The 56,299-nt window shown below is 56.0% G+C and carries 54 protein-coding genes and 1 pseudogene (2 of these 55 only partly in view); 39 read left to right on the top strand and 16 right to left on the bottom strand.

The window, feature by feature from the left end; genetic code table 11:
* The 16 genes from BLU46_RS07175 to BLU46_RS07100 form a co-directional block, all read left to right on the top strand.
* A protein-coding gene (locus tag BLU46_RS07175) for a lipopolysaccharide biosynthesis protein (protein WP_093200238.1) crosses the window boundary here: on the top strand, positions 1 to 1,301 show its 3' portion. Its footprint begins 64 nt before the window's first position; 1,301 of the gene's 1,365 nt are visible here — the last part of the coding sequence; its start codon lies off the left edge, out of view; the stop codon is at positions 1,299 to 1,301.
* Between the two features lie 15 nt (positions 1,302 to 1,316).
* Positions 1,317 to 2,324: a polysaccharide biosynthesis protein gene (locus tag BLU46_RS07170; RefSeq protein WP_093200236.1), complete on the top strand. Its 1,008-nt coding sequence runs from the start codon at positions 1,317 to 1,319 to the stop codon at positions 2,322 to 2,324.
* A gap of 5 nt (positions 2,325 to 2,329) precedes the next feature.
* Positions 2,330 to 3,508 (top strand): glycosyltransferase family 2 protein, encoded by a 1,179-nt coding sequence (locus tag BLU46_RS07165; protein WP_093200234.1) that lies wholly within the window; start codon positions 2,330 to 2,332, stop codon positions 3,506 to 3,508.
* An 81-nt stretch (positions 3,509 to 3,589) separates the two neighbouring features.
* On the top strand, positions 3,590 to 4,432 hold the full coding sequence (locus BLU46_RS07160; RefSeq protein ID WP_093200231.1) for a glycosyltransferase family 2 protein: 843 nt from the start codon (positions 3,590 to 3,592) through the stop codon (positions 4,430 to 4,432).
* Entirely contained in the window at positions 4,429 to 5,481 is a 1,053-nt protein-coding gene (locus BLU46_RS07155; protein WP_093200226.1) for an EpsG family protein, read from the top strand. Before BLU46_RS07160 ends, BLU46_RS07155 begins: the two co-directional genes overlap by 4 nt.
* A 102-nt stretch (positions 5,482 to 5,583) precedes the next feature.
* Entirely contained in the window at positions 5,584 to 6,585 is a 1,002-nt protein-coding gene (locus BLU46_RS07150; RefSeq protein WP_093200222.1) for an NAD-dependent epimerase/dehydratase family protein, read from the top strand.
* On the top strand, positions 6,578 to 7,720 hold the full coding sequence (locus BLU46_RS07145; RefSeq protein ID WP_093200213.1) for a glycosyltransferase: 1,143 nt from the start codon (positions 6,578 to 6,580) through the stop codon (positions 7,718 to 7,720). The genes BLU46_RS07150 and BLU46_RS07145 overlap by 8 nt, the downstream gene beginning before the upstream one ends.
* Positions 7,721 to 7,798: 78 nt before the next feature.
* The gene (locus tag BLU46_RS07140) at positions 7,799 to 8,758 is read left to right on the top strand and encodes a UDP-glucose 4-epimerase family protein (protein WP_093200210.1); all 960 of its coding nucleotides are present in this window, start codon (positions 7,799 to 7,801) and stop codon (positions 8,756 to 8,758) included.
* Positions 8,758 to 9,783, top strand: coding sequence for an MraY family glycosyltransferase (locus BLU46_RS07135; RefSeq protein ID WP_093200207.1), 1,026 nt, complete (start codon positions 8,758 to 8,760; stop codon positions 9,781 to 9,783). Before BLU46_RS07140 ends, BLU46_RS07135 begins: the two co-directional genes overlap by 1 nt.
* A gap of 100 nt (positions 9,784 to 9,883) precedes the next feature.
* Complete coding sequence (locus tag BLU46_RS07130) at positions 9,884 to 11,878, top strand: polysaccharide biosynthesis protein (protein WP_093200204.1); 1,995 nt, start codon at positions 9,884 to 9,886, stop codon at positions 11,876 to 11,878.
* A 917-nt stretch (positions 11,879 to 12,795) separates the two neighbouring features.
* Positions 12,796 to 13,821 carry a glycosyltransferase gene (locus BLU46_RS07125; RefSeq protein WP_093200189.1) on the top strand — a complete coding sequence of 342 codons (1,026 nt, stop codon included), beginning with the start codon at positions 12,796 to 12,798 and terminating at the stop codon, positions 13,819 to 13,821.
* Positions 13,821 to 14,951: an FAD-dependent oxidoreductase gene (locus BLU46_RS07120; RefSeq protein ID WP_093200188.1), complete on the top strand. Its 1,131-nt coding sequence runs from the start codon at positions 13,821 to 13,823 to the stop codon at positions 14,949 to 14,951. Before BLU46_RS07125 ends, BLU46_RS07120 begins: the two co-directional genes overlap by 1 nt.
* 198 nt (positions 14,952 to 15,149) lie before the next feature.
* Positions 15,150 to 15,941 carry an NAD-dependent epimerase/dehydratase family protein gene (locus BLU46_RS07115; protein ID WP_093200187.1) on the top strand — a complete coding sequence of 264 codons (792 nt, stop codon included), beginning with the start codon at positions 15,150 to 15,152 and terminating at the stop codon, positions 15,939 to 15,941.
* Positions 15,938 to 16,771 carry a sugar phosphate isomerase/epimerase family protein gene (locus BLU46_RS07110; RefSeq protein ID WP_093200186.1) on the top strand — a complete coding sequence of 278 codons (834 nt, stop codon included), beginning with the start codon at positions 15,938 to 15,940 and terminating at the stop codon, positions 16,769 to 16,771. The genes BLU46_RS07115 and BLU46_RS07110 overlap by 4 nt, the downstream gene beginning before the upstream one ends.
* Positions 16,768 to 17,130 carry an EamA family transporter gene (locus BLU46_RS07105; RefSeq protein WP_093200185.1) on the top strand — a complete coding sequence of 121 codons (363 nt, stop codon included), beginning with the start codon at positions 16,768 to 16,770 and terminating at the stop codon, positions 17,128 to 17,130. The genes BLU46_RS07110 and BLU46_RS07105 overlap by 4 nt, the downstream gene beginning before the upstream one ends.
* Positions 17,131 to 17,143: 13 nt before the next feature.
* Positions 17,144 to 17,941, top strand: coding sequence for a glycosyltransferase family 2 protein (locus tag BLU46_RS07100; RefSeq protein ID WP_093200184.1), 798 nt, complete (start codon positions 17,144 to 17,146; stop codon positions 17,939 to 17,941).
* A 132-nt stretch (positions 17,942 to 18,073) separates the two neighbouring features.
* On the opposite strand, the gene BLU46_RS07095 is transcribed toward BLU46_RS07100, so the two are convergent.
* Entirely contained in the window at positions 18,074 to 19,432 is a 1,359-nt protein-coding gene (locus tag BLU46_RS07095; RefSeq protein WP_093200177.1) for a hypothetical protein, read from the bottom strand.
* Between the two features lie 411 nt (positions 19,433 to 19,843).
* Here BLU46_RS07095 and BLU46_RS07090 point away from each other — a divergent pair, with 411 nt between their 5' ends.
* A complete protein-coding gene (locus BLU46_RS07090) occupies positions 19,844 to 20,176 on the top strand; it encodes a ComEA family DNA-binding protein (RefSeq protein WP_063032135.1) in 333 nt (110 codons plus the stop codon).
* A 27-nt stretch (positions 20,177 to 20,203) separates the two neighbouring features.
* On the opposite strand, the gene BLU46_RS07085 is transcribed toward BLU46_RS07090, so the two are convergent.
* From BLU46_RS07085 to eat, 3 genes are all read right to left on the bottom strand, one after another.
* Positions 20,204 to 20,782, bottom strand: a complete 579-nt coding sequence (locus BLU46_RS07085) for a TetR/AcrR family transcriptional regulator (RefSeq protein ID WP_063032133.1) — start codon at positions 20,780 to 20,782, stop codon at positions 20,204 to 20,206.
* A gap of 99 nt (positions 20,783 to 20,881) precedes the next feature.
* Positions 20,882 to 21,049 (bottom strand): DUF2897 family protein, encoded by a 168-nt coding sequence (locus tag BLU46_RS07080; protein WP_017477341.1) that lies wholly within the window; start codon positions 21,047 to 21,049, stop codon positions 20,882 to 20,884.
* Between the two features lie 110 nt (positions 21,050 to 21,159).
* The gene (eat, locus tag BLU46_RS07075) at positions 21,160 to 22,524 is read right to left on the bottom strand and encodes an ethanolamine permease (RefSeq protein WP_093200176.1); all 1,365 of its coding nucleotides are present in this window, start codon (positions 22,522 to 22,524) and stop codon (positions 21,160 to 21,162) included.
* Positions 22,525 to 22,835: 311 nt separating this feature from the next.
* On the opposite strand from eat, the gene kdpF reads away from it, so the two are divergent.
* The 6 genes from kdpF to BLU46_RS07045 all read left to right on the top strand — a co-directional run bounded on the left by kdpF (position 22,836) and on the right by BLU46_RS07045 (position 30,840).
* Positions 22,836 to 22,925, top strand: coding sequence for a K(+)-transporting ATPase subunit F (gene kdpF, locus BLU46_RS07070; RefSeq protein WP_003218754.1), 90 nt, complete (start codon positions 22,836 to 22,838; stop codon positions 22,923 to 22,925).
* Between the two features lie 9 nt (positions 22,926 to 22,934).
* Positions 22,935 to 24,629 (top strand): potassium-transporting ATPase subunit KdpA, encoded by a 1,695-nt coding sequence (gene kdpA / locus BLU46_RS07065; protein WP_093200175.1) that lies wholly within the window; start codon positions 22,935 to 22,937, stop codon positions 24,627 to 24,629.
* 12 nt (positions 24,630 to 24,641) lie between these two features.
* Entirely contained in the window at positions 24,642 to 26,699 is a 2,058-nt protein-coding gene (kdpB, locus tag BLU46_RS07060; RefSeq protein WP_172834526.1) for a potassium-transporting ATPase subunit KdpB, read from the top strand.
* Between the two features lie 67 nt (positions 26,700 to 26,766).
* The gene (kdpC, locus tag BLU46_RS07055; protein WP_017477346.1) at positions 26,767 to 27,312 is read left to right on the top strand and encodes a potassium-transporting ATPase subunit KdpC; all 546 of its coding nucleotides are present in this window, start codon (positions 26,767 to 26,769) and stop codon (positions 27,310 to 27,312) included.
* Between the two features lie 143 nt (positions 27,313 to 27,455).
* Positions 27,456 to 30,107, top strand: coding sequence for a sensor histidine kinase (locus BLU46_RS07050; RefSeq protein ID WP_093200173.1), 2,652 nt, complete (start codon positions 27,456 to 27,458; stop codon positions 30,105 to 30,107).
* Positions 30,108 to 30,144: 37 nt separating this feature from the next.
* Positions 30,145 to 30,840, top strand: a complete 696-nt coding sequence (locus BLU46_RS07045) for a response regulator (protein WP_017477348.1) — start codon at positions 30,145 to 30,147, stop codon at positions 30,838 to 30,840.
* 129 nt (positions 30,841 to 30,969) lie between these two features.
* Here the strand turns inward: BLU46_RS07045 and BLU46_RS07040 are convergent, their stop codons facing one another.
* A complete protein-coding gene (locus BLU46_RS07040; protein ID WP_063032122.1) occupies positions 30,970 to 32,007 on the bottom strand; it encodes a patatin-like phospholipase family protein in 1,038 nt (345 codons plus the stop codon).
* Positions 32,008 to 32,224: 217 nt separating this feature from the next.
* Between BLU46_RS07040 and BLU46_RS07035 the strand changes: the two genes are divergently transcribed.
* The 3 genes from BLU46_RS07035 to BLU46_RS07025 all read left to right on the top strand — a co-directional run bounded on the left by BLU46_RS07035 (position 32,225) and on the right by BLU46_RS07025 (position 34,257).
* On the top strand, positions 32,225 to 32,503 hold the full coding sequence (locus BLU46_RS07035) for a hypothetical protein (RefSeq protein ID WP_017477350.1): 279 nt from the start codon (positions 32,225 to 32,227) through the stop codon (positions 32,501 to 32,503).
* Positions 32,504 to 32,592: 89 nt separating this feature from the next.
* Positions 32,593 to 33,357, top strand: coding sequence for a CHAD domain-containing protein (locus tag BLU46_RS07030; protein ID WP_093200170.1), 765 nt, complete (start codon positions 32,593 to 32,595; stop codon positions 33,355 to 33,357).
* Positions 33,358 to 33,459: 102 nt separating this feature from the next.
* Positions 33,460 to 34,257, top strand: a complete 798-nt coding sequence (locus BLU46_RS07025) for an acyl-CoA thioesterase (protein WP_093200166.1) — start codon at positions 33,460 to 33,462, stop codon at positions 34,255 to 34,257.
* 19 nt (positions 34,258 to 34,276) lie between these two features.
* Here the strand turns inward: BLU46_RS07025 and BLU46_RS07020 are convergent.
* The 3 genes and pseudogenes from BLU46_RS07020 to BLU46_RS07010 form a co-directional block, all read right to left on the bottom strand.
* Positions 34,277 to 34,534, bottom strand: a pseudogene (locus BLU46_RS07020) (terminase); the annotation flags it as partial.
* A gap of 108 nt (positions 34,535 to 34,642) precedes the next feature.
* Positions 34,643 to 36,124, bottom strand: coding sequence for a methyl-accepting chemotaxis protein (locus BLU46_RS07015; RefSeq protein ID WP_063032116.1), 1,482 nt, complete (start codon positions 36,122 to 36,124; stop codon positions 34,643 to 34,645).
* Positions 36,125 to 36,220: 96 nt separating this feature from the next.
* Complete coding sequence (locus BLU46_RS07010; protein ID WP_003218739.1) at positions 36,221 to 37,027, bottom strand: TatD family hydrolase; 807 nt, start codon at positions 37,025 to 37,027, stop codon at positions 36,221 to 36,223.
* Positions 37,028 to 37,265: 238 nt separating this feature from the next.
* Between BLU46_RS07010 and BLU46_RS07005 the strand changes: the two genes are divergently transcribed.
* The 3 genes from BLU46_RS07005 (at position 37,266) to BLU46_RS06995 (ending at position 39,788) form a co-directional block, all read left to right on the top strand.
* Entirely contained in the window at positions 37,266 to 38,687 is a 1,422-nt protein-coding gene (locus BLU46_RS07005) for an MltF family protein (RefSeq protein WP_093200161.1), read from the top strand.
* A gap of 104 nt (positions 38,688 to 38,791) precedes the next feature.
* A complete protein-coding gene (locus tag BLU46_RS07000; protein ID WP_063032112.1) occupies positions 38,792 to 39,226 on the top strand; it encodes a DoxX family protein in 435 nt (144 codons plus the stop codon).
* Positions 39,227 to 39,479: 253 nt separating this feature from the next.
* Positions 39,480 to 39,788 (top strand): hypothetical protein, encoded by a 309-nt coding sequence (locus BLU46_RS06995; RefSeq protein WP_063032110.1) that lies wholly within the window; start codon positions 39,480 to 39,482, stop codon positions 39,786 to 39,788.
* A gap of 4 nt (positions 39,789 to 39,792) precedes the next feature.
* Here the strand turns inward: BLU46_RS06995 and BLU46_RS06990 are convergent, their stop codons facing one another.
* The 3 genes from BLU46_RS06990 to BLU46_RS06980 are packed head-to-tail and all read right to left on the bottom strand — an operon-like array spanning position 39,793 to position 43,259.
* The gene (locus BLU46_RS06990) at positions 39,793 to 41,595 is read right to left on the bottom strand and encodes a Gldg family protein (protein ID WP_093200159.1); all 1,803 of its coding nucleotides are present in this window, start codon (positions 41,593 to 41,595) and stop codon (positions 39,793 to 39,795) included.
* A gap of 15 nt (positions 41,596 to 41,610) precedes the next feature.
* Complete coding sequence (locus BLU46_RS06985; RefSeq protein WP_093200157.1) at positions 41,611 to 42,336, bottom strand: ABC transporter permease; 726 nt, start codon at positions 42,334 to 42,336, stop codon at positions 41,611 to 41,613.
* Positions 42,333 to 43,259, bottom strand: coding sequence for an ABC transporter ATP-binding protein (locus BLU46_RS06980; protein ID WP_093200155.1), 927 nt, complete (start codon positions 43,257 to 43,259; stop codon positions 42,333 to 42,335). The genes BLU46_RS06985 and BLU46_RS06980 overlap by 4 nt, the downstream gene beginning before the upstream one ends.
* Before the next feature lie 316 nt (positions 43,260 to 43,575).
* Here BLU46_RS06980 and BLU46_RS06975 point away from each other — a divergent pair, with 316 nt between their 5' ends.
* Together BLU46_RS06975 and greB are read left to right on the top strand one after the other, a co-directional pair.
* On the top strand, positions 43,576 to 44,787 hold the full coding sequence (locus tag BLU46_RS06975) for a hypothetical protein (protein WP_093200152.1): 1,212 nt from the start codon (positions 43,576 to 43,578) through the stop codon (positions 44,785 to 44,787).
* A 149-nt stretch (positions 44,788 to 44,936) separates the two neighbouring features.
* Positions 44,937 to 45,410 (top strand): transcription elongation factor GreB, encoded by a 474-nt coding sequence (gene greB / locus BLU46_RS06970; protein ID WP_008437752.1) that lies wholly within the window; start codon positions 44,937 to 44,939, stop codon positions 45,408 to 45,410.
* 46 nt (positions 45,411 to 45,456) lie between these two features.
* Here greB and BLU46_RS06965 read toward each other — a convergent pair whose 3' ends face one another.
* Together BLU46_RS06965 and BLU46_RS06960 are read right to left on the bottom strand one after the other, a co-directional pair.
* A complete protein-coding gene (locus tag BLU46_RS06965; protein ID WP_093200149.1) occupies positions 45,457 to 47,967 on the bottom strand; it encodes an ABC transporter permease in 2,511 nt (836 codons plus the stop codon).
* Positions 47,967 to 48,650, bottom strand: coding sequence for an ABC transporter ATP-binding protein (locus tag BLU46_RS06960; protein WP_093200145.1), 684 nt, complete (start codon positions 48,648 to 48,650; stop codon positions 47,967 to 47,969). The genes BLU46_RS06965 and BLU46_RS06960 overlap by 1 nt, the downstream gene beginning before the upstream one ends.
* 10 nt (positions 48,651 to 48,660) lie before the next feature.
* Here BLU46_RS06960 and BLU46_RS06955 point away from each other — a divergent pair, with 10 nt between their 5' ends.
* The 3 genes from BLU46_RS06955 to BLU46_RS06945 all read left to right on the top strand — a co-directional run bounded on the left by BLU46_RS06955 (position 48,661) and on the right by BLU46_RS06945 (position 50,659).
* Complete coding sequence (locus tag BLU46_RS06955) at positions 48,661 to 49,266, top strand: arylesterase (protein WP_063032098.1); 606 nt, start codon at positions 48,661 to 48,663, stop codon at positions 49,264 to 49,266.
* Between the two features lie 58 nt (positions 49,267 to 49,324).
* On the top strand, positions 49,325 to 49,618 hold the full coding sequence (locus BLU46_RS06950; protein ID WP_003218723.1) for a hypothetical protein: 294 nt from the start codon (positions 49,325 to 49,327) through the stop codon (positions 49,616 to 49,618).
* Positions 49,619 to 49,690: 72 nt separating this feature from the next.
* Entirely contained in the window at positions 49,691 to 50,659 is a 969-nt protein-coding gene (locus BLU46_RS06945; protein ID WP_017477366.1) for a L,D-transpeptidase family protein, read from the top strand.
* Between the two features lie 132 nt (positions 50,660 to 50,791).
* On the opposite strand, the gene oprI is transcribed toward BLU46_RS06945, so the two are convergent.
* On the bottom strand, positions 50,792 to 51,043 hold the full coding sequence (gene oprI, locus BLU46_RS06940; RefSeq protein WP_003172710.1) for an outer membrane lipoprotei OprI: 252 nt from the start codon (positions 51,041 to 51,043) through the stop codon (positions 50,792 to 50,794).
* Between the two features lie 626 nt (positions 51,044 to 51,669).
* Here oprI and BLU46_RS06935 point away from each other — a divergent pair.
* Positions 51,670 to 51,951 carry a GNAT family N-acetyltransferase gene (locus BLU46_RS06935; protein ID WP_003189869.1) on the top strand — a complete coding sequence of 94 codons (282 nt, stop codon included), beginning with the start codon at positions 51,670 to 51,672 and terminating at the stop codon, positions 51,949 to 51,951.
* Between the two features lie 113 nt (positions 51,952 to 52,064).
* Here the strand turns inward: BLU46_RS06935 and BLU46_RS06930 are convergent, their stop codons facing one another.
* Complete coding sequence (locus BLU46_RS06930; protein WP_017477367.1) at positions 52,065 to 53,141, bottom strand: 3-deoxy-7-phosphoheptulonate synthase; 1,077 nt, start codon at positions 53,139 to 53,141, stop codon at positions 52,065 to 52,067.
* 133 nt (positions 53,142 to 53,274) lie between these two features.
* The gene (locus BLU46_RS06925) at positions 53,275 to 53,709 is read right to left on the bottom strand and encodes a PilZ domain-containing protein (RefSeq protein WP_093200137.1); all 435 of its coding nucleotides are present in this window, start codon (positions 53,707 to 53,709) and stop codon (positions 53,275 to 53,277) included.
* Between BLU46_RS06925 and BLU46_RS06920 the strand changes: the two genes are divergently transcribed.
* From BLU46_RS06920 to BLU46_RS06905, 4 genes are all read left to right on the top strand, one after another.
* Complete coding sequence (locus tag BLU46_RS06920; RefSeq protein WP_063032094.1) at positions 53,708 to 54,100, top strand: YbbN family protein; 393 nt, start codon at positions 53,708 to 53,710, stop codon at positions 54,098 to 54,100. The two genes, BLU46_RS06925 and BLU46_RS06920, sit on opposite strands and share 2 nt — an antisense overlap.
* A complete protein-coding gene (locus tag BLU46_RS06915) occupies positions 54,097 to 55,062 on the top strand; it encodes a putative 2-dehydropantoate 2-reductase (protein ID WP_093200128.1) in 966 nt (321 codons plus the stop codon). The genes BLU46_RS06920 and BLU46_RS06915 overlap by 4 nt, the downstream gene beginning before the upstream one ends.
* A 14-nt stretch (positions 55,063 to 55,076) precedes the next feature.
* Complete coding sequence (locus tag BLU46_RS06910) at positions 55,077 to 55,994, top strand: 5'-nucleotidase (RefSeq protein WP_093200125.1); 918 nt, start codon at positions 55,077 to 55,079, stop codon at positions 55,992 to 55,994.
* Between the two features lie 63 nt (positions 55,995 to 56,057).
* On the top strand, positions 56,058 to 56,299 hold the beginning of the coding sequence (locus BLU46_RS06905) for a universal stress protein (protein ID WP_017477371.1). Its footprint extends 259 nt past the window's final position; only the first 242 of its 501 coding nucleotides appear in the window; the start codon lies at positions 56,058 to 56,060; its stop codon lies off the right edge, out of view.

Below are 56,299 nucleotides of genomic sequence, written 5' to 3'. Positions count from 1 at the left end.
TGTTGGTCGCCTTTTTGTTTTTGCCTTTATATAGTCGTTTATTGGGCAGTGCACAATTTGGCGTTGTTGCGGTAATACTTTCTCTTCAGGCGCTTCTGGTCATGATGGACTTGGGCATGTCTACGTTGACCGGAAGAGAGGTTTCTGTCGCCAGCAGCACAGACAACTCACTATTGACGCTGGTGCGCACTGCAGAACTAAGCTTGTCAGGGTTTTATGCGTTATTATTCTTCATCGCGGTAACGTTAAAGCTGTTCTACTTTGCTCAGTCTGTATCTTGGTTGGTTGTGATTGGCGCTGTGGTTCTGTTCTGGTTGCTGGTAATGCAGAATCTTTATTATTGCAGCTTGATAGCACGGCGTAGCTATACGTTAGGCAGTGGTATACAAATAGTTGGGTTGGTTGTCCGTGCGTGTGCAACGGCTGCTGCTTTAAGTTATATATCGGCAACGCTTGAAGTTTTTATCGTTACGCAGTTGGTGATTACCGCGGTGCATTGGTGGATTTCTCGACGCGTTTTTATCTCCGTGATTTCGGAAGGCGTTGACTCAAGCGCCCCGATAAAGTCGCCCACGGTTACTGACGCATGGGCTTTGACTAAAATGGGCGGAGCACTGGTTTTGTTCTCTGCGGCAGGCGCTGCAGTGACTCAACTGGACAAACCTATAATCTCAATGTTTGCTTCCGCCAGTAGCGTCGCGCCTTACTATTTGGCCAGTTTGTTATGCATGACGCCCATTTCTATTTTGGCTGGACCGGTTAGCCAATATTTTCAACCGATTTTCTTGCGTGAGGCGGCCCAGGACGGCGGCCGGAAAAAAGCGCAAAAAACAGTCTCCAGATTTGCACTGTCGGTTTTTGTCGTCACAGCGCTACCCACCTTTATTTTGTGGTGGTTTCGCGTACCGATTATCGATCTCTGGATGGGGCCAGGTGAGAATAATGGCATTATCGCAACCTACGTTGCGATATTGCTACCTGGTTTGGCCATCGGGGCATTTGGATTTATACCCTACAGTCAACTGATTTATGCGAAAGATTACCGGTTTCAGGCTGTGATGTCCGCGTGCTTGACGGTCATAACGTTGGCGTTGGCCACTCTCGCCGCGGTAGGAAAGAATGTCGAGGCTGTATGCTATATCTACTCTGCATACCATACGGCATCAACCTTGGTCTCTTGGATTCGTGCTTCGATGCTGCCTGAAGTGGGCTCATACGCTAGGAGTACTGCGTTACTGATATCGACGCTTGTGCTGGCGTCTTTCACGGTTTTTGGACTGGCTTTATATATATTTATTTGATGGATGGGTTCGATAATGTTTGATAACAAGGTTTTAATGATAACGGGCGGTACCGGCTCATTTGGTAATACTGTACTGAATCGTTTTTTGAATACGGATGTTAAAGAAATTATCGTATTCAGCCGAGATGAAAAAAAGCAAGAAGACATGCGAATTGCTTTGAATAATCCCAAGGTCAAGTTTCACATCGGTGATGTAAGAAGCTACGAAAGCATCAGTCGCGCGATGGCGGGAGTAGACTATGTATTTCACGCAGCGGCATTGAAACAAGTACCGTCGTGTGAATTTTATCCGATGGAAGCAGTGTTGACTAACGTTAACGGAACTGAGAACGTTCTGAACGCAGCCATTGATAATAATGTCCAGCGGGTGGTTTTGCTAAGTACTGATAAAGCCGTTTACCCGATCAATGCAATGGGTATCTCTAAGGCGATGGGCGAGAAAATTTTGATCGCCAAATCTCGGACTGTTCGCGAAGGTGGCCCAGTCCTCTGTGCTACGCGTTACGGAAACGTAATGGCGTCGAGAGGTTCGGTTATTCCTCTTTTCGTGGAAAAGATTAAAGCAGGCGTACCCCTTACTGTAACCGACCCCAAGATGACCCGGTTCCTGATGAGCCTGGAGGATTCGGTTGATTTGGTGCTTCACGCATTTGAGCATGGGGAACAAGGAGATATCTTTGTTCAGAAAGCACCCGCCAGCACCATTGGCGATTTGACCGTAGCACTAAAAGAATTGTTTTCCAGTGATGTGCCGGTAAACATAATTGGCACTCGTCACGGTGAAAAGCTTTATGAGTCTCTTGTGTCTCGTGAGGAAATGGCAAAAGCCAAAGACATGGGGCGCTACTATCGCATCCCGGCGGATAACCGCGACTTGAACTATGACAAGTTCATTATTCAAGGTCATCCGGAGGCGAATGCAATTGATGATTACACCTCGCACAACACTGACTTGCTCAATATTGAGCAAATCAAAGAGTTGCTTCTTACTTTGGCATATATCAAACATAGTATCGACTGAGACGTATGACATTATTAAGTGTAATTATACCAACCCATAATCGGGCAAAGTATGCAGTTCAGTCAATACGGTCAATTCTGGAGCTTTCAGATGATATCCAGGTAGTCGTATGTGATTCCAGTCCCATAGATGATATTTCCGGGCAGTTTCTGGGGGAGTATCCGGAGTCACGATTGAAACTGGTCAGGTCGGGCCAGGGTATAAGCGTGGTCGATAACTTTAATCTCGGCCTGAGATCTGCCGATGGTGATTATCTTGTTTTCATTGGCGACGACGATTTTGTGTCGTCGGAGATAGTCAAAGTCGCTGCGTGGGCTAAATCAAAACACGTGGATTCGCTAAAGTTTAACTTTCCTGCCTTATATTATTGGGATGATTTCAAGCACTCTACTCGAGGTGACTCATATTTCGGAACGTTGCATATTTCTCCGTATGATGGTGGTGTAGTTGTTCATGATCTAAAAGGTTCTATGAACTATGCATTGGATAATTTTGGTGGTGGCGTATTCAATATGCCGCGTGCTTACGCGGGAATGATTTCTTCTGATTTGGCTCGAAGGATCGAGCGTAAGTATGGCGGATTGTTTGGTGGCGTCAGCCCGGATATCTACAGCTCTTTCCTGATCTCTAACGAGTCGCAGAGCTGTTTTTTAATTGATTATCCGGTGATCATTCCTGGCGCCTCCGGCGTCAGTACTTCCGGGCAAAGCAGTTCCGGGGGGCACTACGGCAAGCTGCGAGACAATGCTCACATCGCACCGTTCAAGGATCTTGTATGGGACAGCCGTGTACCTGAATTTTACTCTGTGCCAACAGTATGGTCATTTTCACTTTTGAAAGCTGTTGAAAAAGTTGAAGAGAGCAGCGGTGTCAGTCTAAACCCAAACTTCGGCCGCCTTTTTCTGAAGTGTTTTGTTTATTTTCCGCGATCGTATCGAGAAACGTTGTTTTCCTTCCGTAAAACATGCTCCTTATATGGTGCTGGAAAAATGGTAGGTCAGTTATTCGGGTCTGTCTGGGGAGAGTTTTTGTGGGGGGCATCCCGCATCATTAACAGATTTCGTGCTCGTCATGTAACCAATACTATTGAGGTCGTTTCCGGCCTGAATACCTCCTATATGGCTAGCCAGGAATTGGGGAAAGTATTAAAGCAGCGTGCAGTTGATATAAAACTCCCAGATTGAGTTTTGCGGGCTGGGCGACGGTTTTACTTGTTGTGGCTACGGCGGTGTCGTAGCCAGACCTTTTGTGATTGGAAACATTAAATGGTTACTGAGCCGGGTATTAAAGATTCAAGTGTCGCCCGAGTAAGCGTTGTTATCCCGAGTTATTGCTGCAAGGATACAATACGGCGAGCCGTTGAATCCGTATATCAACAGTCGTTGCGCCCTGCAGAAGTTATCATTGTCGATGATGCAAGTCCCGACAATACGTTGAGTGTTTTGTCGGAGCTCGCCAAAGAATATCCTGAGGGTTGGATTAGCATCATTTCTTTAGCAGTGAACGCTGGGCCAGGAACTGCGAGAAACCGCGGGTGGAATCTGGCAAACCAACCTTACGTGGCATTTTTGGATTCCGATGATAGCTGGCACCACAATAAGATCGAGCTTCAATATGGCTGGATGCAGAAAAATCCTGGCGCTGCGCTGACCGGACAGACAGGTCTTACGATTGATATATCTTCGGATATAAAAACTAAATTGCATCGTGAAGGTGATGTGCGTTTTTCACGGGTATCGAGTCGCGATTTGCTGCTTTCCAATAGGTTCTCCACTCCGTCAATCATGTTACGGAAAGATTTACCGAGTCGTTTTCCTGAAGGAAAGCGTTTTTGCGAAGACTATGAGCTTTGGTGTGATCTGTGTTGCTCCGGCTTCCAATGCTACTCCATAGATGTGCCTCTAACGTTTTGCTATAAGCCGTTGTATGGTCATGCAGGGTTGAGTGGGAACTTATGGAAAATGGAACAGGGTGAATTAGGCGTATACGCTGCTTTACGTGGGAAAAGGAAAATTGGTCTTTTTCTATATGGCTGCCTGAGTATTTGGTCATTGGTGCGCTATGTCCGTCGAGCAGCGAAATTAAAATTTGGTCGTGGTTCAGAATGATATACATATTTGGCTGGATCATTCTGCTCACAGCATTGCTGTTAACGGCGTTGTCGGGTTATAGGACTCGACGGTTTGCAGGTTTTGCATTGCTGTTTTTTTTGTTCATCGCTGTCTTTCGCGGCGCTGTCGGGACTGATACGGATACCTACGAAACCGTAGTCAGCCGCTTGATGGATGGGATATCCTGGACTGGAATGGAGCCGGGCTTTGTTTTTATGAGTTGGATACTGGTAGAACTTACCGGCACAGCCTCAGTTGCTGTCAGACTCGTCAGTGTCATTATATTTGTTATTTTGTTTTTGTATCTTTTTCGTTCTGATAAGAATGAAAAGTTTCTATTGTTATCTTATATGCTGCCTGCTTTTGTCTATCAGTACACCATGAATGGACTGAGGATCGGCATCGCCGCTATGTTACTCCTGCTGGCCGTGCAAAAGCTCAGGCGAACAGAAAGACTATCAGGTCTAGTCCTTGCGGTATCGGCACTATTTTTTCATTATTCATCGCTAGTCTCTTTGGTGTTCATCTGGGCTTCACAGGCGCGTTGGACGAGGGCTTCAAATATCCTAATCGTCCCTTTCGCGTGTGTGATGATATTGGCCGTGTTCAGCATTAACGGAGATTACTTTGTTGCGAAATTGCTTTCGTATCAAGACTCTGAATCACCGAGCCCATTATCAGGGCTAGGAAAAATTGCAGTTTTGTTGGTGCTGGTGTTGGGGGTGGGGTTGTCAAGGCTACCTAGCACGGAAAAAACTAAACTTGTCTTTCTAGGCGCCGGATTTACCGTATTTTTCTGGCTGGTTTCAAGTATTTCGTATGCAGGTTTGAGATTTCTGGATTTGGTTTCATTTGCCTACCCCCTTGCGATATTGCTCACCTATAGCAGGTGCCGGTTGGATTTTGACCGTGCCATCAAGCTTATTTTGATTTTTGCCGGGTTGCTAGCGGCGGTGAGTGGTTATAGGAACTTTGTATTCGAAGAGGGGGAGGGGCCATCGCCCTTTTTGCCTTACCACCTTAGCGAACAATTCTTCGAGCTATAACTGAATGAAACTTAGCGGTTTGCTCAATGTCCGTATTTTACATTCCACGTTAAGTGGGTTCTTAGGGAAGCGGCAGTTGTTAATTCTGTCCAGAGGTGGCATGTGAGTGTTTGTGTAACTGGTGGCACAGGTTTTATCGGTAGCCCGCTCTGTGCATTGTTATTGAGCCAGGGTGAGACGTTAAGAATGCTTTCGCGAAAAGTACAGCCTGTGTTGCCTGGGCGAGAGGTATTTGCCGGGGATTTGTTGCAGTCGGATGAAGCACTTCTGGACTTCGTCGATGGATGCAGCACGCTATATCACTGCGCTGGTGAAATTAAAAACACTGGCTTGATGTATGACCTGCATGTTCGAGGTACGGCCAACCTCCTCAAGGCGGTGAGTGAGAAGATCAAACTGACCGGGAAGCCTTTCCACTGGGTGCAGTTGAGTAGCACAGGTGCTTATGGCAAGCGGGAGGTTTCCAAGCATGATGCTGCAGTCTCCATAGACGAAAGTTACTCGCCTGCGCCAGTGGGTGAGTATGAGGTGACCAAAACTATTTCTGATGAGTTGGTTATTAGTTTTGCTAAGATCGAGCCCCTCTTCACCTACACGATTTTACGTCCCTCGATTGTGGTCGGCGCCCACATGCCCAATCAGTCGTTTTTTCAGCTATCTGCTATGGTCCGTAAAGGTTTATTTTTTTATATAGGGTCCAAGCAAGCGTTGTCGACTTATGTTCATGTTGATGATGTTGTCCGCGCTTTGGTAATGTGCGCCACCGATACGAGGGCCAAAGGGCAGATCTTTATACTGTCCAATGATTGCTTGTTGTCGGAGGTCATAGAGTCAATGGCGGATACTTACAAAGTACCCAAGCCAAAACTGAGAGTTCCTGAAGGTATGTTACGGCTCTTGGTGAAGCTTACCTCGCCGTTTCTCCGGCTGCCGCTGACGGACGAGCGCATAGATGAGCTCGTCAAGCGTGTAGGATATAGCTCGGCTAAGATTGAAAGAACTGTTGGCTTTGAGTTTCAGTCATCAATACCACAAGCGATGTACGAACTGTTAAGCCAATTTATCAGCGAATCAAATTCTAAAGCTGTGGTTAATAATGACTGAACAAAAAAAGATATGTGTGGTCGCTACTGTTCCGGTCGCGCTAAGAGTGTTCATGGTTGAGCATATTAATAAGCTTGCTGAGAAGTACAGTGTCACGGTAATGGCGAATGCAGAGGCGGAAGAAATTTATCTGTTTTTGGATAAGCGTATAAAATTCATACCTCTGCCGATACAGCGCAAGGTCTCGTTGTTTAGTGACGTTGTGTCTTTGACAAAGCTAATTAGAATATTCACCGTTGAAAAGTTTGATTGTGTACTTTCGATTATGCCTAAGTCAGGCTTGCTGACGATGCTGGCGGGCTACCTGGCGCGTGTTCCTCAACGCATCCATATTTTTACTGGACAAGTCTGGTACACCAAACAAGGTTTTTCGCGGTTTGCTTTGAAGAAACTGGATCAACTTCTTGCTTTTGCAGCAACGCATCTGCTCGCTGACAGTCCCTCGCAACGGGATTTTCTGATAACGGAGCGTGTGGTGAAACCAGCAAAAATCGAAGTACTGGGTAAAGGTTCTATCAGCGGAGTAGATCTTGCGCGCTTTAAACCGGATCCTACGGCGCGCGCGCGTATTCGGCATGAATTAGGGTTGGATGACTCAGCGCTGGTTTTTCTATTCATGGCGAGGTTGACCCATGCCAAGGGGATCGTCGACCTGGCTCGCGCGTTTTCCAGCGTTGCTATGCGCGCGCCTAATGCCCATCTGTTGATCGTCGGGCCTGATGAAGATGGTGTTGAGGGGATGATTACCGAGTTGAGTTCGAAATTCAAGGGGAGGTGCCATCGTGTTGGGTTCACCACCGACCCGGAAGGTTATATGGCAGCCGCTGATATTTTTAGTTTGCCTAGTTATCGTGAAGGCTTTAGTTTGGCGACTATTCAGGCGGCAGGTGTAGGTCTGCCGGCTATCGCTTCGCGGATATATGGTTTAAGTGATGCGGTTCAAGAGGGTGTGACAGGACTTCTTCACCGCCCTGGCGCGATTGATGAGATGAGTGAGGCGATGGTGAGGCTTTACTCTGATGGAGATTTGAGATCTTCCCTGTCTGAGGCAGCACAGCACCGGGCGCACACTGAGTTCGCCCAACCGATAATTATCGAAGAAATGTCGCGGTATATTGACCGACTGTTAGCTTAACTTAATGGCGGACGGCTTTTCGCTTAAACTGTTGACAGTGGAAGTTCAGTTTTAAATTTGGCTCTGGGGTATTTATAGATGCATATATTAGTCACTGGCGCGTCCGGATTTGTAGGGAGTCGATTGGTCGAGGTTCTGACGGCTAAAGACGGCGTTCAGGTAACCGGTGCTATACGGCGTCAGCCTGCCGGGGGCAATAAGGCGGTGACACAAATCAATGTGGGTGAGCTGTCTCCCGAGACTAATTGGTCTGAGGCGTTATCCGGCGTTGATGTGGTCGTTCACACGGCTGCACGCGTTCACGTGATGAATGATGTTGAGTCTGACCCTTTAGCAGTTTTTCGCAAGGTCAATGTCGAAGGGACTTTGAATCTCGCTCGTCAAGCTGTAGCGGCGGGCGTCACTCGGTTCATTTTTATCAGCTCCATCAAGGTAAACGGTGAGGGCACGGTTTCCGGCCGTCCCTACACCGCGGACGATGTGCCCTCGCCAGCAGACCCTTACGGAGTTTCTAAAATGGAAGCCGAGGCTGGACTGCGAGATATTGCAGCCTCGACTGGCTTGGAAGTCGTCGTCATTCGGCCTGTATTAGTCTATGGGCCCGGTGTTAAAGCAAATTTTTTGAATGTAATGCGCTTGCTGGATAAAGGTATTCCGCTACCCTTTGGTGCGATTTATAATAAGCGTAGTTTGGTAGCGCTGGATAATCTTGTTGATCTTGTAATCACGGCTACTGTGCACCCATCGGCGGCCAACCAGATATTTTTAGTCAGTGATGGAGAGGATCTCTCTACAACTCAACTGTTACGCAGAATAGCGGAAGCCTTAAACAAGAAGGCTCTTTTATTACCAGTGCCCAGCGCGTTACTGAGTTTCGGCGCCGCGCTACTAGGGAAGAAATCGCTATCTCAACGCCTGGTCGGATCTTTGCAGGTCGATATTGAAAAGACACGCTCATTGTTGTCTTGGGTACCGCCCATCTCGGTTGAGCAAGGGTTAAAACTGGCGGCTTCGCACTATATTAAAAGAGATAAATAATGATCACCGGATGGTTGATACTCTTAGCTGTTTTTTTATCATTTTTTTTGACGGCAGGTTTACGCCGTTATGCTCTTGCGAAAAGTATTATTGATGTTCCTAACGCGCGCAGTTCTCACTCCATACCTACCCCCCGTGGTGGCGGTGTGTCTATTGTCCTGACGTTTCTTTTCTCGCTCTTGTTATTGGGCATTGCGCAGCTTGCCCCCTTACCTGTTTTGATCGCATTGGGCGGCGCTGGAGCGTTGGTCGCACTCATTGGTTTTATGGATGATCATGGCCACATTGCTGCCAGGTGGCGGTTGCTAGGCCATTTCACTGCTTCTATTTGGGCGCTTTTTTGGTTAGGAGGGTTGCCTCCATTGAGTTTTTTTGGGGTGAGCGTCGACCTTCAATGGTTTGGTCACTGTGCGGCCGTTTTATATCTCGTGTGGATGCTGAATCTTTATAACTTCATGGATGGAATCGATGGGATAGCCAGTGTTGAAGCTATTAGTGCTTGCCTGGGGGCCTGCCTGCTCTACTGGCTGACCGGTTTCGACAGTTTGATTTGGCTCCCGATGCTTCTGGCTGCTGCCGTACTAGGATTTTTATTCTGGAATTTTCCACCGGCACGGATATTCATGGGGGATGCCGGAAGTGGTTTTCTTGGCATTATCTTGGGCATACTCTCGGTTCAGGCGGCCTGGGCATCATCTCAATTATTGTGGTCGTGGCTGATTTTGCTCGGGGTATTTGTCGTTGACGCGACCTACACATTAATCCGTCGTCTTTTGCGTGGGGATAGGGTATACGAGGCTCATCGTAGTCACGCTTACCAATTTGCCAGCAGGCGATTTGGTCGTCACCTGCCGGTCACATTATTTGTTGCGGCTGTAAATTTGTTCTGGCTGCTACCGATCTCAGTGTGTGTCGCATATTTCGGGTTGGCTGGTGCCTTGGGTCTGGTAATCGCGTACCTTCCGCTGATTGTCATGGCGGTGAAATTTCAAGCTGGCGCACTTGAGGGTACAGATGAACACTGATCTCCGAATAGATCGAATTTTAAATGAACCGTGGTCTATTTAAAGCGTAAATATCCGCGTTAAAAAACTGTAGGAGAAGTCACAGGTGGGGCGAACGGCTATGGATAGATTGCGAGCATTTTTGGTCGGGTTACCACGTCGAAAAAAACGATTGATTCAAGTCGGTACCGACATATTTGTTGTCTGGGCTGCTTTATGGCTTGCTTTCGTCGTACGGCTCGGGGTGGACGAGATGGTTAATCCCCTCCGTGCTCACGGCTGGCTGTTTATCGCCGCACCCGTAGTGGCGATACCTTTGTTCATCCGCTTTGGGATGTACCGGGCGGTCATGCGCTACTTCGGTAATGATGCCCTGATAGCCATCATCAAGGCTGTCAGCTTATCGTCTCTTATTTTGGGTGTGTTGGTGTATTGGTATGGAAACCACCAAACAGTGGTTCCGCGCTCCATCATTTTCAACTACTGGTGGCTCAGCCTGATTATGGTGGGTGGACTGCGTCTGGCCATGCGCCAGTACTTTCTGGGCGATTGGTTCGCCGCAGCGCAACATGTGCCGTTCACCAGCCGGGAAGATGGTCTGCCGCGAGTTGCGATCTACGGCGCGGGAGCTGCCGGCAATCAATTGGTTGCCGCGTTGCGAATGGGGCGGGTGATGCGTCCGGTCGCATTTATCGACGACGATATCAGCATTTCAGATCGTGTCATTTCAGGCTTGCAAGTCTATAAGCCCAAGCACATCCAGCGGATGATCGACGTTACGGGCGCTCAGGAGATCCTGCTCGCAATCCCGTCTTCGAATCGCGGCCGTCGCCGAGAAATCCTCGGCTTTCTTGAAGGCTTTCCGCTCCACGTACGAAGCGTTCCGGGTTTTATGGACTTGGCCAGCGGTAGGGTCAAAGTGGATGACATTCAGGAAGTGGACATCGCCGACCTTCTTGGTCGCGACGCCGTGCCTGCCCAGTCCGAGTTGCTGGAACATTGCATCAAGGGTCGGAACGTTCTAGTAACTGGCGCCGGCGGTTCCATTGGTTCTGAGCTTTGCCGGCAGATTCTCGCCCTTCGGCCATTAACGCTCCTGTTGTTTGAGCACAGTGAGTTCAACCTCTACAGCATCTTTTCTGAACTTGAACAGCGTATTACCCGTGAGTCGTTGCCTGTAAAGGTATTACCGATACTGGGCTCGGTTCGTAATCAGTCGAAATTGCTGGATGTCATGAAAACCTGGCGTGTCGACACGGTTTATCACGCAGCTGCTTACAAACATGTGCCGATGGTTGAACACAATATCGCCGAAGGCGTGTTGAACAATGTGATGGGTACATTGAATACAGCCCAGGCCGCCTTGCAGGCTGGGGTGGCTAATTTTGTGCTGATCTCTACTGATAAGGCTGTTCGTCCAACCAATGTGATGGGCAGTACGAAGCGCCTTGCGGAGTTGACTCTCCAGGCCCTGAGCCGAGAACTGGCCCCTGTGCTCTTCGGCGATAAATTGAACGTGTCGCGGGTCAACAAAACCCGTTTCACCATGGTTCGATTTGGTAATGTGCTGGGCTCGTCCGGTTCAGTCATTCCGCTGTTTCACAAGCAAATCAAATCGGGTGGTCCACTGACTGTGACTCACCCTAAAATCACCCGCTACTTTATGACTATCCCCGAAGCTGCTCAGTTGGTGATTCAGGCCGGGTCCATGGGGCTGGGTGGGGATGTGTTTGTGCTTGATATGGGGGAGCCGGTAAAGATCATTGAGCTTGCCGAGAAAATGATCCATCTGTCCGGTCTGAGTGTTCGCTCCGACAAAAATCCTCACGGTGATATTGCTATCGAATTTTCCGGCCTGCGCCCTGGAGAAAAGTTGTATGAAGAATTGCTGATTGGTGACAACGTGGTGGCCACTCAGCACCCGATGATCATGAGCGCCAATGAAGATCACCTGCCTTGGGATGTGCTCAAGGGCAAGTTGACTGAGCTTCTCGCGAGCGTTGAGCAGGATGACTACACCCGCGTTCGCCAGTTGCTTCGCGATACCGTAAGTGGCTACGCGCCAGACGGTGAAATTGTCGACTGGATCTACCAGCAACGGCGCCTCGAACCCTGACTACTGATTTCGCGTTGTGGACGCCGCATAGAGCCTCAACGATCTTGTATGACTCACCAATGCACGGTGCAAGACTTGGAGGCTCCCGGTTTCGAAGCATAGCCAGTGCCGCACCGTCCTTCAGTCAGCAGCTGTCACACTTACAAAGCACTAGAGATAACTGCTTAGTCTGTGTGACGCGCTTGTTGAGAACGAATGCACTAGGACGCTGGCTAGTGCGACCCGGTGCGTTTTATCGTTCGCAATACACCGCGAAATCGACTGATAAGGGCGCGTAATAGCTTCTTTCCAGTTTTCAGACTGCTAGCAATCCTGCTAATGAGTGGTAAAGCCTTTGATGGCTGGGCGAAGGCTTCGATGTTTAGTGCTATCGCCAAAGGCGTGACGGCAAGCACAAAGGTCTACAGCTTTGTCTAGATCACGAAAGCCGGCCCTGCACTTGCTGCTCAGGTGGGGGGGCGGCCGCGCCAGGCCAGATCATCAGACTTTGAAACTCCCTGCCACGGACCCGACGACAGAAAGCGCCATGCCCTCCAATCTTGCGTTAGGTGAGATTTATGCGCACATAAGCCTCCTCTAGCTGGTATCGCTTGCGGCACAGCAAGCCTGGACGCTGGCTGCACAGGTTTCCCGTAAAATCAGCACCTGCGCGCTATCAATATTTGCTGCCTTGTCATGTGATAAAAACCCCTTTCGTGGTAACGTTGGCCATATTTTTATAGTTTTTACTTGATAGTTCTTAAAGTTTTAAAACTTTTAGGTCGATTGTCAAGTAGTGAATGGGTTGTGATGTTTGCCGATTCATTTATCTCAGGTATCGCGACTTTGGTAGTCGAAGGTGTTAAGCCAAATAGACTTTTAGCGGGGGCTTAATAACCAATGACAGGGCTTGCATAGTTTTTATTAGAGAGTCTGAGATGGATTTTTTCCCTTGTTTTTTATCCGTGGTATTTGTTGTCCGTAATCGCTCGCAGGAAACTGAACGGGTGCTTCGTGATCTTGCGTCTGTTATTGCGCCGATCGTCAGTGACTATGAGTTGATTGTTGTCGATAACGCTTCGAATGATGACAGCATCTGTGTGTTGAAAAGACTGACCGAAGAGACTGGATTAGCCAATCTTCAGGTTTACGCCCTAACTAAAGAGGTAGACGCCGATACGGCATCCTGGGTAGGGCTGGAAAACGCACTTGGGGACTTCGTCGCGGTTATAGACCCGCTATCTGATGACATTCAGTTCATACCCAAGATGCTCGAACATGCCTTGAGTGGTGCAGATGTGGTTTTCGCGAATAACGCGCGGAAACCCAAGCAGAGCCTCGCATACCGTTGGGCGAATAGTATTTTTCATAATTTATATAGTCACTTCAACGGTGTGCATTTGGCCACAGAGGCGCCTCAATATAGAATTCTTAGTAAGCGAGTAATAAATTTTATTCTTCAGCACCCCCAGCCTGCAATTTCCTATCGCCATCTACCCGCTACTGGCGGATTTGCGAAAGCTCATTTGAGTTATAGCGCGGAGCCAAAATGCTCAGAACCAAAGCGCTTGGGGGAGAGTATCGATCGGGGGATGCGTTTACTGGTCTCAACAACCCGGGCGCCGATGCGATTGGTGACGTCGCTTTCATTGTTTGGTGCGGTTGCCAATCTGTTGTACTGCTTTTATATTGTGGCGGTGGGTGTTTTGAAAACCAATGTGGCTCCAGGATGGATCAGTTTTTCATTGCAGCAGTCTGGGATGTTTTTTCTGATTTCATTAGTGTTACTGGTTCTCGGGGAGTATATCTTGAATATGGCGAGCTTATCGAACGAGGGGCCCCTTTATCATGTGGCCCAAGAGTTTAATAGCTCTCGCATCACCCGTCTGCAAAAACTTAATATTGAGGAAGTGGTGTCGGGGCGTTCTGATACTGATTCAGCTAAAAGTGAACGTATTTTGTGATGGCTTGCGAGAACCCACAAAGCACAGACTATGATGCAGTAGTTATAGGTGGCGGCTTTTATGGGGCAACTATAGCGCTTTATCTCGCAAATCAGAGAGGGCTTAAGCGAGTTCTATTAGTCGAAGCTGAGTCAGCTCTTCTGTCAAGGGCGTCTTATAATAATCAGGCTCGCGTACATAATGGTTACCATTATCCGCGTAGTTTTACAACCGCTTATCGAAGTCGCGTAAATTTGCCAAAATTTGCAAGGGATTGGCCGCAAGCGATAAGACAGGATTTTACCAAGCTTTACGCCATAGCGCGGCGTAATTCTAAGGTTACCGCAAAACAATTTGAGCGATTTTGCCACAGCATAGACGCTCCAATCTCCTCTGCCAGCCCTGAGTTGCGCGCTCTTTTTGAGCCTCGTTTGATCGAAGATGTTTTCCTAGTCCAAGAGTACGCATTCGACACAATAAAGTTGGCTAAGTGGGCCGAAAGCGAGCTAAGCGTGAGCGGTATCGAGGTGCTCTGTAACACTCGCGCGGCAAAAATTTTTAAAGGCTTGTCTGTGCCTTTAAACATTGTGCTAAAAGCAACGGAAGGCTGCGAAAGGCTTCTCTCGACCCGACTAATCTTCAATTGTACCTATAGTGGTCTCAACCAACTATCGGGTGGGTTTTGTGGCGTTCGTAGCGGTTTAAAGCAAGAAATTACAGAGATGCCGTTAATGAAGATGCCTGACTCACTTTCGGGGTTAGGAATTACGGTGATGGATGGGCCATTTTTTTCGATGATGCCGTTTCCAGCTCGTGGGCTGCACAGTTTGTCTCATGTGCGTTATACACCCCACCTGCACTGGACTGATCAACAAGGTGTTGATCCGTACGAAAAGTTAGGAAATTATCAGAAAGAGTCTCGCGTGGATCGAATGATAAGGGATGCTGGACGATACGTTCCCGAAATATTAAAAGCCGAGTATAGACACTCATTGTTTGAGATTAAAACCGTTCTAACCAGGAATGAGAGTGACGATGGACGCCCGATTCTCTTTGAGAGACATTTGGAGTTGCCTGGATGTTTTTCAATCCTTGGTGGAAAAATTGATAATATTTATGATGTGTTGGAGAAGATGGATGAAAGTTTTTAATGAAAGAGTGGAGTATCTCTTTCTTAAGAATCTTGTGCTTTTTATTTTTTGATCCTCTTGGCATTAATTTTTAACGTTAGATTGGTAGATGCTGTTTATGAGGTGAATGCTTCGTCAATGTTTATTTCGTGAAAGTCGAGTGTTGGTGTCGGGGCATGTGATCAATATCCTGCACTCCAAAAAAATGGAAATATTAAAATGAATGCATTAATCGGATTTTCAGGGTTTGTAGGTAGCACACTGTTGAAGCAGTGTGCTTTTGATCAGATTTATCGCTCAACAACTATTGGCGAAATCGATAATAAAAGTTTTGATTTGGTGGTATGCGCCGGAGCGCCAGCGAAAAAGTGGATGGCCAACAAAGATCCTGCGGCTGACCTTGAAAAAATTAACGGGCTTATTGCTCACCTAAAAAATATTCAGTGTAAAAGATTTGTCTTAATTAGTACCGCGGATGTTTTTAAAGACGCGGTAGGTGTCAACGAAGATTCGCCTGTCGATGAGCATGACCTTCATGCGTACGGTTTGCATCGCCGACTGCTGGAAAAATTTGTTGAAGAGAACTTTCCTGATAACCTGATTGTTCGGTTGCCTGGTTTGGTTGGTCCTGGGCTCAGGAAAAATATAATTTTTGACTTTTTAAATAGTAATAATCTGGATGCGGTAGACAGTCGGGGGATTTTTCAGTTTTATCCGATGGTTAATCTTTGGTATGACATTCGGACGGCGATGGCAGCCGACTTAAAACTAATTCATCTTACAGCAGAGCCTATTAGTGTTGGTGAAGTTTCTATGGAGGGTTTTGGTAAGTTTTTTTCTAATGAGCTACCTAACGACTATGCAACTTACGATTTTCAAAGCAAGTATGCGGCGCTTTTCGCAGGGCGAGGAGGGTATCAATATAGCGCACGCGATACGCTCCAGGCAGTTCGATCCTACGCCCAATCGGAGCCACATATAGCTAGCGTAGTTCGGGGGGGAGCGTCATGAGACTTGCCGTATCCAATATCGCCTGGGATGTGTCGGAAGATGAAAAAATTGCGGCGCTTTTATGTCGCAATTCTATAAATGCTATTGACATCGCGCCAGGTAAATACTTTCCGATTCCTGTCGCTGCGCTGGATGAGGATATTGCTCGTGTAAAAGAATGGTGGGCGGAACGGGGCATCGAAATTACTGGTATGCAGGCCCTTTTATTCGGAACCACAGGGCTAAATTTATTTGGATCTGTTGAAGCCCGGGAGAGGATGCTGGCACATTTGGCGGCGGTATGCCGTATAGGTGCTGGACTTGGCGCGACTCGATTAGTATTTGGTTCGCCAAAAAATCGTGACCGGGTTGGGTTGGACCATCAACAGGCCATGGAGATCGCAGTGCCTTTTTTTCGGCAATTGGGTCATATTGCTTGTGCCGCGGGTGTAACGATTTGTCTTGAGCCTAATCCTGCTTGTTATGGTGCAAACTTCATGATTGATAGTGTCGAGACTTCCGAGGTGGTCCGACAGGTTGCGCATCCTGCTATTCGAATGCAGTTAGATAGCGGTGCGCTGACGATCAATGGTGAAGAACCTTCGGTGATTTTGAGCGATTGTGCTGATTTGATCGGGCATATTCATGCCAGCGAGCCTGATTTACTCCCTTTGGGTGATGGTAGCACCGGGCATGAGTTGATGGCTTTGGCGATTAATCAATATCTTCCGGCGCGGATTGTCACTATCGAGATGGTTGCGACTAAGGATGAGCCGCATGAAGACTCGATTGAGAGGGCAATCAAAGTAGCCAAGTTTCATTATCGTACGAGGCCAGAGGTAGGTATATGAGTCTCAAATGGTTGATCCTCATTCTGGGTATTCTTTCGAACGCATCCGCCAGCGTGTTGGTAAAAATGGCGATGATACCGCCTCGTAAGTTTCCCTCTTTTAGTGACCCGATTGGAGCGCTGTCCAATTGGCCATTTTGGCTGGGTTTAGGGCTATATGGCGGTGCGTTTCTATTTTATGCCGCCGCCCTCGCGCGGCTTCCATTAAATGTCGCACATCCCATCCTAACCGCGGGTGCGGTTGCAACTGTTGCGTTGTTTTCTGTCATATTTTTCCGTGAGACATTCCATTGGACGACTGGCGCAGGAATAGTCTTTGTGATTTTTGGTGTTTTTTTAATTACCGCCCGTGTGGCTTGAGGGTAACAATAAAATGAGTTGTTCTGGTACACGTGAAGCCTGGGAGGTTCCGTCTTTTGAGACACCGCTGTGGCTCGGTCGTAAGTATTCGTGGTGTGTGGTTATTCCGGTCATCAATGAAGGTAGTCGGATAGCGAGTCTTTTGTCGAGGATGGCTGCGCTGGAGATCTCCAGCGTTGCGGATATCATCATTGTCGACGGTGGTACCACTGATGGTTCTCTGGAGCTTTCGGCTTTACAAGGCCTTTGTGTGAGAGGGCTGTTGGTCAAGACTGGTCCAGGAAAACTGAGCGCACAGTTGCGGTGTGCTTACGCCTTCGCACTCGATCAGGGCTATGATGGCATCATCACAATTGATGGTAATGACAAAGATGATCCTGCTGCTATTCCAGCTTTTATAAACGCACTGGAAAGGAAGGTAGACTTTGTACAGGCTTCACGTTTTGTGAAGGGTGGCATCGCGGAGAACACACCGCCTTCCCGGCATTTCGCTATCCGCTTTATTCATGCCCCGATGCTCAGTTTGTTTTCTGGGTTTAAGTGGACGGACACTACCCAGGGCTTTCGAGCCTACAGTCGTAGATTGCTATTGGACGCCAAGGTCGCACCCTTTCGGAATGTGTTCACGACGTATGAGCTCTTGGCATACCTTTCTTACCGTGCTCCTAAGTTGGTTTACAGTTGTGTTGAGTTGCCGACCGTAAGGCGTTACCCCAAAGGTGAGGTACCGACGAAGATAAGTAGTGTAAAAGGAAATCTCTCAGTGTTGTCAACTTTGTTCAAGGCTTGTTTTGGCTTCTATAATCCATAACGCTCTGCAAGTTGGCTGCGCAGCGGAATGAATACCTGATTTATGTATTTGCAAACTGCCATTCGTTTCAGTAACAAATCTCTGTGAATGGCAGAGTTCTATTGCGCCATTATTTTTTAGTTGATGCTTGTGCTAAGGATTCGGTGGGTTAGCTGTGTTATACGTCTTCGAAGTTGTGTCGATGGCCTTTTTTTCGGATAGGATGTTTATCATTATCACGATTGACAGTGTGGTGACATAGCACAGCCAGTATACATATCGGAAGTCAGACGCCGGTGTTATCGGTAGGTAACTTATGGCGTAAGAAAGTCCCGACATTGGTAGAAGCCAAAGTGTATGGGGCCGAAGGTTGGACTTTAGCCATAAATACAGAGTCAACCCCAACGAAATGAGTATCCAAAAATAGGGCTTGTAGAGTCCGGGGAAAAGCTTGCTGCTTGTTTCTACATATTGTTCCACAAGTATTTCGGTGCTGGACGGCTGTCGGAATCCAGAGCCCACCGTAAAGGGTGAATTAATTACATGGAATTCACTGTAATAGTACGGGGGCAGGCTGGGAGAACGGGTGAGATTGAGAAAGGCATCTGTTCTGAATGAAATGTAGGTGGAAAAGTTTTTGGGGACGCTATCAATCCAGGCGGTTTTCAATTCCTGATAATGCTCTTTGGTGATGCTCGCAAATTTCTCGTCGCTTAAACAGAAGGCGGCTCCTATTTTGTGCACATCAAGATATTCGCAATGCTCAATAGTCATCATGTCCTGCGAACTGAGGAAGCTTGTGGGAACATCGACACCTTTTAGCTTCAAGGCCACTACATCGTCGAACATAACGTAGCTTACCGAGTTGGCTTTCTGTGCCCCGAGTAGTGCTACCACCGACAGGTGAGCGGAAATCACTACCACGCAGCTAAGAATCATGAGTATTACGGTGCTTTTGATGGACTTTGTTTTAAAAATAGTTGCACATAGGAAGGGGAAAAGAAAAATCGTACCACTTAGTGAGTTTGTGCGTACAAGCGCACCGAAGATAAATAAGGTTAGTACTAAAGTCGCTGCAACCTTTGGAAATTTATCGTGGTTTTTGAAGTAAAGACATATGGCAATGGCAAGCCCCCAAGCGTACGCCATATTGACATCCTTCCAGATTGCAAATTGGAAGTTCATCACCCAAGGCAGGATGGGGAGTATCAAAAAGCATGCGCCAAAACGGTAGCCTTCTTTGATGCACCATTTGTACAATGTCAGCGCGGTGGCCCATAGTAAGGTGAATTGAAAGATCAGCATGCCGCCAGGGCCATCGATTACCTGAATTAACAAACTCCATAGGAATGCCATCGCCGGGGGTTGCCAATCAGTATAGGTTGCAGCCCTTGCTTGTCTCAGTTGATCCATGCTGTCCCATGTCATGACACCAGGATAAAATGAGGAAAGGGCGATAATTGAAAAAGCAATTGATATCAGGCCTATAGGATTCAAGTAGTATTTCTTCATGTTTAACCTTGGCCAGCCTCATAAAAGTTGCTCATTTTAATTCTCAATTTGGTACAGCTGCCTTGCCATTAACAGTTGCCTATCATGAGAATCCATTTTTTGTATTGTATGATTTTTCCGAGTTCTATTAAATATCTGATAGGTCCAGCCATGAAAACGGTGGGGCGGCGTGTTTTCAAGGTGCGCTCCTCATGAGTGGAGATATTGTTCACTATTTGGGAAGAGTCCTCTGTCCGGGGCTCCAAAAGCCGTCCAAAAGGCGATACCTGTTTTGCTTGAGGCGCAGGCTTGGCGGTCAACATTCACACCCTGTAACTCACCCATTTTTGACTCTCCCCAAACATCACCTAAGTTTGAAAAGCAGCTTCGGAAAAGCTGCTTTTCCCTTATCGATGTCATGGAGCGTCACCAATGCATAAAGCGTATTTCTCCTCCCTCATCTTCGCCTTCCTCACCAGCCTCTCGCTAGCCACCACGGCCGCACCCGCCCCCAAACCCGAGACCCCAACCCCCATCGCCGCCCAAATGACCAAGGTCGACCAAACCACCAAAGTCAGCCTCAACTCCGCTGACGCTGAAACTCTGCGCCGTGATCTATTCGGCATTGGCGCCGCCAAAGCGAAGGCTATCATCGCCTACCGCGAAACCAACGGCCCCTTCACGGCGATAGATGAGTTACTGGAAGTAAAGGGAATCGGCAAGGCGCTTCTGGAAAAGAACCGCGACAGGCTTGAGGTGAAATAAGAACCTGAAAACAGCCGAGGAGGCCGGTCATCGACCGGCTTTCTTTTGTTCAACAACCTCCGCCTTCAAGCTCCCCCGCACCACATCAAGAATCCGTGTCGCCAACTCGGCACTCTCCACGCTTCTTGCCAGCACCAACGCCCCCACCAGCGTCGACATCAGCACCAGGCTCTGCTCCCCGGCATTCGGGTTGCCAAGCGCCGTTTCAACCTGTTTGAGTCGAGCATTGAGGACTTCATCGGTGGTGCGGCTGTTCTGCCCACGCAACCCCATCTCCGATGACATCGTCGTCAGCGGGCAGCCTTGATCCGGAGAGGTCTGGTGCCATTCAGACAGATAGCTGTCGATAAACGCTTCCAGCGGCCGTTCCTGGCTGAATAGCATTGCGCAATGCGCATCCAGCTCTGTCGCCGCCGCCTGTAACGCCTTCTCTACCAACTCATCCTTGGACTTGAAGTGCGCATAAAACCCGCCATGCGTCAGGTTCAGCGCTTTCATCAGTGGCTGCAAACCGGTCGCACCGATGCCGTCACGGCGAAAGCGTACCGAAGCCTCCTTGATGATGCGCTGGTGGGTTTGAGCTTTGTGGTCTTGTGAATAGCGCATGGGAAGGCCTCCGAAACATCAGGCCATATTAACCAAGCTTGGCTGGGCGTACGCGGGTGTTTACAAAATTGTGCGGCTCAACGGAGAGCCGCTTCAGCCTCAGCGATCCTGGGCATCCTTGGAGTCCGCCTGGGCATTTCGCTCTGCCACGCGCTGGCGTTGTTCTTCGGTCAATTCAACCTTGTTGGCGCTGTCTCGCAGCATCAACAAACCACCGACGATCGAACCGATCGCGACCACTAATATCAACCAGGCATACCACGGCATAGGGCTCTCCTTGAGGCAGCAAACCGTGGGAAAATTTCCCACGGTAATGACTGCTTTGAGTAACGGGCTTTCTTAGTAGTTCATTGTAGGCCCGTTCTGCCCCGGTAACCTTAAAGCCCGGTCAACATCGCATCCGCCGGCGCATCGGCGCGGTCTTGCGCGGTCAGTTGGAAGTACACAAACCCCACGACCATGAAGCCCAGGAAGATCAGCCCTATCAGCGCGTTGAACCACGCCATCGCCACCAGGCACACCACGGCCAGTACCAGCGCGATCCCCGGTACGATGGGATAACCCGGTGCGCGGAAGGTGCGTTCCAGCAGCGGTTCGGTCTTACGCAGTTTGAACAGGCTGAGCATGCTCATGATGTACATGACGATGGCGCCGAACACGGCCATGGTGATCATTGCTGCGGTCAGGGTCATGCCACCCAGGTTAATCAGTCCGTCGCTGTAGATGGCCGCGATACCGACGATGCCACCGGCGATGATTGCCCGGTGCGGCGTCTGAAAGCGCGACAGTTTGGCCAGGAAAGCGGGCAGGTAGCCCGCGCGCGCCAGGGCGAAGAATTGGCGGGAGTAACCGAGGATGATCCCGTGGAAGCTGGCCACCAGGCCGAACAGGCCGATCCACACGAGCATGTGCAGCCAGCCTGAGCTGTCGCCGACCACGGTTTTCATTGCCTGGGGCAGCGGGTCGTTGATGTTCGACAGGGTGCGCCAATCGCCGACGCCGCCGGCAAAGAACATCACGCCCATCGCCAGGATTACCAAGGTGAGGATGCCGCTGATGTAGGCCTTTGGAATGGTGCGCTTGGGATCTTTCGCTTCTTCGGCGGCCATGGCGGCGCCTTCGATGGCGAGGAAGAACCAGATGGCAAATGGAATCGCCGCAAACATTCCGGCAATCGCCGGCGCGCCGAAGGTGTCGGAGCCGGCCCAGCCATTCAGGGCGAAGTGGCTGAAGCTGAAAGCGGGAGCGACTACACCCATGAACACCAGCAGTTCGGCGACGGCGAGCACGCATACGACCAGTTCAAAGGTCGCCGCCAGCTTCACGCCAAGGATGTTCAGGCCCATGAATACAATGTAGGCCCCGACGGCCGCGTGTTTCGGATCAAGGGCCGGGAACTGAACATTCAAGTAGGCGCCGATGGCCAGGGCGATAGCGGGTGGGGCGAACACGAATTCAATCAGCGTCGCCAACCCGGCAATTAGTCCGCCTTTTTCGCCAAATGCCCGGCGGCTGTAGGCAAACGGGCCGCCAGCGTGAGGAATCGCGGTAGTCAGTTCGGTGAAGCTGAATATAAAGCAGGTGTACATGGCGGCGACCATCAATGAGGTCACCAGGAAGCCCAGTGTTCCTGCCACGCCCCAGCCATAGCTCCAGCCGAAATACTCCCCGGAAATCACCAGTCCGACGGCGATGCCCCACAAATGCAGGGTGCCCAAGGTGGGTTTGAGTTGTGTGTTCATCGTGTAGCGCTCCCTGAACGGTTTGGAATGTTTCAGGGCATTGCAGCGGACATGCCATTCATCAATGCCATGTCGTAAAGGCGCCGAACTGTCGCCGAGGGGACGGTTTGGCGTTTGAATGTTCCCTCGGCCTGCACCAGATAGGGGCGCGGCCTCCAGCAAACGCTCACAAATCCCCCCGTAAACCCCGCATAAACCCACTCTTTACGCCGTCTTTACGCCCCACCCATACCGTCGCTCTCGTTCCTTTACGCCACTCCTGCGGACAATCCTCCTACACGCGGCAGTCGCCGCACGACGGAGAAACTTCCATGAGCGTTCTGGACGGGGTGTCACTGCTGTTGGCTGTGGCGCTGTTCATTTATCTGCTGGTTGCGCTGTTACGCGCGGATCGGAACTAGGAGCAGGCTATGCACAGTTATGACTATTGGCTGATCATCGCCTTCTTTGCCTTGGTGCTGATTCCGGCACCGGCCCTGGGGCGGCTCTACTACAAGGTAATGGAAGGGCAGCGAACCTGGCTCACGCCGGTGTTCGGTCCGGTCGAGCGCGTTTGTTATCGCCTCTCGGGTGTCGATGCAGACCAGGAACAGAGCTGGCAGAAATATGCGCTGGCGTTGCTGGCGTTCAACCTGGCCGGTTTCGTGCTGCTGTTCGCGATCCTGCTGTTCCAGGACTATCTGCCGCTGAACCCGCAGAAATTGCCGGGTCAGGAATGGACCCTGGCGTTCAACACCGCCATCAGTTTCATGACCAACACCAACTGGCAGAACTACAGTGGTGAAGCGTCCCTGAGCTACCTCAGCCAGATGGCTGGCCTCACCGTACAGAACTTCGTCAGTGCGGCCACCGGTCTCGCCGTCCTGGTCGCGTTGTGCCGTGGGATCGGTCGCAAATCCACCAAGACCTTGGGCAACTTCTGGGTCGACATGACCCGCGCCACCCTCTACGGTCTGTTGCCGTTGTGCCTGGTGCTCGCGTTGTTCCTGGTGTGGCAGGGTGTGCCTCAAACCTTCGCTCATTACGTGAACGCTGTGACCCTGCAGGGCGTTGACCAGGTGATCCCACTGGGCCCGGCCGCCAGCCAGATTGCGATCAAGCAATTGGGCACCAACGGCGGTGGTTTCTTCGGTGTCAACTCGGCGCATCCATTTGAAGACCCGACCGCCTGGGCCAACCTGTTTGAGCTGGGCGCAATCATCCTGATCCCGGTCGCGCTGGTGTTCACCTTTGGCCACTACGTGAAAGACCTGCGTCAGAGCCGGGCGATCCTCGGTTGCATGCTGGCCTTGTTCATCATCGGTGGTGCGACTGCGATGTGGGCCGAGTACCAGCCCAACCCGGCGCTGAACAACCCGGCGGTTGAACAGGCCGCGCCGCAGGAAGGTAAAGAAGCGCGCTTCGGCACCACCGGTACCGTGTTGTGGTCGGTGGCCACCACCGCCGCGTCCAACGGTTCGGTCAACGGCATGCAAGACAGCCTCAATCCCCTGAGCGGGATGGTCTCGCTGGTCAACATGATGGTCGGCGAGGTGATCTTCGGCGGCGTCGGTGCCGGCATGTACGGCATGTTGCTTAACGTGTTGATCGCGGTATTCCTCGCCGGCTTGATGATTGGTCGTACACCGGAATACCTCGGCAAGAAACTCCAGGCCAAGGAAGTGCAATTGCTGGTCGTGACCTTGCTGGTGATGCCGGTCGGCACCCTGGTGCTGGGCGCCATCGCCGCCAGTCTGCCTGGCCCGGCCGGTGCCATCAGTAACCCTGGCCCCCACGGTTTCAGCCAGTTGCTGTACGCCTACACCTCGGCCAGTGCCAACAACGGTTCGGCGTTCGGCGGCTTCAGTGCCAACACCACGTTCCACAACCTGATGTTGAGCCTGTCGATGTTGCTGGGTCGCTTCGGCTACATCCTCCCGGTACTGGCCCTGGCCGGCAGCCTGGCGATGAAGAAGACCGCACCGATTGGCCAGAACAGCTTCCCGACCCACGGCCCGCTGTTTGTGACCCTGTTGACCGTGACCATTTTGCTGGTGGGCGGCCTGACCTTCCTGCCGACGCTGGCACTTGGGCCTATCGCTGAACACTTGAGCATGGGCTTCTAAGGGGATATGAAAATGAATATGCCTGCAAAAAACGCGGCTCCGGTGAAAACCCAGGAGCCGGCCAAGACCGCAATGTCGGCCCTGTGGCGCCCGGCGCTGGTCCAGGCGTTCGTCAAGCTGGACCCGCGCCAGCTGCAACGTTCGCCGGTGATGCTGGTGGTCGAACTGACCGCGATCCTCACCACCATCCTGTGCTTCGTGCCGGATGTTGCCGTACCGACCTACGTTGCCGTGCAAATTGCTGTATGGCTGTGGTTCACCGTGCTGTTCGCCAACTTCGCCGAAGCCTTGGCTGAAGGTCGCGGCAAAGCCCGTGCCGACAGCCTCAAGGCGGGCAGCGAGGGCCTCAGCGCCCGCCGCAAGGAAACCGACGGCAGCTTCAAAGTCGTGCCGGCCACCAGCTTGCGTAAAGGCGATGTGGTACGTGTGGTCGCCGGGGAAATGATCCCGGGTGACGGCGAAGTCATCGAAGGTATTGCCGCGGTCAACGAAGCGGCCATCACCGGTGAATCGGCCCCGGTCATCCGTGAATCCGGCGGCGACCGCTCGGCCGTCACCGGCAACACCCGCCTGGTCTCGGACTGGTTGATGATCCGCATCACCGCCAACCCGGGTGAGTCGACCCTGGACCGCATGATTGCCCTGGTGGAAGGCGCCAAACGCCAGAAAACCCCCAACGAAATCGCGTTGGATATCCTGCTGATCGGCCTGACGCTGATCTTCCTGCTGGTAGTGGTGACCCTGCAGCCGTTCGCCCACTTCGCCAATGGCAACCTGCCGCTGGTGTTCCTGGTGGCGCTGTTGGTCACGCTGATTCCGACCACCATCGGCGGCCTGTTGTCGGCCATCGGTATTGCCGGTATGGACCGCCTGGTGCGCCTCAACGTGATCGCCAAATCCGGTCGCGCGGTGGAAGCGGCGGGGGACGTGCACGTACTGCTGCTGGACAAGACCGGCACCATCACCTTTGGTAACCGTCGCTGCACCAACGTGATCGCCGCGCCCGGTGTCAGCGGCAAGGAACTGGCCGAAGGCGCGCTGCTGGCGTCCCTGGCGGACGACACGGCCGAGGGTAAATCCATCGTCGAATACCTGCGTGGCCTGCACCCGCAAGCCGAGCCGTCGACGGATGAGTTGACCTCGGTACCGTTCAGCGCCGAAACCCGCTTGTCCGGCGTCGACTACCAGGGCCGTGTGTTCCGCAAAGGCGCCGTGGATTCGCTGCTGGCCTTTATCGGCCTGCAACGCCGCGACCTGCAACCGGCGCTCTCCCGGGAAATCGACAAGATCGCCCAGAGCGGCGGCACGCCTTTGCTGGTGTGTGCCGACGGCAAATTGCTCGGCGCCATTCACCTCAAGGACGTGGTCAAGCCAGGCATTCGTGAACGTTTCGCCGAGTTGCGCAAGCTGGGGATCCGCACCGTGATGGTGACTGGCGATAACCCGCTGACCGCCGCCGCGATTGCCGCTGAAGCCGGCGTGGATGACGTGCTCGCCGAAGCCACGCCGGAGAAAAAGCTGGCGCGTATTCGTCACGAACAGAACGACGGCCGCCTGGTTGCGATGTGCGGCGACGGCGCCAACGACGCCCCGGCGCTGGCCCAGGCTGACGTCGGCATGGCAATGAACGACGGCACTCAAGCTGCCCGTGAAGCGGCCAACATGGTCGACCTCGACAGCGACCCGACCAAGCTGCTGGACGTGGTGCAGATCGGCAAGGAATTGCTGGTGACCCGCGGTGCGCTGACGACGTTCTCTATTGCCAACGACGTGGCCAAGTACTTCGCGATCCTGCCGGCGCTGTTCGCCTCGATCTACCCGCAACTGGGTGTGCTCAACGTGATGCACCTGCAAAGCCCGCAGAGCGCGATCCTCTCGGCCATTGTGTTCAACGCCCTGATCATCGTGGTGCTGATCCCGCTGGCACTGCGCGGTGTGCGCGTACAGGCGGCGAGTGCGGCCGCGTTGCTGCGTCGCAACCTGCTGATCTACGGCCTGGGCGGAATTCTGGTGCCGTTTGTGGGCATCAAGGCGATCGACATGCTGTTGACCGCGCTGCACCTGGTTTGACCCGATGCCTGCAGGCGCCGGCAAACCGGTGCCTGCAGGTTGCAATAACCGAATCGAGGAATTTGAAATGTCCAACATAATCCGCCCGGCCCTGAGCCTGCTGGTGTTGATGACCCTGATCACCGGCGTGGCCTATCCCCTGGTTGTCACTGGCGTGGCGCAAGTCGCGTTCCCTGACCAAGCCAACGGCAGCCTGGTACACGATGCCAGCGGCAAGGTTCGCGGTTCGAGCCTGATCGCCCAGGATTTCACCGGTGACGGCTGGTTCCACCCGCGGCCATCTGCCGGTGCGTTTGCTACGGTTTCCAGCAGCGCCAGCAACCTCGGCCCAAGCAACCCAGCGCTGGCCACTCGTGTATTTGACGATGCCAAGAAACTGCTGGTGCCAGACCAGGGCCCAGTGCCGATGGCATTGCTGACTACCTCCGGCAGCGGTCTTGATCCACACTTGCCACCGCAGGCGATTGCCTATCAACTGGCCCGGGTAGCCGCCGCACGTAATCTGCCGGTGGCGACCCTGGAGCGCTTGATGGACGAGCACATCGAAAGCCCGTTGGTGGGGCCGCCGGTGGTGAACGTGCTGGCGTTGAATATGGCCCTGGAAAAACTGTAAGCCGTGGCGCCGCTTTCGCGAGCAAGCCCGCTCCCACATTCGACTGAGTTTCACCTTTGGAATGCGGTCAAATGTGGGAGCGGGCTTGCTCGCGAAGGCGGACTCAAGAAACCCACATCAACACCTGAAGGAAGACCGCCCGCATGAGCGACTCCGGCCGCGCCGATGCCCTGTTAGCCGATCTACCCCGGGACGGCCGTGGCCGGCTCAAAGTCTTCCTCGGCGCCGCCCCCGGCGTGGGCAAGACCTACGCCATGCTCCAGGCCGCCCACACCCAGCTGCGCCAGGGCGTGCGGCTGATTGCCGGGGTGGTGGAAACCCACGGCCGCGCCGAGACCGAAGCCTTGCTCAGCGGCTTGCCACAACAGCCGCTGCTGCGTTCCGAATACCGCGGCGTGATGCTGGAGGAAATGGACCTCGACGGCCTGCTCGCCGCCAAGCCCAAACTGGTGCTGGTGGACGAACTGGCCCACAGCAACGCCCCCGGCAGCCGCCACGAAAAACGCTGGCAAGACATTCAGGAATTGCTCGCCGCCGGCATCAACGTTTTCACCACGGTCAACGTCCAGCACCTGGAAAGCCTCAACGACCAGGTGCGCGGCATCACCGGCGTACAAGTGCGCGAGACCTTGCCCGACTGGGTCTTGCAGGAAGCCGACGAACTGCTGCTGATCGACCTGCCATCCCGCGAGCTGCTGGAGCGTCTGCGGGACGGCAAGGTCTACGTGCCGGAACAGGCTCGCGCCGCTATCGATGCGTTCTTCACCCAGACCAACCTCATGGCCCTGCGCGAGCTGGCGATGCAAACCGCGGCGGCCCATGTCGACGATGACTTGGCCCAGGGTTATCGCCAATTGGGCCAAGCCGCGCCCGCCGTGCGTGGCCGGTTGTTGGTGGGCGTGGATGGCGATGCCCAGGCCGAACGCCTGGTGCGTCATGCCAGCCGCGTAGCCCAGCGTCGGCATTTGCCGTGGAGCCTGGTGCATGTGGATAACGGCCGGGTACGGGATGAACAATCGCGCCTGCGTCTGCAAAACGCCCAGCAACTGGCCGAGCGTCTTGGCGGTGAAGTGGTGTTGCTGCGAGCGGGGGAGGTGGCCAAGACCCTGATCCAGCACGCCGCCGAGCGTCGCGCCAGCTTGATTCTGGTGGGGCAGTCCCGGCCGCGCTGGCGGCGCAATCTGTTTGGTGGCGGCTTGGCGGCACGCCTGCTGCGCAATGCCCGGGGCCTGGAAATCAACGTCCTCGACAGCGACGAAGTTCCGGCCCCTCCGCGCCTGCCGGATGTGCGTGGGCTGGTGTGGTTTGACTATGCCCTGGCGGTGGTCGCGACGGTCATCGCCGCTGCCGTGGCGTGGGGAGTATCGAGCGTTCTGCCGTTGCCCAATATCTCGCTGGTGTTCCTCGCGGCGGTATTGCTGGTGGCGGTGCGCAGCAGCCTGGGCCCGGCGCTGGCCACGGCGGCACTCTCGTTTTTGACCTACGACTTCCTGTTTATCCCGCCTAGTTTTTCCTTTGCGATCCAGCGTGAAGAGGACGTGCTGACGCTGTTGTTCTTCCTGCTGATGGCCGCGCTCACCGGCAACCTGGCCGCGCGCCAGCGTCGGCAGTTGCAGGCGTTGCGTGACACCCAGGAAGAAACCAGCGAGCTGCTCGACCTGTCCCGCAAGCTCACCGCCGCTACCGATCGGCAGGCGGTGATCAGTGCCGCCGCGCATCATCTGGAAGGCTGGAGTGACCTGCAATTGTGCCTGCTCAACCGTGATGGTCAGGGCGACTGGAAGGTCGAGACAGGTGGCCCAATTACCTTTACCGAAGCCGAGCGCGCCGCCGCCGATTGGGCCTGGCAGCACGATCAACCGGCCGGCATGGGCACCGGCACCTTGCCGTTCGGGCGCTGGTGGTGGTGGCCGTTGTCCGGTGAAGAAGGCCCGTTGGGCCTGCTGGGTGTCAGCCCAAAACCTGGGCTCGAATTGAGCGGCCAACGCCGTCGTCTGCTCACCGCCTTGAGCCAGCCATTGGCCCAGGCCCTGGCCCGTGCGCAGCTCGGCCAGGAACTGGAAGCGGCACGTCTGCACGGCGAAACCGAGCAATTGCGCAGCGCCTTGCTGGCTTCCGTGTCTCACGATTTGCGCACACCGCTGACCTCCATGCGTGGCAGCATTGACAGCCTGCTGGCCCTCGGCGAGGCGATTCCCCTGGAAGATCGCCGGGAATTGCTGGAAGGTACCCGTGATGAAGCCGAGCGCCTGGATCGCTACATCCAGAACCTGCTGGACATGACCCGCCTGGGCCACGGCGCCCTGAAGCTGGCGCGGGATTGGGTCTCGCCCGGCGACATCGTCGGCAGCTCCCTGGGCCGTTTGCGTGCGGTGCTGGCGCCGCTGCAAGTGACCACCGACGTGCCGCCCGAACTACCGTTGTTGTATGTGCATGCGGCCTTGATCGAGCAGGCGCTGGTCAACGTACTGGAAAACGCTGCACGCTTCTCACCGCCCCAAGGCCGCCTGCAACTCAGTGCTGGCGCGCAGGGTAATCAATTGTTCTTTGCCGTTGCCGATGAAGGTCCGGGTATTCCCGAGGCGGAGCGCGCGAAGATTTTCGACATGTTCTACACCGCCGCCCGCGGCGACCGGGGCGGGCAGGGTACCGGTCTCGGCCTGGCGATCTGCCAGGGCATGGTCGGTGCGCACGGCGGGCATATCAGCGTGGCCGACGGCATCGAAGGCCGCGGCACCTGCATCACTTTATTTCTGCCATTGCAGGCCCAGCCTGGCCTGGAAAGCGAACCTTGAGCTACCCTCTTTTTTTCACGGATTTTGATTGGACACCATGAGCCAGACTGCGACGATTTTGGTCATTGACGACGAACCGCAGATCCGCAAGTTCTTGCGTATCAGCCTGGCCTCCCAGGGCTACAAAGTGATCGAGGCCGGCACCGGCAACGAAGGCCTGGCCCAGGCCGCCTTGAGTAAACCGGACTTGCTGGTGCTCGACCTCGGCCTGCCGGACATGGACGGCCAGCAGGTGCTGCGCGAGTTTCGCGAGTGGTCCACGGTGCCGGTGCTGGTGCTGTCGGTGCGGGCCAGCGAAGTGCAAAAGGTCGAGGCGCTGGACAACGGCGCCAACGACTACGTGACCAAGCCGTTTGGCATCCAGGAGTTTCTCGCGCGGGTGCGGGCATTGTTGCGCCAGGCGCCGGCGGGGGAGGCCCAGGAAGCGGCATTGCGTTTTGGCCCGTTGACTGTAGACCTGGCCTATCGGCGGGTGTTGCTGGACGGTGTCGAAGTGGCGCTGACCCGCAAGGAATACGCGGTGCTGGCGCAACTGGCCCGCCATCCCGGGCGGGTGATTACCCAGCAGCAACTGCTCAAGGATATCTGGGGCCCGACCCATACCGAAGACAGCCATTACCTGCGGATTGTGGTGGGCCATCTGCGCCAGAAACTGGTAGATGATCCGACCCAGCCACGGTTTATCGTGACTGAGGCCGGGGTGGGCTATCGGTTGTTGAACACCGAAGCTTAAGGGTGGTGCTTAACCTGTGGCGAGGGAGCTTGCTCCCGCTGGGCTGCGCAGCAGCCCCAAAATCCTGGGAGCGCTTCGCACTCCAACGGGAGCAAGCTCCCTCGCCACAAACGCTCGGTTCATAAATACTCAGTGTTGCTCGCTCTCGTACCGATCCAGGGTATCGCTGGCGATCTCCCGGCCCAGCGCGATCAACTCCGGCGCTTTGTAAAACTCGAAAAACCGGCACACCCGCTTTGGCACGTTGATCAGAATATCCGGTGGGTACCCGGCGATCTTGTACTGCGCCAATGACGTCTGCATCACCTCGAAGCTCTGGTTGATCAGGTCCAGCAGCGACGCGGGCCCCACGTTATCGATGATGAACGAGCCGGTCGCCGACTTTGGCGCCCCGGCCTTTTCCGGTGCCGCCGCCGGTTGTTGCGCCTCGGGTTCGGCAGAGTCCAGCCACGGGTTGATATCGGCGGCCTGGGCCAGCAGCGCTTCCTGTTCCAGCATCAACAACTGCTCGGCCTGCTTGCGCCGGAACGGCAAGTGCGAACCCAGTGAACGCACCAGGTTATCGAAGCGGCTCCTGAACGCCGGCGGACGCTGGATCACTGGAAGCTTGTACTGCTTCTGGTTGGTAGAGTTGAGGTTGACCGCAATGATCAGGTCGCAATGGCTGGACACCACCGGTACGATCGGCAGCGGGTTCAACAGGCCGCCGTCCACCAGCATGCGGTTGCCCTGCATCACCGGGGTGAACAGGCTGGGAATTGCCGCCGAAGCGCGCATGGCCTGGTGCAGGCAGCCTTCCTGGAACCAGATTTCCTGCTGGTTGGTGAGGTCGGTGGCCACGGCGGTGTAGGGGATGCGCAGGTCTTCGATATTGATCTCGCCGACGATCTTGCGGATCTGCCCGAACACCTTTTCGCCACGAATCGCCCCCAGGCGAAAGCTCACGTCGACCAGTCGCAGCACGTCCAGGTAATCGAGGCTTTCGATCCAGTTTCGGTACTCGTCCAGCTTGCCCGCAGCATAGATCCCACCCACCACCGCACCCATGGAACAGCCGGCGATGCAGGCGATGTCATAGCCGCGTTTTTCGATTTCCTCGATCACGCCGATATGGGCGTAGCCCCGAGCGCCACCGGAGCCCAGCACCAATGCAACACGTTTCTTCATGACCTGATCCTTCGCAAAACAGGTGCCCACAATGCACCCATCGAGGGTCGGGCTTCAATCATCACGGTCACAACCGAATATTTTCGCGAGCGAGCCATTGGGCTCGGGTATGCTCTGGCAATCGGCACTGCGGATTCAGGCAGTCGGATAAGGCACTTTTCGGTGTAGGCAACGTCTACACCTGTGACTGTTTTTTCTTTTCTTGAGGTGTCATTTGATGAAAGCCTGGATGTGTGTACCTGTGATCGTGTTGGCCCTGGCCGGTTGTGCCGGGAAAACTGCTTATCGCGACAGCTGCGGCACTCAACTGGACGCTGCGTGGCACGAACTGGACCTGGCCAAGGCCGAAGGTTTTGCCGGCACCGTGAGTTACTCCAAGGCTCTGTCGTTGTTGACTGGCGCCAAGACCCAGCAGCAGTTCGAAGCCTTTGAAGGTTGCTCGGAAAAGGCCGAGAAAGCGCGTTTCTATATTCGTGAGTCGCGCGCAGGACGTTGATCCTGATCAGGGGGCCAAGGAAAGGTAGTCGATAGTGTTGTGTGGCGTTTGCCCAAGCAGGCGCCCGATCTTCAACAGGGGAAACAGGCATGGCAGCGTTGGTCGATCAGTTAGTCGCTCAGGTCATCGGCCTGGAAGTAGGGTTACTGAGCTGCCAGGCGCGCCTCGCCGCCGTCACGGACGACGAGGCCCTGCACGATCTGCGCACCACGGTACGGCGCTTGCGCAGCCTGTTGCGGCCATTGCGCGGGTTGCCCGGTGTCGAGCAGCTCGAACAGGCCGCCAGTGGCGTGGGCCAACTGACCACGCCGTTTCGCGACCGTGAAGTGTTGGCGGCGTACCTCCACCAGCATGGCCATCACGAAGCAGCTGAGCGGCGTATACGGCAGCAGCCAGCCACCTACCGCTCGGTGGCGCAAGGGCCGGAGCTGGCGCAACTGCTGTTGATCCTCGAAGCATTCCCCCGCTTTATCCGCGCATCCCAACGGCAGAAATTGCTCAAGGGTTTGCGCACCCGCATTGAAAAACGCCTGGCCAAGCAATGGAAAAAACTCGGCGAAGCGTTGCACGATCCCAACCATGACCGCCATCGCCTGCGCCTGTTGATCAAGCGTGTGCGTTATGCGGCCGAGGCTTATCCCGAGCTGGATAAGCTGCCCCCCAAAGCGGTGTCCCGTCTCAAGGCCGCCCAAGGCGCCCTCGGCGATTGGCACGACTGCTGGCAATGGCTGGCGCAAGCCGGGCACGAACCTGATTTGCAGCCGTGCGTATCCGGCTGGCACCGCACCATGGCCGAGGCTGAAGGGCAGGCGGACCGTGTGTTGGATAAACTGAGCGCCGACTGCTTCGCTTGAACCTGCGGCCTATCTGTCCGGACTTTTGGCTGGAATAGGCGCTGTATGGCGCAGGCCGGGTGGTTAAGATCCCTCAATTCTTTTTTTCAAGTTGAGATCGCCATGCGCTTTAGTGATTTGCTCGACGCTGCCCGCAACCACCCGCTGGACGTTTCGATCCCGGCCGAATGGGCCCAGGGCCGTGCCACGTTCGGCGGCCTGGTCGTGGCGTTGGAGTACGAGGCCCTGCGTGCGCAGGTCCCGGCGGATCGCCCGTTGCGTTCGCTGGCGATTACCTTTGTCGGCCCCGTGGCGCCGGATGTGCCTGCCCGCTACGAAGTCGAAGTGCTGCGCGAAGGCAAGGCTGTCAGCCAGTTGCTGGGCCGTGTGGTGCAGAACGGTGAAACGATGACTTTGGTGCAGGCCAGTTTTGGCGCGTCGCGGCCGTCGCAAATCGACGTCGCCGCTGAACCCGCGCCCACCTTCAAACACTGGGATGAGTGCCAGGAGCTGCCCTACGTCAAAGGGGTGACACCGGAATTCATGCGGCACCTGGCGATGCGTTGGAGCGTCGGCGGGCTGCCATTCACCGGTAATAAATCCCGTGAGATGGGCGGCTGGGTGCGCTTGCGTGGCGACGTGAAAGAAGAGCCCCTGACCGAAGCGCATATCCTCGCGCTGGTCGACGCATGGCCACCTTCGGTGTTACCGCACCTGACCCAACCAGCACCGGGCAGCACCCTGACCTGGACCATCGAGTTCGTCCAGCCGTTGCAAACCCTCAGCACCCTGGACTGGTGTCAATACCGGGTCCACATCGAGCATGCCCGCGACGGCTACGGCCATGCGGCTGCGCAGCTGTGGAGCCCCGACGGCCAGTTGATTGCTATCAGTCGCCAGTCGGTGGTGGTGTTCGCCTGAGCCCTCAGACCAACAGGTGTTGATCGTCGGAGGCATCGCTGGTGCGTGCCTCCAGGCTGCGACCGTGATGCTGCAATGCCAGCGCGGCCACAATGCCGACAACCCCGATAGCGACGCTCGCCAGGTTCTCGCTGAACACTCCGGACACCATCAGCAGAAAGCCGATCACCAGCAGCGGCAGCGCCAGCAGCTGCAGCACTTGATTGGTTGCATGCTGATGATTCTGAGGGGGGGTGCGCCATTGCCAGGCGGGGAGATTTGGATGACGTTTTCCCATGATCGTGATTCCTCTGTCCGTTGAAACATCTTGAACAGAGTGTAGGACGGGCAGGGCGGGGCGGCGAATCAAGGATGGCTATGGAGGCCATAGCCATCCCTTCAGTGTTTACAGCTTCAATTGTCCGATGGCCTTGCTCAGTTCTCCGGCCAGGGTCGCCAGCTCATTGCTGGTGGTGGCCGAGTCCACGGTTTGTTGCACGGTGTTCTCGGTGACGTCACGGATGCTCACCACCGCCCGATTCATTTCCTCGGCCACATGGCTTTGCTGTTCGGCCGCCACGGCAATTTGCGTATTGCTCTCACGCATCTGCGCCACGGCGCCGGTGATTTCGGCGAGAGCAATCCCGGCCTCTTGCGCCTGCTGCACACAGTCGTCGGCCTTGAACGAGCTTTCCTGCATAAAATCCACCGCGTCCCGGGTGCCGGCTTGCAGGGCGGACACCATGCGGGTGATTTCATCGGTGGAGCTTTGCACTCGCTTGGCCAGGTTGCGTACTTCGTCGGCAACCACGGCAAAGCCCCGGCCCATTTCGCCGGCGCGGGCGGCTTCAATGGCGGCGTTGAGGGCCAGCAGGTTGGTCTGTTCGGCGATGCTGTGAATCACCCCGACCACGCTGTTGATTTTCTGGCTGTCCTCGGCCAGTTTCTGGATCATTTCGGCGGTCTGCTGCACACCCGTGGACAGCCCGGCAATCGAGCGCTGCACCCGGCTGACCACTTCCTGGCCGCTGCCGGCGAGGGTGTCGGCAGTCTGGGACAGGTCGCGGGTGGCGCCGGCGTGCTGGGCGATGTGGTAGACGGTGGCGGTCATCTCGTTGATTGCAGTCGCGGCCTGGTCGGTTTCGCTTTGCTGGCCGAGCATGCCGTGTTGCACCTCGTTCATGCTGCTGGCCAGGCGTGCGGCGCCGTCGTCCAGTTGCTTGGCAGTGCGCGCGACGGTGTTGACCACTCGCTGATAACCCGCCTGCATCGCGTTAAAGGCACTGGCCATCTGCCCGACCTCGTCTTTACAAGCCAAGGGCACGCGGGCCGAGAGGTCGCCGGTTTTTTCGACGTGCAGCATCACGTCTTTCAAGGTATTGAGCTGGCTGAGCAGAAAGCGGATCAGCAGCTGTGAGGCGCCGAGCATGGCCAGCATCAGAATCATCACCGCCACGGCGTAGTTGGCGAAACGGTCTTCGAAGACTTGGCTCAAGCTGGGTCCGTAGGCCAGCACGGCGACCTGCTGACCGTCGGCGCGGCTGATCACTTCGGCGCCCATCAGCGGGTTTTCGCCGAACAACGGCATGTGATTGAAGTCCACCCAGCCACTGGCGGTGGCCAGGGCTGACAGATCCTCGTCGCCCAGTTGTGGGACTTTGCCCTTGGCATAGGTCAGCCAGTGCTCGCCCTTGGGCAGCGGTTGGCCGGCGGGCCAGGCACTGAGCAAGCGCGCCTGGGCTTGCGCCGAAGCCTGGGAGGCTTGGCTGCGGGCCTGTTGTTCGAGCTGCACGGCGTACAGCACCAGCAACAGGGTGGTGATGAAGGCGACCGCGTTCACGGCCCAGAATTTGTACTTCAGTGAGATGTTGCTAAGCCAGGCACCCATGGAAGGTTTTCTCTGATAGCGGAAACAGCATTGGCAAGGTGCCATTATTGTGCCGCTATCGGCCCGGCAGGTTTTGATATGGGTCAATGCGCCGCGTCAATCCGGCACAGGCAATCCAAAAAAGGCGCGGGCGCAGGCTGTGCTGTGTTGCGCCAGGTCTTCCACGGTTTCTTCACGGTGCAGGGCGACTTCCCGCAGGACTTCCGGCAAATAGGCGGGTTCGTTGCGACCGTTTTTGGGCTTGGGCCGCAAGGTGCGGGGCAGCAGGTAGGGCGCGTCGCTTTCCAGCATCAGACGACCACGGGGAATTTCCCTGACCAGCGGATGCAGGTGCGTCCCACGGCGCTCGTCGCAGATCCAGCCGGTGATGCCGATGTGCAGGTCCAGGTCGAGGTAGCTGAACAGCGCGCGCTGCTCGCCGGTGAAGCAGTGCACCACGGCGGCTGACAGGTGATCACGGTAGTCCCGCAGGATTTCCAACAGGCGCTGGTTGGCGTCACGCTCATGAAGAAAAACCGGGAGTTTCAGTTCCACGGCCAGGGCCAGGTGTTCTTCAAGGACTTTTTCCTGCTGAGGGCGCGGCGAGAAATCCCGGTTGAAGTCCAGCCCGCATTCACCCACCGCCCGTACCCGGCTTTCCTTGAGCAGACCGCGCAGGCGCCTGGCGCTCTCGGCGTTCCAGTCACTGGCGGAGTGGGGGTGGATACCGGCGGTGGCGAACAGGCGTTGGCCGCTTTCGTCCAACTGCTGGCACAGTTCCAGGGCCTGTTCACTGCCGTCAACACTGGTGCCGGTGAGCACCAATTGGCTCACCCCGGCGGCGTAGGCGCGGTCGAGAACGGCCTGGTGCTTTTCGTCGAAACTTGGGTTCGTCAGGTTGACGCCGATATCAATGAGTTGCATGGTGCTACCTCCGCCTGCGGTCGGAAAGCATATCAGAGCTGTAGATTTATAAGAAAAGCCAAGAACTACAACGAGTTAAAGCTGTCTTTGAAAGTCGCAAGTAACACTGTGTTTGGTTTGTCGCCATCTGCCGTGCCACCCTTGCGCCCAAAGCCTGCGCTCATGGCGCTCTGTTTCTGTCCCCCAACGCCTCGTTTTTCGCGAAGCAATGGGCAGTATTCTTTCTTCCGGAGAGCGGATGATCCGACCCTCGGCGTTGCTTATGTTGTGCCTGACGTTACTGCTGCCCATGGCCGCGGTTGCGCGTCTGGACGGGCCGCTGGAAGTCACCAAGCCCGGCAAGGTCCGTGACCTCGCGCAGATCCGCAGCAGCCGCACCTTGCGAGTGCTGGTCAACCAGAGCCGTAACAGTTCCGGCGAAGTCCAGGGCCAGGCCATCGGTGTTGAATACCACCGCCTGCGTGGTTTCGAGCAATACCTCAACGGCCACGCCCGTGACGGTGAGGAGATCAGCCTCAAGATTATTCCCAAGGCCAAGGACCAATTGATCGGCGCGTTGGCGCGCGGTGAGGGTGACCTGGTGGCCCCCGGCGAATTACTGGATATGAAGGCCGCTCACAAGATTGCCACCAGTGACCCGATTGCCAGCGACGTGCCGCTGTGGCTGGTAGGGCTCAAGGGTGAGCGGCGGTTTACCAAACTCGAGCAATTGTCCGGGCGCACGCTGGCCTTGACCACCGGCAGCGCTGCGTCGGACGCGATCAACCAGGTCAACCAGAAGCTGGCGCTGCACAAGTTGCCGCCGGTGAAGGTGGAGTGGGTCGACCCCAGCCTGGCGGTGGAAGACGTGCTGGAGATGGTCCAGGCCGGGATTTTCCACCTGACCATTGTCGAGCGACCGATTGCCGAGCGCTGGGCGAAGATCCTGCCCAAGCTGCGGTTTGACCGGCAGGTAGCCATCAGTGAGCCGGGCGAAGAATATTGGTTTGTGCGCCAGGATGCTTCGATGCTGCGGGCCAGCATTGATCGTTTCCTCAAGACTTACCACACGCCGTCCGATCAGGACGTGGCGTTCCAGCGCATCTATCGCCGCCTGTACCAGGTGCGTTATCCATTGGCCCGTGCTGACCGCCAGCGCCTGGAAAAACTGCGTCCCGTGCTGCAAAAGCATGCCCGAGAACAAGGCATGGACTGGCTGAACCTGGCCGCGTTGGCGTTCAAGGAATCGGCCCTCGATCCCGGCGCCCGGAGCAGCGGCGGCCCCACCGGGTTGATGCAGATCACCCCGTCGGCGGCCCAGCGGGTTGGGATCAATAACATCGAAAGCCTGGACAGCAATGTGCAGGCCGGCGCGCGGTACCTGGCGATGATCCGGCGCAAGTTTTTCTCAAGCCCCAAGCTCAACGAGCGCGAGCGCATGGCGTTTGTGCTGGCGGCCTACAACATGGGGCCGGAGCGGGTCCAGGGAATGCGTGCCGAAGCGCGGCGGCGGGGGCTTAACCCAAACCAATGGTTTTTCCAGGTTGAGCGCATTGCCATGGAGCAGGTGGGAATGAGCGGTGTCAGCTATGTTAATAGCGTGAACAAGTATTACCTGGCGTTTGATCGGGAACGGGAGTCGTTGGAGCCGGCAGCGCCGCGAGTTGCGTCACGGAAATAATCTATTAAATCGATGGTTATTAGCCGTTTTATCGGCTTTTATCATTACTTAAACTGATTAATATAGCGGCCAACCCAACCCCTACATGGAAAAGGATTATCAGCATGAGCCCATTGATCACCCGCATCCTCTCCACCCGCGCTGGCTATGGCCTGACGATCCTGAGGATTTTTGTCGGGATCATCTTCGCCGCCCACGGTTCGCAGAAACTCTTTGGCTGGTTTGGCGGTGGTGGCCTGGCGGGCACTGCCCAGTGGATGGAAAGTATTGGCCTGGCCCCAGGTACCCTGATGGCGGTGCTGTCCGGCGGTACTGAATTCTTCGCCGGTCTGGCGCTGATCATTGGCTTGCTGGCGCGTCCTGCGGCTCTGGGCTTGTCGATCATCTCCCTGGTGGCGATTTTCTCGGTGCATATCCATAACGGTTTGTTCATGGCCAACAACGGTTACGAGTTCGCCCTGGCGTTGCTGGGCGGTACGCTGGCGGTGTTGTTGGAGGGGGCTGGCAAATTGTCTGCCGACCGGGCCATCACTCACTGATACCGCGAATCTCCCTTTAAAGGCCCGCCTTGTGCGGGCCTTTTCGTTGCTCGGGATTCTTGACACCGCCCTACAGGCTTCTCTAGGATGTTGCTTGCGCCGATTTAAACAGCTAATTGCGGGGCGCCACCGGTGACTGATCACAGTCCCGACAGAAGCCAGAGCCATGGGCCCGCTTCGAAATTCCGCTAAAGCGCTGGTTCGGTGTTGCCTCTCACCTGCCCGCAGACTTTTGAGGCAGAGACACGACACGATGAATGCACTACGCCCCCTCATACGCCTGGCCCCGATCACCGCGGACCTTACCCAACGCAATCCGAAAATCCTCTTGGGCGGCAAGCACCAGCCGACGCTACTGCGTTATCTGGATGGTTGGCCACGTCGCACCGGTCGGCCTTCGGCCTTTTTGATTCAGTTTGTCGAAGACGGCGACTCCCTTGCGCGCTTTGCGTCCAACAGCTTTGACCTGGCCGTTATTCAAGCCCCCAGTGCCAGCGACGCGAGCGAAGTGATACGCCAGTTGACCCGGATTGCCCGGCAAGGGCTGATAGCCCGGCGTTGAACCCTCAGTGATTCGCCGCAGGAGGCAGATGCTGGCGACGGCGACGCAGGAAAATACCCCACGCAATCAGGCACAGTATCAGCGGTACAGGCAGGGTATTGAGCAGCTTCACTTTGCGCTCCAAGGCGTGAACCTCGGCATATGACTGAACCTTCAGCGCTTGAATCTCCATGGGTATTCGCAAGCGTTCCCTGTTGAGTGCTTGCAGCAATGTGTTGGAAGGTACCGCCTGGGCCCCCAGGGAAAGCGTCCGGGGGTTCAGCAATTGCCATTCCTTTTCCGTTTGCTCCAGGCGTTGCGCACGTTCGGCGGACTTTTCCTGGAAGGCCCGTGCCGCCTCTTCGCGCATTGCCTGTAATACCTGCAGCGATCGACCGCCACCTACTCGGGGGCGAACGTTCATCAGGGTGTCAGGCGCTGCCAGGTTATCCAGGGTGTTCAAGACAAACATCGCGTTATCTGACGAGGGGCCACTCGGCGCGTGGTTGTCGTGGAGCATTCCAGCCACACGATCGCTGAGCAGATCAGTGTCCGCGACCACCACGACATGGATGTGTGCAGCCTTTTGCAAGCCGGCTTTACGCCCGCTGATCCCATCAGGAAAAACAGAGTAGGCGGGCCCCTCAATGCGGGCGGCGATGACCTGTTGCTGGCCACGGGCGGCAGCCTCATTGATCAGTGAATCGAACTGCGCCGGCAGGGCAAAACGCTCAGCATCAAACAGGGCCGCTTGCCCGGAGCTTTGCAGCAGCGGAGTGAAGGTGATACGGCTCTTCTTGGTGGGGGCCAGGGCACCGCTGCTCAAGACATTGACGCTGTGGAGTTTCCAGGTGCTCATGTCATCCTGTGCCATCGCCGGGCGCGGCAAGGTCAACGCAGCAGGATGGCGCACGGCGGGCTGGCCTGTGGTCATGATCACTGAAGTGGCATGGTCGTGATCGGCGATGACCTTATTTGCGGGCATCTGGATGCCCCAGGCGCTCAGCAATGCTTCCAGTCTGGGGTTTTCCGGGGCTGTGACGCTGGTATCCAGCCCGGCAAGCGGGTCGATAAACATCATCAACTTGCCTGCACCCAATACAAACTGATCGATCGCGTACAGGGTTGGATCAGGCAGTTTGCCGGGATGGACCACCATCAAGGTTTTGACGTGTTCGGGAATTTTTTCGATGCCTGGCTCCAGGCTAACGAGGTTGAATTGGCGGCGCAGCGCCTGCAATGACTGCCAGGGAGGCGTATTCAGGCCGCTTTGCTCATCCCGTTCGCCGTCCATTGGCAGCGTGGAGATCAGGCCTATCACCGGTTGCTCCGGGTGGATCACTTTATGAAGCAGGTGGCTGATCTCATATTCCAGCAGCGACTCCCGGTCCAGGCTGAATGCCTGGATGCTATGTGGCCCATGAGCCGTGCTGGTGCCGACAAGGCCGAAGAATCCTTGTTGGTCGTCGAGCCCCAATAACCTGGCTTTGTATTCGTCTTCTGAAAAAGGCTTGGGATCGATGAGGTGCAGGTTGATTTTGCCCTTTGCCGCTTTTTCATACTCCTTGAGCAACCACTCGACCCGCTTACCGTAGCTTTTTACGGCATTGGATTTTTGCGGATGTTTGCTTGAGTTGAAAAAGTACAGGTCAACCGGTCGCTCCAGTGAGGCGAGCAGTGTCCGTACAGGTTCGGATAATGTATGGATTTTATGCTCTGAAAAATCCAGCCGTATAGTTGGAAGTTTCAGTGCCCACACCAGGTTAAAGGCAAGAAAGAGTAACAGTAGGGTGATGATAGTGATGCTGGCGCTTAACGGCGTTCTCATCGTGACGTGTCCTTCTCAACGGTTTCTGACGTTCAGGGCAATGGTCGTCATGGCGAGAAAGGCGACGATGATGCTGATGAAGTACAAACTGTCTTGAAGCGCCAGTACTCCTTGGTCTATGGCGTCAAAGCGTGTTGACGGACTGAGGGAAGTAATGCGGTCGATGAGCCAGATCGGGGCTTGATGTTCAATGGCATCAAGAATGGAAGACAGTTCGCTCGCGACCAGCAGCAAACACAGGGTGACCGTAAATATGATGATCCGATGGTTTGTCAGTGTGCAGATAAAACCGCCCACCGATAGGTAACTTCCGGCTAATAACCAACTTCCAAAGTATTGGGACGCAATGACTGCATTGTCCGGGTTTCCAAAGTAATTGACGGTGACAACCATGGGAAAGGTCAATATCAAGGCAATGCCAGAAGTAATCCAGGCCGCCAAAAACTTCCCGACTACTCTCTCGAAACCCGTGATGGGCAGGGTGCTCAGGAAGTCCACGGAGCCCGCAGTGTGCTCATCCGCCCAGAGTTGTGTGGACAGCACAGGGGTCAACAGCAAATAAAGCCAAGGATGCAGTTGGAAGAATCCATGTAAGTCAACGCTGTTTTGCTCCAGTAGTTGGCTTGTATGCAAGCCAACTACGGCGGCGGCTGTCAGGAAAGCTGCAGTGCTCAGGTAAGTGACGGGCGCGGAAAAGTAACTGGCCAGTTGACGCTTGATGATGACCGGTAGAAGTTTCAAACCGAAGCCTCCTGGCTCATGTGATGGATGACGTCATCCAGGCGTCCAGGCTCCAGGTTCAGGGCATTTATTTTCCAGCGGCGGTGGGTGATCAGTGCGTTGATATGGGGGTAAATGGTTTGCCCCGGCATGGCGAGTACGGTCACTGTGCCGGGCGTCTCGCGGTCTTCCTCGATGCCGGCGACCCCGGGTAATACCGCCAGTGCCAACAGGTCCAGCGGCGTGTCGGCTGCAAGGGTGACTGCCTGGTAATGCCGGGAACTGCGCTGCAGTTCGGGCAAGGACGTGTCTGCCACTAATCGACCGTCGGCGACGACCACCGCCCGATTACAAATGCCGGTCAACGCTTCGGGCGTGCGGGACGCGACGATGATCGTCATTTCGTCGGCCAGCGACTTGATGAGCATTCTGACTTTGTGTTTCTGGTCGGCATTCAGACCTTCCGTTGGCTCATCGAGCAACAGCAGGCGGGGGTCATGCAGGATTGCCTGAGCGATGGCTACTTTGCGTTTCAACCCTGCCGGGAGGGTTTCGATGGGGTATTTGAGTATCCGACAAAGTTCAAGCCGTGCGGCCGCGCGGTCAATCATCTTGCGCTTTTCTGCGCCGCGGAATCCGCGTATGTCGGCAATAAAGCTGAGAAAGCCCTTTACGCTCATTGTGCCATGGCTCAGGCATTGTTCTGGCTGGTAGCCGGTGATTTTCTTCGCCTGGAGTGTATTGAGGACAATATCGTTACCGAATACTTTTACATGCCCTGAAGAGGGGAGAATCGAGCCTGCTATCATTTTGACGATAGTTGTTTTCCCCGCACCATCATTTCCAAATAATCCCAGGCATTCCTGAGGTTGGACATTAAATGAAAAGTCGTGGACGATGTTTTTCCCGCCCATCTTTTTTGTCAGGCTCGTTATCTCGATCATTATGCTTTTCTACTGAATGTTTATGGCAAGGCTCGTTAAGACAAGGCCTCGATTAACCTGCATGAGCGGCAGGTTGTGAATGTTAGAAAAGTCAAAAGTTGAAATATTTTGTTGTGTGCGTGTCCAGGGTCGTATTGTTAAAAAATGGTACGTTCAATAGGCAGTCTTGGAAACGTTGTAGCGCATGAATAAGATAAGTCCTACGTGTCAAGCGATGGCTCGCTGAAACAATTGTGAGGCTTTTGATGTTTTAATTATTGTCGTTGTTTATTTGGCGTGTATTTGTTCTGCCAATTTGAAATGGAGCCTGAACGTCATGCTGCTTCTACGTACCCTTGTTCTTGAACAATCCGGGCATGATGCGCCGGTCAACGGCGCACTGCTTTGTGGTTTTGCAGTGGCCCAGATCGCTTCGAACTTCCTTGCCTATAGTCTGGATGAAGAGATAGAACCCGGCAGTTCACGGGTATACATCGCAGCGTTGCGCAAAAAGTCCGATCGGTACTTTCTGGGCGCGATAGATTCCAAGGAAGACCTGCAAACAGCGACCCATGTCTTCAAGCAAATACTGACGCTTGCCGCGGCAGCCGGGACCAAGTCCGCAAGCACCGGCGAAGCTCAGATTCCGTATCATTTTATTGACCTGAAAGGCTGCAAGCTGCCCCCCGCCAGGCCTGAAGATCATCACTCGTTGACGATCAAGAAATCCCTGGTGATGAAGGTCATTACCCTGGGAACGTCGACGGCCGGTTTGCCTGCCATCGAAAGCAACTCATTGATTGTCCCGTCTATTCGTTTCTCCTCAAGGATGATTTCTCCTCCAAGGGCCGCGGACCCTTCCGAGCCCGCGCCGCCGGTGCCCGAACCGGAGTTACAGGCACCCGTGGATATGTTCGAGATAACCGAGCCACTGATCGAGCCGCCCATCGAGGCGCCGGTAGTCGTCGCGCCACCGCAGGCACCGGTAGCGCCACTGTCTGAACCCGCCCACCAGGCGTCGCCGCCTGTCCTGCAGGAAGCGCCTTCATTGTTCGAGGTGGACGATACGCTGGCCAATCTTTCCCGAGTGGCGCAAGAGTTGACACAGCAAAAGCTCAGCGTGCTCAAGCAGGAGGAGGCGCTTGAGCAACTACGCCTTGAACTGCGCCAGGAAAAGCTCGAGCTTGAGCAGGAGAGTCAACGGAGTGCCGAGAGAACTGCCGAAAAAGAAGCGTCCCTGGAACAGTTGGCCCGCACGCTGACTACCCGGGAGGAGCATCTGGCGGGGTGCTCGGTGTTAAACCAGGCAGAGCAGCGTCGAATGGATGAGCGTGCGCGCTACCTGGAAAGCGAGGAAGCCCAGGTGCGCAACCGTGAGCGGTTGGTTGGTCACAAGGAGCAACAGCTTACGGCTGCACTGGTTCAGTTGCCTGCCCTGCGGGAAAACCTGAGGGGCGTGCTTCAAACCTTGGACGAGTCGCTTGCACGGCTGGCTGAGACCGGACGCAGCCAGCCTGAAAGCCGGCCACTTCAGCTGGATGCAGATTGACGCTGGGGGCCGGAATCCATCGGTGGGTCTGGCTACTTTCCTGTGTTCATTTATCATCGACCTCCACCGCTGGTATCGGGCGTTAAATGCGTTGTGCCGGATGCAGCAGCGAGTCTGAACATTGGAAACTTCCAGGGGATGTAGAGCTTTTGAGCACCAAGCTGATTACCAAAGAAGGTCATGAAGCCCTGAAAAAGGAGCTTGATTACCTGTGGCGAGAAAAGCGTCCTGACACCACCCGTAAAGTCACGTGGGCCGCCTCCCTGGGGGACCGGAGCGAAAACGCTGACTACCAGTACAACAAGAAGCTGCTGCGGGAAATTGATCGCCGGGTGCGCTATTTGCGTAAGCGCCTTGAAGACATGCGCGTGGTGGAGTACATGCCGGAGCAGGAAGGCAAGGTGTTTTTCGGCGCTTGGGTGGAGATTGAGAACGAGCAGGGTGAAACCAAGCGGTTTCGCATCGTCGGTTACGATGAGATCTATGAACGCATGGACTACATCTCTATCGACTCACCCATGGCGCGTGCGTTGTTGCGCAAAGAGGTGGATGACGAGGCGCTCGTGCAGACTCCAAGCGGCGAAGTGTGCTGGTGGATCACCGCCATCGAATATGTGAAGTGACAACGGATGGCCCGCCCTCTTTGCTGAGGGCGGGCCATTTGCGTTTTCAGCCCTCGCGCAGCACCGTCAGCGGGCTGGCGTTCAGTGCGCGGCGAGTGCCGAACACACCGGCTCCGCCGATCAGCACGGCACCGATCACCGGCAGCAGCAACAGCCACGGATGCGGGTGCCAGGTCAGGTCGAACGCGTAGCGATACAGCACCAGTGTCACCAGTTCCGTACCCAACGCCGCCAACAGGCCGCTGACCGCGCCCAACAGCCCGAACTCGATACGCCGCGCCTTGACCAGCAACTTGCGCTCTGCTCCCAGCGCCCGCAGCAGGGCACCTTGGCGAATTCGCTCATCGAGGGTTGCCTGGAGCCCGGAGAACAACACAGCCATCCCCGCAGCCAGGACAAACAACAGCACGTACTCAACCGCCAGGGTGACCTGGGCCAGGATGCTGCGCAGCTGTTCAAGCAGTGCCTCCACTTGCAGGATGGTCACCGCCGGGAAGGCCCGGGACAGGTCGACGATCTGCTGGTCATGGCCGGGCGCCAGGTAGAAGCTGGTCAGGTAGGTGGCGGGCAGGTCCTTCAAGGTGCCTGGCTGGAAGATCATGAAGAAGTTCGGCTGGAAGTTGTCCCAGTTGATCTCCCGCAGGCTGGTAACCCGCGCTTCACGGTTTTCCCCGCCGACGGTGAAGATCAGGTGATCGTTGAGCTTGAGTTTCAGGCTGTCAGCGACCTTGGCCTCCACCGAGACGCCGGGAATCTCGTCGGTGGGTTGCGCCGTCCACCAGGAACCCGCCGTCAGCTTGTTGCCTGGCGGCAGGTCGGCGGCCCAGGTCAGGCTCAAGTCGCGCTGTACCGCACGATCGCCGCTGGAATCCTTGCTGACGATCTCCTGCACCGGGGCGCCATTGATGCTGATCAATCGGCCCGGCACTACCGGATACAGCGGTGCAGACTGTGCCTGCAATTCCAGCAGGCGTGCGCCGAAGGTGTCTTTGTCGGCGGGCAGGATGTTCAGCGCGAAATAATTGGGAGCGTCCTTGGGCAACTGGTTTTGCCAGGTGTCCAGCAATTCGCCACGCAGCAGCGCGATCAAGCCCATGGACAACAGGATCAGCCCGAATGCCAGGGACTGGCCCGCTGCCGCCAAGGGATGACGCAGCAACTGGCCCAACCCCAGGCGCCAGGGCAGGGAGGCCCGGGCCAGCAGGTGCCGCAGGCTTTGCAACAGGAGCAGGAGCAGACCGCCGAGAACCAGTGCAGCAATCACGCCGCCACCCAGCAGGGCGAAGGTCAGCACCAGGTCGAGGCTCAAGCGCCACATGATCAGGCCCAGGGCGAACAGCGCGGCACCGTAGACCATCCAGGTGCTGGAAGGGATCGGCAGCAGGTCGCGTCGCAGTACCCGCAGCGGTGGCACGCGCCCCAGTGCGGCCAATGGCGGCAGGGCGAAACCGGCGAGGGCGACCAGCCCTGTACCAATCCCGGCAATCGCTGGCAACAGCCCACCAGGTGGAACGTCCGCCGGCAGCAGGTCATGCAACAGCGCAAACAGGCCCAATTGCGCCAGCCAGCCGAGCAGGGCGCCGGTCAGGCTGGCCAGCAGCCCCAGCACGGTCAATTGCAGGCTGAACAGCAACATGGTCTCGCGCCGGGACAGTCCGAGACAGCGCAATAAGGCACTGGCATCAAAGCGTCGACTGGCGAAGCGGTTCGCCGAGAGTGCCACTGCCACGCCGGAGAGCAGCACTGCCACCAGGCTGGCCATGTTCAAGTAACGTTCGGCCTTGCCCAGGGCGCCGCCGATCTGCTGGTTGCCGTCGCGCGCATCCTGCAGCCGCTGGTTGGCAGCCAGGCCGGGCTTGATCAGGTCGCGATAGGTTTGCAGTACGGTGCCGCCTTGGGGCGCGCGCCAGAGGTCGCGATAACTGACGCGGCTGCCGGGCTGCACCACGCCGGTGGCCTCGAGATCGGCCAGGTTGATCATCACCCTGGGTGTCAGGCTATAGAAGTTGCCGGCACGGTCCGGCTCGTAGGTCAGTACGCGGGCCAGGCGCAGGGTCTTCATGCCGACGTCGATGCTGTCGCCGATTTTCAGGCCCAGCGCTGTCAGCAACCGTGCTTCCACCCAGGCTTCGCCGGGCTTGGGCGAACCGCCGGTGGTTTCCTTGCCGAAGGGCTCGGCGGCGCTCTTCAGTTCGCCGCGCAACGGATACTCGTCGTTGACCGCCTTGATGCTGGACAGCTGGATGCCATTGTCGGTGGCAATAACGCTGGAGAACTCCACGACCCTGGCGTGCTGCAATCCCAGTTCGGTGCCACTCTGGATTTGCTCGGTACGGGCGGGTGAGCTGCCTTCCAGCACCAGGTCGGCCGCGAGGAATTCCGTAGCGCGCAGCATCATGGCGCCATTCAGGCGTGCACCGAAGTAACCGATGGCGGTGCTGGCGGCGACGGCCACCAGCAGGGCGAAGAACAGCACACGCAGTTCGCCGGCGCGGGCATCGCGCAGCAGCTGGCGAAGGGCAAGGCTGAACAGGCGCAACAAGGGCAAGCGTGCCATCAAGGCTCCAGGGGCGCGACCATCAGGCCGGCTTCAAGACGGATCAGGCGGCGGCAACGGTGGGCCAGGCGCTCGTCATGGGTCACCAGCACCAGGGTCGTGCCGCTCTCTTTGTTGAGTTCGAACAACAGGTCGCTGATGCGCTCGCCAGTGTGGCTGTCGAGGTTGCCGGTGGGTTCATCGGCAAACAGCACGTCCGGTTCGGCGGCAAACGCCCGGGCAATCGCTACCCGTTGCTGCTCGCCACCCGAGAGTTGGCGCGGTGAATGGGTGAGGCGCTGGCCCAGGCCGACGCGCTCCAGCAGGTGCCTGGCCCGTTCGCGGGCGTCCTTGCGGCCATCCAGTTCCAACGGCAGCATCACGTTTTCCAGGGCATTGAGGCTGTCGAGCAACTGGAAGGACTGGAACACAAATCCCACGTGCTCGGCGCGGATGCGCGCGCGCTGGTCTTCGTCGAGAGTACTCAGGGCTTGGCCGGCGAGGGTGACTTCGCCACTGCTCGGCAGGTCGAGGCCGGCCAGCAGGCCGAGGAGGGTGGATTTGCCGGAACCGGAGGCGCCGACGATAGCCAGGCTATCGCCCTTGTTCAGTTCCAGGCTCAGTTCGTGCAGGATAGTCAGTTCACCTTCCGCGCTGGGAACCACTTTGCTAAGGGTTCGCGCGGTGAGAATGCTTGCGCCCATGGAGAATCCAATGCGAATGTGGTTTTTGAGTGCTGGCCTGGCCTTGATGTGCATGGCCCAGAACGCAGCGGCGGGTACAGTCCTGATCGTTGGGGATAGTATCAGTGCCGGTTTCGGGCTGGATACCAGCAAAGGGTGGGTAGCGTTGTTGGGACAACGGCTCAAGAGCGAAGGTTTCGACGATAAAGTGGTCAACGCCTCCATCAGCGGCGACACCAGTGCCGGAGGCCTGGCGCGGCTGCCGGCGGCGCTTGCAGAGCATAAGCCGGACCTGGTGATCATTGAGCTGGGCGGCAATGACGGTCTGCGTGGGCAGCCACCCGCGCAATTGAAACAAAATCTTGCATCGATGATCGACCAGTCCAAGGCCAGCGGTGCCAAGGTGCTGCTGTTGGGCATGCAGTTGCCGCCTAACTACGGCCCGAAATACACCACTGCGTTTGCGCAGGTTTACGGGGATCTGGCCAAGGAAAAAAGCGTCCCGCTGGTACCCTTTTTCCTTGAAGGCGTCGGCGGCCATCCCGAGTTGATGCAGGCTGACCAATTGCACCCGGCGGTTGGCGCGCAGGGCAAGTTGCTGGAAAATGTCTGGCCAACGCTAAAACCACTGCTATGACGCTTTTCTAGCAGCGGTCTTTCGGCTAAGGTGGCGCCCCCCCGATTTGGAGCCCCCGATGTCGCGTCCTGCCTGGTCCCTGTTTGCCTACCAACTGATCGAGCCTGACGAACAGCTGGATCTGTTCGCCTGCCAGGAAGTCCGGGTGCATCTGGTGACGCGTCAATTGGAGTTGGGTGGGTCCATCGACCGCACCCTCTGCGGTACGTTATTGCCCGCCCAGCCGCGTTGGTCGTCGGTGGATCGCTCGATCTTCCAGGACCAGCGTTTGTGCCCCCTGTGCCGGGCGATCCTCGAGTCGCAAAAACGCGGCACACCGCCGATCTGGCCAGAGCTGCGCTTCGAACTTTGAATATGGGTGCCCGCCGGGCAGCCGTGTACAATCCATTTTTTACTACCCGTCGATCTGCGAAGGAATTCCCGGATGTTGTCGCGCCTTTCCGCCGTCACCTGCTGCCTGTCTCTTGCTGCGCTCTGCGCGGCTGGTCCTGCTGCAGCCTTGCAGTTGCCTTTGCCGCCACCGGGTGAAGATATCGTTGGCCAGGTCCAGGTGATCAAGGCCAAGTACGAAGATACCTTCGCTGACCTGGGCACTACCTACGACCTGGGTTATTCGGAAATGGTCGCGGCCAACCCGGGCGTCGATGCCTGGTTGCCGGGAGCGGGTACCGAGATCGTGTTGCCGACGCGCTTCATCCTGCCGCCCGGCCCCCGTGAAGGCATCGTGATCAACCTGGCGGAATACCGGCTCTATTACTACCCCAAGGGCCAGAACGTGGTGTACACGTTCCCGTTGGGGATTGGCCGTGAAGGCTGGGGTTCGCCAGTGGCTCACACCACCATCACGGGCAAGATCCCGAACCCCACCTGGACCCCGCCTGCCTCGATCAAGGCCGAACACGCCGCCAATGGCGACCCGTTGCCCAACGTGGTGCCGGCCGGCCCGGACAACCCGTTGGGGCCGTTCAAGTTCACTCTGGGCACGCCCGGCTACCTGATCCACGGCTCCAACATGAAGTTCGGCATCGGTACCCGTACCAGTCACGGATGCTTCCGCATGTTCAACAACAACGTGCTGGAAATGGCCGACATGGTGCCGGTAGGGACGTCTGTGCGGATTATCAACGATGCCTACAAGTTTGGCGCAGCCGGTGGCAAGGTCTACCTGGAAGCGCATACGCCGTTGAACGATGATGGCACTCCATCGGTCGTCGACAAGCACACTGCGGTGATCAACGCGTTGCTCAAGCGTGAAGACCTGTCCAGCAACCTGCGGGTCAACTGGGACCAGGTGCGTGACGTCGTTGCGGCTGAAGACGGTATCCCGACGGAAATCGGCGTGCCCGGTGGGGCGCCTATGGTGTCGAGTACGCCGGTCGATCTGCAGCAATAAGCCTGCACGATCCATAACCCGTTATCGCCTCGCGCGGTGACGGGTTTTTTATTGTCTGGAATCCAGCCAAATTGCGGGCAAAAAAAAGCCGATCCAAGAATGGACCGGCTTGATAACAACCCCGAAGGATTATTACTTGCGGCTTGCTTTTTCAAGCATGCGCAGAGCGCGCTCGTTAGCTTCGTCAGCAGTCTGTTGTGCTTTTTGAGCAGCAGCCAGAGCTTCATCAGCTTTACGATAGGCTTCGTCTGCACGAGCCTGGGAGCGAGCTGCTGCGTCTTCAGTTGCAGTCAGACGAGCTTCGGTTTCTTTGGAGACGCTGCTGCAACCGGTAGCCAGAACTGCGGCCAGAGCCAGAGCAGAGAATTTCAGAACGTTGTTCATCGTGTTCCCCTTCAAGGACTTTCTATTAAATGGCTACTTTCTCAGAGTGAGCTAATAGCCGGCGTACATACTACCCATTACTTGTAGTAAGTAAACTGACGTAGCGCAAGAAGCAAAAAAAATTCTCGCGCCCAATCTATTTTGGCTAATCTTTTGAGAGTCTGTATAAAAAATATCCAGATTTTTGCACTCGGCCGAGGATTGGATCCAGCCTGAAAGGGCCGGCTGGCATGTGTTAAGCCATGTAAACATAAGTCATTTTATATATCGTCCCTGACACTATTGTTCAGATTGTCTTTTCGGTCTTCGGTATCTTTTGTGCATGTTGAGGTGACTTTAAGAGCGCGTGTTCGTCTCAAGCTTCAACTGCCGGCAATGTTCAGGCCATCGACGTAAGGAATCTCGATTGGCCCTTTCTATGTCCGCCAGCGCAACGGAAGACGAGCGCGTCTTGAGCAATTGTGCGATTGGCGCCTACTATTTCCCTGTGCTGGTTGTGAGCGCTAGTGCAAGGCACTGGCGGCTTTTCTCGTTGTCGAAACCGGCACCGGGTGGCGTAGATGTTCCTTCGCCGGAAAAACATCGGTAAGGTAGGGGTCAGAAACCAAGACCCGCGAGGAGTAGTGATGAGCGAGGCGTTGTCCATCCACCATGACCAGGCTGGTCATCAGTTCGAGACCAATGTGGACGGTCATCGTGCCTATCTGACCTATATGGACCTTGGGAAGCAGACCCTGGATATCTATCGCACCTTCGTGCCCAACGCATTGCGAGGCCGTGGCATTGCTGCCGCGCTCACCGAAGAAGCGTTGAAGTTCGCCGAAGAGGCAGGTTATACGGTGATCCCGTCCTGCTCCTACGTGGAGCGTTACATGGAGCGCCACCAGCGCCATGCCGCAAAGCTGTGAGCATTGAGTAGGGCGGGACGCAGCGCATCCCAGGATGCATTCCCACGCAGAGCGGGGAACGATCAAAAAAAACGCCGGGTTTAGCCCGGCGTTTTTGTGTCCGCAGTGTTTGCTCAGCCGCGTTGGCGCTTGGGCAACACGTCCTTGAGCTTGGCATGCATGCTGCGCAAGGTGGTCTCGGTGGCAGCCCAGTCGATGCAGGCATCGGTGATCGACACGCCGTATTGCAGGTCGGCCAGATCCTTTGGAATCGCCTGGCAGCCCCAGTTCAGGTGGCTTTCGACCATCAGGCCGATGATCGACTGGTTGCCTTCCAGAATCTGGTTGGCCACGTTCTCCATCACCAGCGGTTGCAGAGCCGGGTCCTTGTTGGAGTTGGCGTGGCTGCAATCGACCATGATGTTCGGCTTGATCTTCGCCTTGTTCAGCGCCTGTTCGCACAGGGCCACGCTGACCGAATCATAGTTGGGCTTGCCGTTGCCGCCGCGCAGTACCACGTGACCGTAGGCGTTGCCCTTGGTGGTGACGATGGACACGCCACCTTCCTGGTTGATACCCAGGAAACGGTGCGGGCTGGACACCGACTGCAGGGCGTTGATCGCCACCGTCAGGCCGCCGTCGGTACCGTTCTTGAAACCCACGGCCGAAGACAGGCCGGAAGCCATTTCCCGGTGAGTCTGGGATTCGGTGGTACGTGCACCAATCGCCGACCAGCTGATCAGGTCTTGCAGGTACTGCGGGGAAATCGGGTCCAGGGCTTCGGTTGCCGTCGGCAGGCCCATTTCCGCGAGGTCCAGCAGCAGTTGACGACCGATGTGCAGGCCATCCTGGATCTTGAAGGAGTCGTCCAGGTACGGGTCGTTGATCAAGCCTTTCCAGCCGACGGTGGTACGCGGCTTCTCGAAATAGACGCGCATCACCAGGTACAAGGTGTCGGACACTTCTGCCGCCAGCACCTTCAGGCGCTCGGCGTATTCGTGGGCAGCCTTGAGGTCATGGATCGAGCACGGCCCGATGACCACGAACAGGCGGTGGTCGGTGCCGTCGAGAATCTCACGGATGACTTCGCGGCCCTTGGTGACGGTCTGCAGGGCAGCGTCGCTCAGGGGGATTTCGCGCTTGAGCTGATCGGGTGTGATCAGGGTCTCGTTGGATTCGACGTTAAGGTCGTTGATCGGTAAATCAGCCATCGTGTTACTCGTCAGGGTCACGGGTGCCGGCCGCCAGCGATCCCCGTGCGGCGGAGCACAGCATGATTTAAGTGCAGCGGGGAGCCGAACCTTAGCGCGTTACAAGGCTGCGAGACAATGGGCAAAGGCCGCTTTAATCCAGCGCTGGCTGCACAAAAGCCTCATGGGAGAACTCGCCGGCATGGCGCGTGACCCATTCCCGGGCCAGGGCTTCGCTTTGCCAGGGTGTCGGCCCGGAGCCTTCGTGGAGGCGGCAGTAGCGTTCGATCTGGCACACTTGCTCACCCATCCGCGCACCGAACAAGGCCTGTTCATCGGTAAAGGTAATACCGACGCGGTAACCGTTTTCAGCTTTGCGGCACCACGCTACGTAGCCCGGATAGCGGGCTGTCTGGCCCAGTGCAGGGATATGCATCTCGATGGCCATGCCTTGGCGCCAGGCGCGTGGGTAATTGCATGCGACGCCGCCCAGGCCGATAGTGTGCAGCCGTTGGCGGGAAATGCCGGAAATGGGACGTTGGGTTAATTCGACAGCGACATCATCAGGGTGAGGAAAGAAACGACCCATGCACACGGACTCCGAGCACCGTCCAGTTGACGGCGGTGGCAGCAGTATAGTGAAAGAACTGCACCTTACCGATCTGGATATCGACCAGCAATTATTGGGGCTTCCCGGCACCTCGCTGGTGGTGTTCACCGGTGACGGTTGCTCGCGCTGCCGCTTCCTGCACCAGCAACTGCCCGGTTGGGACTTGCCGGTGGACCGGGTCTGTTGGGTGGATGCTGGCCACAATGGCGGCGCGGTAGAGCGCTACGAGATCTTTCATTTGCCCGCGTTGTTTGTGGTGTGCGACGGGAAATTCCATGGAATATTAGCGTCACTGACGCGTCTGACCGCCGGCGACCTGAAGCAGGGTGTGCAGCAGGCGCTCAAACGACTACCAGAGGAATTGCCATGACCGAAGTTGCAAAAACACAGTCGCCCCGGATCGGGATTATCGGCACCGGGGCCATTGGTGGCTTCTACGGTGTGATGCTCGCGCGTGCCGGTTTCGATGTGCATTTCCTGCTGCGCAGCGAGTACGCGGCGGTCAGCGAGCGCGGCCTGCAGCTCAACAGCACCCTCCACGGAATCGTGCGCCTGCACCCGGTGCAGGCCTATGCCCGCGCCGCCGACATGCCGCCGTGCGACTGGCTGCTGGTGGGCACCAAGTCCACGGGTAATGTCGAACTGGCCCCAACCATCGCCCAGATTGCCGCCCCGGACGCCAAGGTCGTGCTGCTGCAAAACGGCCTCGATGTCGAAGACAGCCTGCGGGAACACTTGCCGCCGTCGCTGCACTTGCTGGGTGGCCTGTGCTACATCGGCGTGCACCGTTCCGGTCCCGGGATTGTCGAGCATCAGGCGCTGGGCCGGGTCAACCTGGGTTACCACAGTGGTCCCGCGGCCAACGATGACACTCATCGGCAGGCCATTGTCGAAGCAGGTGCCGCACTGTTTCACCAGGCCGGCATCGACTCCCAGGCCATGGCCAATGTGCATCAGGCGCGCTGGCATAAACTGGTGTGGAACGTGCCTTACAACGGTCTGTCCGTCGTGTTCGGCACTGGCACCACGGCGATGATGGCGGATGAATCCAGCCGTGAACTGATCCAGGCGCTGATGGCCGAAGTGGCGCAGGGCGCCCACGCCTGCGGGCATGAAATCCCCGCCAGTTACGCCGGGCAGATGTTCACCATGACTGAAAGCATGGATGACTACCTGCCCAGCATGTATCACGATTACGTGCACAAGCGCCCGCTGGAACTGGCGGCGATTTACGCACGCCCCTTGGCGGCGGCGAAGGCGGCGGGTTGTGAATTGCCAAGAATGCAGGCGCTGTACCAGGCCTTGAGTTTTATGGATCGGCATAACCGCTGATTGGGGGGAACACCATGGCAAAGGGATTGGGCGACAAACTGGTGCTGGCGATTTCCTCGCGGGCGCTGTTCGACCTGAGCGAAAGCCACAAGGCCTACCTGGCCCAAGGGGTCGAGACCTATCGCAAGTACCAGATCGACCACGAGGATGAAATCCTCGAGCCCGGCGACGCCTTCCCGCTGGTGAAGAAACTCCTGAGCCTCAACGCCAGCCTCGGCCGTGCCCGGGTCGAGGTGGTGCTGGTGTCGCGCAACAGTGCAGACACCGGCCTGCGCGTGTTCAATTCGATCCAGCATTACGGCTTGGACATCTCCCGCGCCGCGTTTGTCGGCGGGCGCAGTCCTTATCCTTATCTGGCGGCGTTTGGTTGCCACCTGTTTCTGTCCACCCATGCCGAGGATGTGCGCAGCGCCCTGGATGCCGGGTTTGCCGCAGCGACCATCCTCTCGGGCGGCGCACGTCGGGCCTCCAGCGCCGAGTTGCGGATTGCCTTTGACGGCGACGCGGTGCTGTTTTCTGATGAGTCCGAGCGCGTCTATCAGTCGGGAGGTCTTGAAGCCTTCCAGGCCAGCGAGCGGGAGTCGGCCCGCGAGCCATTGCGCGGCGGACCGTTCAAGGGCTTCCTGGCGGCGCTCAACTTGTTGCAACGTGAGTTCCCGGACGAGTCCTGCCCGATCCGTACTGCACTGGTCACTGCGCGTTCGGCGCCGTCCCACGAGCGGGTGATTCGCACGCTGCGGGAATGGGATATCCGTCTCGACGAGTCGCTGTTTCTCGGTGGCCTGGAGAAGTCGGCGTTCCTCGAGGCTTTTGCCGCCGATGTGTTTTTCGATGACCAGGAAGGGCATTGCGAGAAGGCCCGGGAGTTCGTGGCCACCGGGCACGTCCCCCACGGCATCAGTAACGAGTTGAAAATTCAGACCGAGGGCTGAGCACTGCCAAAGGCGCTGCTAAGCTGAATCAATCCCCGCCATCCTGGCTACCCAGGAGGTTCTATGATTCGTTCGATGCTGTACGCCACTGACCTCGGTCTATATGCACCTTATGTGATGCAACATGCCCTGGCGCTGGCGCGAACGTTCAAGGCCGATCTGTATGTGATTCACGTGGTCGAGCCCATCGGGCTGTTCGCCGAATCCGTGTTACAGAGCTACCTTGATGAGAAGGCCTTGAGTGAATGGCAAAGCCAGGGCCTGACGACAGTGATGGCGACCATCGAGCAGCGGGTGCTCGACAG

Source organism: Pseudomonas yamanorum, from assembly GCF_900105735.1.
Lineage (GTDB): Bacteria > Pseudomonadota > Gammaproteobacteria > Pseudomonadales > Pseudomonadaceae > Aquipseudomonas > Aquipseudomonas yamanorum.
This window is presented reverse-complemented; position numbering and strand designations above follow the sequence as displayed.

Coding starts and splice junctions, on each gene's coding strand:
- BLU46_RS07170 (WP_093200236.1), top strand. CDS start 1,317: ATGTTTGATAACAAGGTTTTAATGATAACGGGCGGTACCGGCTCATTT.
- BLU46_RS07165 (WP_093200234.1), top strand. CDS start 2,330: ATGACATTATTAAGTGTAATTATACCAACCCATAATCGGGCAAAGTAT.
- BLU46_RS07160 (WP_093200231.1), top strand. CDS start 3,590: ATGGTTACTGAGCCGGGTATTAAAGATTCAAGTGTCGCCCGAGTAAGC.
- BLU46_RS07155 (WP_093200226.1), top strand. CDS start 4,429: ATGATATACATATTTGGCTGGATCATTCTGCTCACAGCATTGCTGTTA.
- BLU46_RS07145 (WP_093200213.1), top strand. CDS start 6,578: ATGACTGAACAAAAAAAGATATGTGTGGTCGCTACTGTTCCGGTCGCG.
- BLU46_RS07140 (WP_093200210.1), top strand. CDS start 7,799: ATGCATATATTAGTCACTGGCGCGTCCGGATTTGTAGGGAGTCGATTG.
- BLU46_RS07135 (WP_093200207.1), top strand. CDS start 8,758: ATGATCACCGGATGGTTGATACTCTTAGCTGTTTTTTTATCATTTTTT.
- BLU46_RS07130 (WP_093200204.1), top strand. CDS start 9,884: ATGGATAGATTGCGAGCATTTTTGGTCGGGTTACCACGTCGAAAAAAA.
- BLU46_RS07125 (WP_093200189.1), top strand. CDS start 12,796: ATGGATTTTTTCCCTTGTTTTTTATCCGTGGTATTTGTTGTCCGTAAT.
- BLU46_RS07120 (WP_093200188.1), top strand. CDS start 13,821: ATGGCTTGCGAGAACCCACAAAGCACAGACTATGATGCAGTAGTTATA.
- BLU46_RS07115 (WP_093200187.1), top strand. CDS start 15,150: ATGAATGCATTAATCGGATTTTCAGGGTTTGTAGGTAGCACACTGTTG.
- BLU46_RS07110 (WP_093200186.1), top strand. CDS start 15,938: ATGAGACTTGCCGTATCCAATATCGCCTGGGATGTGTCGGAAGATGAA.
- BLU46_RS07105 (WP_093200185.1), top strand. CDS start 16,768: ATGAGTCTCAAATGGTTGATCCTCATTCTGGGTATTCTTTCGAACGCA.
- BLU46_RS07100 (WP_093200184.1), top strand. CDS start 17,144: ATGAGTTGTTCTGGTACACGTGAAGCCTGGGAGGTTCCGTCTTTTGAG.
- BLU46_RS07095 (WP_093200177.1), bottom strand. CDS start 19,432: ATGAAGAAATACTACTTGAATCCTATAGGCCTGATATCAATTGCTTTT.
- BLU46_RS07090 (WP_063032135.1), top strand. CDS start 19,844: ATGCATAAAGCGTATTTCTCCTCCCTCATCTTCGCCTTCCTCACCAGC.
- BLU46_RS07085 (WP_063032133.1), bottom strand. CDS start 20,782: ATGCGCTATTCACAAGACCACAAAGCTCAAACCCACCAGCGCATCATC.
- BLU46_RS07080 (WP_017477341.1), bottom strand. CDS start 21,049: ATGCCGTGGTATGCCTGGTTGATATTAGTGGTCGCGATCGGTTCGATC.
- eat (WP_093200176.1), bottom strand. CDS start 22,524: ATGAACACACAACTCAAACCCACCTTGGGCACCCTGCATTTGTGGGGC.
- kdpF (WP_003218754.1), top strand. CDS start 22,836: ATGAGCGTTCTGGACGGGGTGTCACTGCTGTTGGCTGTGGCGCTGTTC.
- kdpA (WP_093200175.1), top strand. CDS start 22,935: ATGCACAGTTATGACTATTGGCTGATCATCGCCTTCTTTGCCTTGGTG.
- kdpB (WP_172834526.1), top strand. CDS start 24,642: ATGAATATGCCTGCAAAAAACGCGGCTCCGGTGAAAACCCAGGAGCCG.
- kdpC (WP_017477346.1), top strand. CDS start 26,767: ATGTCCAACATAATCCGCCCGGCCCTGAGCCTGCTGGTGTTGATGACC.
- BLU46_RS07050 (WP_093200173.1), top strand. CDS start 27,456: ATGAGCGACTCCGGCCGCGCCGATGCCCTGTTAGCCGATCTACCCCGG.
- BLU46_RS07045 (WP_017477348.1), top strand. CDS start 30,145: ATGAGCCAGACTGCGACGATTTTGGTCATTGACGACGAACCGCAGATC.
- BLU46_RS07040 (WP_063032122.1), bottom strand. CDS start 32,007: ATGAAGAAACGTGTTGCATTGGTGCTGGGCTCCGGTGGCGCTCGGGGC.
- BLU46_RS07035 (WP_017477350.1), top strand. CDS start 32,225: ATGAAAGCCTGGATGTGTGTACCTGTGATCGTGTTGGCCCTGGCCGGT.
- BLU46_RS07030 (WP_093200170.1), top strand. CDS start 32,593: ATGGCAGCGTTGGTCGATCAGTTAGTCGCTCAGGTCATCGGCCTGGAA.
- BLU46_RS07025 (WP_093200166.1), top strand. CDS start 33,460: ATGCGCTTTAGTGATTTGCTCGACGCTGCCCGCAACCACCCGCTGGAC.
- BLU46_RS07015 (WP_063032116.1), bottom strand. CDS start 36,124: ATGGGTGCCTGGCTTAGCAACATCTCACTGAAGTACAAATTCTGGGCC.
- BLU46_RS07010 (WP_003218739.1), bottom strand. CDS start 37,027: ATGCAACTCATTGATATCGGCGTCAACCTGACGAACCCAAGTTTCGAC.
- BLU46_RS07005 (WP_093200161.1), top strand. CDS start 37,266: ATGATCCGACCCTCGGCGTTGCTTATGTTGTGCCTGACGTTACTGCTG.
- BLU46_RS07000 (WP_063032112.1), top strand. CDS start 38,792: ATGAGCCCATTGATCACCCGCATCCTCTCCACCCGCGCTGGCTATGGC.
- BLU46_RS06995 (WP_063032110.1), top strand. CDS start 39,480: ATGAATGCACTACGCCCCCTCATACGCCTGGCCCCGATCACCGCGGAC.
- BLU46_RS06990 (WP_093200159.1), bottom strand. CDS start 41,595: ATGAGAACGCCGTTAAGCGCCAGCATCACTATCATCACCCTACTGTTA.
- BLU46_RS06980 (WP_093200155.1), bottom strand. CDS start 43,259: ATGATCGAGATAACGAGCCTGACAAAAAAGATGGGCGGGAAAAACATC.
- BLU46_RS06975 (WP_093200152.1), top strand. CDS start 43,576: ATGCTGCTTCTACGTACCCTTGTTCTTGAACAATCCGGGCATGATGCG.
- BLU46_RS06965 (WP_093200149.1), bottom strand. CDS start 47,967: ATGGCACGCTTGCCCTTGTTGCGCCTGTTCAGCCTTGCCCTTCGCCAG.
- BLU46_RS06960 (WP_093200145.1), bottom strand. CDS start 48,650: ATGGGCGCAAGCATTCTCACCGCGCGAACCCTTAGCAAAGTGGTTCCC.
- BLU46_RS06955 (WP_063032098.1), top strand. CDS start 48,661: ATGCGAATGTGGTTTTTGAGTGCTGGCCTGGCCTTGATGTGCATGGCC.
- BLU46_RS06950 (WP_003218723.1), top strand. CDS start 49,325: ATGTCGCGTCCTGCCTGGTCCCTGTTTGCCTACCAACTGATCGAGCCT.
- BLU46_RS06945 (WP_017477366.1), top strand. CDS start 49,691: ATGTTGTCGCGCCTTTCCGCCGTCACCTGCTGCCTGTCTCTTGCTGCG.
- oprI (WP_003172710.1), bottom strand. CDS start 51,043: ATGAACAACGTTCTGAAATTCTCTGCTCTGGCTCTGGCCGCAGTTCTG.
- BLU46_RS06935 (WP_003189869.1), top strand. CDS start 51,670: ATGAGCGAGGCGTTGTCCATCCACCATGACCAGGCTGGTCATCAGTTC.
- BLU46_RS06930 (WP_017477367.1), bottom strand. CDS start 53,141: ATGGCTGATTTACCGATCAACGACCTTAACGTCGAATCCAACGAGACC.
- BLU46_RS06920 (WP_063032094.1), top strand. CDS start 53,708: ATGCACACGGACTCCGAGCACCGTCCAGTTGACGGCGGTGGCAGCAGT.
- BLU46_RS06925 (WP_093200137.1), bottom strand. CDS start 53,709: ATGGGTCGTTTCTTTCCTCACCCTGATGATGTCGCTGTCGAATTAACC.
- BLU46_RS06915 (WP_093200128.1), top strand. CDS start 54,097: ATGACCGAAGTTGCAAAAACACAGTCGCCCCGGATCGGGATTATCGGC.
- BLU46_RS06910 (WP_093200125.1), top strand. CDS start 55,077: ATGGCAAAGGGATTGGGCGACAAACTGGTGCTGGCGATTTCCTCGCGG.